The organism is Ruegeria sp. BHSB172 (assembly GCF_059613165.1).
Genome location: NZ_JBXWRZ010000005.1, coordinates 53,121 through 106,889, shown reverse-complemented (window position 1 = coordinate 106,889; position 53,769 = coordinate 53,121). Strand labels below are relative to the sequence as shown.

At 63.4% G+C, this 53,769-nt stretch carries 62 protein-coding genes (1 of these 62 cut by a window edge); 35 read left to right on the top strand and 27 right to left on the bottom strand.

All coding sequences use genetic code 11. The annotated features are described in order from the left end of the window. From AC2FM3_RS04650 to AC2FM3_RS04620, 7 genes are all read left to right on the top strand, one after another. Positions 1-1,408, top strand: partial view of an alanine/glycine:cation symporter family protein gene (locus AC2FM3_RS04650; protein ID WP_496679432.1) — the 3' portion only. 146 nt of this gene lie to the left of the window's left edge; the window shows 1,408 of its 1,554 coding nt (coding positions 147-1,554); the start codon falls outside the window, past its left edge; it ends in the stop codon at positions 1,406-1,408. 181 nt (positions 1,409-1,589) lie between these two features. Further along, positions 1,590-1,790 carry a 50S ribosomal protein L35 gene (gene rpmI / locus AC2FM3_RS04645; RefSeq protein ID WP_039523697.1) on the top strand — a complete coding sequence of 67 codons (201 nt, stop codon included), beginning with the start codon at positions 1,590-1,592 and terminating at the stop codon, positions 1,788-1,790. Positions 1,791-1,804: 14 nt separating this feature from the next. Continuing rightward, a complete protein-coding gene (rplT, locus tag AC2FM3_RS04640) occupies positions 1,805-2,170 on the top strand; it encodes a 50S ribosomal protein L20 (protein ID WP_093965154.1) in 366 nt (121 codons plus the stop codon). A 328-nt stretch (positions 2,171-2,498) separates the two neighbouring features. Continuing rightward, positions 2,499-3,449 (top strand): ABC transporter substrate-binding protein, encoded by a 951-nt coding sequence (locus AC2FM3_RS04635; RefSeq protein WP_496679430.1) that lies wholly within the window; start codon positions 2,499-2,501, stop codon positions 3,447-3,449. An 84-nt stretch (positions 3,450-3,533) separates the two neighbouring features. Then, positions 3,534-4,571: a quaternary amine ABC transporter ATP-binding protein gene (locus tag AC2FM3_RS04630; RefSeq protein ID WP_496679427.1), complete on the top strand. Its 1,038-nt coding sequence runs from the start codon at positions 3,534-3,536 to the stop codon at positions 4,569-4,571. Next, positions 4,564-6,153 carry an ABC transporter permease gene (locus tag AC2FM3_RS04625; protein ID WP_496679425.1) on the top strand — a complete coding sequence of 530 codons (1,590 nt, stop codon included), beginning with the start codon at positions 4,564-4,566 and terminating at the stop codon, positions 6,151-6,153. Before AC2FM3_RS04630 ends, AC2FM3_RS04625 begins: the two co-directional genes overlap by 8 nt. Before the next feature lie 62 nt (positions 6,154-6,215). Next, entirely contained in the window at positions 6,216-7,196 is a 981-nt protein-coding gene (locus AC2FM3_RS04620; protein WP_496679423.1) for an arginase family protein, read from the top strand. Here the strand turns inward: AC2FM3_RS04620 and AC2FM3_RS04615 are convergent. Next, positions 7,193-8,161, bottom strand: a complete 969-nt coding sequence (locus AC2FM3_RS04615) for an agmatinase (RefSeq protein ID WP_496679421.1) — start codon at positions 8,159-8,161, stop codon at positions 7,193-7,195. The two genes, AC2FM3_RS04620 and AC2FM3_RS04615, sit on opposite strands and share 4 nt — an antisense overlap. 83 nt (positions 8,162-8,244) lie before the next feature. Next, on the bottom strand, positions 8,245-9,762 hold the full coding sequence (locus AC2FM3_RS04610) for a trimethylamine methyltransferase family protein (RefSeq protein WP_496679419.1): 1,518 nt from the start codon (positions 9,760-9,762) through the stop codon (positions 8,245-8,247). Between the two features lie 185 nt (positions 9,763-9,947). On the opposite strand from AC2FM3_RS04610, the gene AC2FM3_RS04605 reads away from it, so the two are divergent. Both AC2FM3_RS04605 and AC2FM3_RS04600 read left to right on the top strand, forming a co-directional pair. Beyond that, the gene (locus AC2FM3_RS04605) at positions 9,948-12,383 is read left to right on the top strand and encodes a GcvT family protein (protein WP_496679417.1); all 2,436 of its coding nucleotides are present in this window, start codon (positions 9,948-9,950) and stop codon (positions 12,381-12,383) included. A gap of 90 nt (positions 12,384-12,473) precedes the next feature. Continuing rightward, entirely contained in the window at positions 12,474-13,445 is a 972-nt protein-coding gene (locus AC2FM3_RS04600; RefSeq protein ID WP_496679415.1) for a LysR family transcriptional regulator, read from the top strand. Between the two features lie 14 nt (positions 13,446-13,459). On the opposite strand, the gene AC2FM3_RS04595 is transcribed toward AC2FM3_RS04600, so the two are convergent. Next, complete coding sequence (locus AC2FM3_RS04595) at positions 13,460-14,485, bottom strand: LacI family DNA-binding transcriptional regulator (protein WP_496679413.1); 1,026 nt, start codon at positions 14,483-14,485, stop codon at positions 13,460-13,462. Positions 14,486-14,620: 135 nt separating this feature from the next. On the opposite strand from AC2FM3_RS04595, the gene AC2FM3_RS04590 reads away from it, so the two are divergent. The 11 genes from AC2FM3_RS04590 (at position 14,621) to AC2FM3_RS04540 (ending at position 23,625) form a co-directional block, all read left to right on the top strand. Continuing rightward, entirely contained in the window at positions 14,621-14,803 is a 183-nt protein-coding gene (locus tag AC2FM3_RS04590; protein WP_170365134.1) for a hypothetical protein, read from the top strand. Between the two features lie 24 nt (positions 14,804-14,827). Further along, positions 14,828-15,973 (top strand): TRAP transporter substrate-binding protein, encoded by a 1,146-nt coding sequence (locus AC2FM3_RS04585; protein ID WP_496679410.1) that lies wholly within the window; start codon positions 14,828-14,830, stop codon positions 15,971-15,973. 96 nt (positions 15,974-16,069) lie between these two features. Then, positions 16,070-16,582: a TRAP transporter small permease gene (locus tag AC2FM3_RS04580; protein ID WP_496679409.1), complete on the top strand. Its 513-nt coding sequence runs from the start codon at positions 16,070-16,072 to the stop codon at positions 16,580-16,582. An 11-nt stretch (positions 16,583-16,593) separates the two neighbouring features. Further along, a complete protein-coding gene (locus AC2FM3_RS04575) occupies positions 16,594-17,922 on the top strand; it encodes a TRAP transporter large permease (protein WP_496679407.1) in 1,329 nt (442 codons plus the stop codon). A 12-nt stretch (positions 17,923-17,934) separates the two neighbouring features. Next, positions 17,935-19,242: a histidinol dehydrogenase gene (hisD, locus tag AC2FM3_RS04570; RefSeq protein ID WP_496679404.1), complete on the top strand. Its 1,308-nt coding sequence runs from the start codon at positions 17,935-17,937 to the stop codon at positions 19,240-19,242. Continuing rightward, complete coding sequence (locus tag AC2FM3_RS04565) at positions 19,235-19,996, top strand: SDR family NAD(P)-dependent oxidoreductase (protein ID WP_496679401.1); 762 nt, start codon at positions 19,235-19,237, stop codon at positions 19,994-19,996. The genes hisD and AC2FM3_RS04565 overlap by 8 nt, the downstream gene beginning before the upstream one ends. Continuing rightward, positions 19,993-20,973 carry a zinc-dependent alcohol dehydrogenase gene (locus AC2FM3_RS04560; RefSeq protein ID WP_496679398.1) on the top strand — a complete coding sequence of 327 codons (981 nt, stop codon included), beginning with the start codon at positions 19,993-19,995 and terminating at the stop codon, positions 20,971-20,973. The genes AC2FM3_RS04565 and AC2FM3_RS04560 overlap by 4 nt, the downstream gene beginning before the upstream one ends. Positions 20,974-20,995: 22 nt before the next feature. Beyond that, on the top strand, positions 20,996-21,406 hold the full coding sequence (locus tag AC2FM3_RS04555; protein ID WP_149776325.1) for a universal stress protein: 411 nt from the start codon (positions 20,996-20,998) through the stop codon (positions 21,404-21,406). A gap of 49 nt (positions 21,407-21,455) precedes the next feature. Then, on the top strand, positions 21,456-21,962 hold the full coding sequence (gene comD, locus AC2FM3_RS04550; RefSeq protein ID WP_496679396.1) for a sulfopyruvate decarboxylase subunit alpha: 507 nt from the start codon (positions 21,456-21,458) through the stop codon (positions 21,960-21,962). Next, the gene (comE, locus tag AC2FM3_RS04545; protein WP_005981189.1) at positions 21,959-22,513 is read left to right on the top strand and encodes a sulfopyruvate decarboxylase subunit beta; all 555 of its coding nucleotides are present in this window, start codon (positions 21,959-21,961) and stop codon (positions 22,511-22,513) included. The genes comD and comE overlap by 4 nt, the downstream gene beginning before the upstream one ends. Further along, positions 22,513-23,625: an alpha-hydroxy acid oxidase gene (locus tag AC2FM3_RS04540; protein WP_496679395.1), complete on the top strand. Its 1,113-nt coding sequence runs from the start codon at positions 22,513-22,515 to the stop codon at positions 23,623-23,625. The genes comE and AC2FM3_RS04540 overlap by 1 nt, the downstream gene beginning before the upstream one ends. Before the next feature lie 42 nt (positions 23,626-23,667). Here the strand turns inward: AC2FM3_RS04540 and AC2FM3_RS04535 are convergent, their stop codons facing one another. Further along, positions 23,668-25,059, bottom strand: a complete 1,392-nt coding sequence (locus AC2FM3_RS04535) for an aminotransferase family protein (protein WP_496679394.1) — start codon at positions 25,057-25,059, stop codon at positions 23,668-23,670. 222 nt (positions 25,060-25,281) lie between these two features. On the opposite strand from AC2FM3_RS04535, the gene AC2FM3_RS04530 reads away from it, so the two are divergent. Then, on the top strand, positions 25,282-26,910 hold the full coding sequence (locus AC2FM3_RS04530) for an acyl-CoA synthetase (protein ID WP_496679393.1): 1,629 nt from the start codon (positions 25,282-25,284) through the stop codon (positions 26,908-26,910). Here the strand turns inward: AC2FM3_RS04530 and AC2FM3_RS04525 are convergent. The 7 genes from AC2FM3_RS04525 to hmgA all read right to left on the bottom strand — a co-directional run bounded on the left by AC2FM3_RS04525 (position 26,907) and on the right by hmgA (position 33,531). Further along, positions 26,907-27,248, bottom strand: a complete 342-nt coding sequence (locus AC2FM3_RS04525) for a DOPA 4,5-dioxygenase family protein (RefSeq protein ID WP_496679392.1) — start codon at positions 27,246-27,248, stop codon at positions 26,907-26,909. The genes AC2FM3_RS04530 and AC2FM3_RS04525 overlap by 4 nt on opposite strands. A gap of 90 nt (positions 27,249-27,338) precedes the next feature. After that, on the bottom strand, positions 27,339-27,977 hold the full coding sequence (gene maiA, locus AC2FM3_RS04520; RefSeq protein ID WP_496679391.1) for a maleylacetoacetate isomerase: 639 nt from the start codon (positions 27,975-27,977) through the stop codon (positions 27,339-27,341). Beyond that, positions 27,974-28,165, bottom strand: a complete 192-nt coding sequence (locus tag AC2FM3_RS04515) for a DUF2783 domain-containing protein (RefSeq protein WP_149776332.1) — start codon at positions 28,163-28,165, stop codon at positions 27,974-27,976. Before AC2FM3_RS04515 ends, maiA begins: the two co-directional genes overlap by 4 nt. 5 nt (positions 28,166-28,170) lie before the next feature. Beyond that, on the bottom strand, positions 28,171-29,781 hold the full coding sequence (locus AC2FM3_RS04510; RefSeq protein WP_496679389.1) for an FAD-dependent oxidoreductase: 1,611 nt from the start codon (positions 29,779-29,781) through the stop codon (positions 28,171-28,173). Positions 29,782-29,915: 134 nt separating this feature from the next. Continuing rightward, complete coding sequence (locus AC2FM3_RS04505; RefSeq protein WP_496679386.1) at positions 29,916-30,866, bottom strand: MBL fold metallo-hydrolase; 951 nt, start codon at positions 30,864-30,866, stop codon at positions 29,916-29,918. A 10-nt stretch (positions 30,867-30,876) separates the two neighbouring features. Beyond that, on the bottom strand, positions 30,877-32,133 hold the full coding sequence (gene fahA, locus AC2FM3_RS04500; protein ID WP_496679383.1) for a fumarylacetoacetase: 1,257 nt from the start codon (positions 32,131-32,133) through the stop codon (positions 30,877-30,879). A 42-nt stretch (positions 32,134-32,175) separates the two neighbouring features. Further along, a complete protein-coding gene (hmgA, locus tag AC2FM3_RS04495) occupies positions 32,176-33,531 on the bottom strand; it encodes a homogentisate 1,2-dioxygenase (protein WP_149776335.1) in 1,356 nt (451 codons plus the stop codon). A 56-nt stretch (positions 33,532-33,587) separates the two neighbouring features. Between hmgA and AC2FM3_RS04490 the strand changes: the two genes are divergently transcribed. Continuing rightward, on the top strand, positions 33,588-34,040 hold the full coding sequence (locus AC2FM3_RS04490; RefSeq protein ID WP_496679380.1) for a MarR family winged helix-turn-helix transcriptional regulator: 453 nt from the start codon (positions 33,588-33,590) through the stop codon (positions 34,038-34,040). A 60-nt stretch (positions 34,041-34,100) separates the two neighbouring features. Beyond that, positions 34,101-35,333 (top strand): adenylate/guanylate cyclase domain-containing protein, encoded by a 1,233-nt coding sequence (locus AC2FM3_RS04485; protein ID WP_496679378.1) that lies wholly within the window; start codon positions 34,101-34,103, stop codon positions 35,331-35,333. Here AC2FM3_RS04485 and AC2FM3_RS04480 read toward each other — a convergent pair. After that, a complete protein-coding gene (locus tag AC2FM3_RS04480) occupies positions 35,330-36,139 on the bottom strand; it encodes a division plane positioning ATPase MipZ (RefSeq protein ID WP_496679377.1) in 810 nt (269 codons plus the stop codon). The two genes, AC2FM3_RS04485 and AC2FM3_RS04480, sit on opposite strands and share 4 nt — an antisense overlap. A gap of 188 nt (positions 36,140-36,327) precedes the next feature. Between AC2FM3_RS04480 and AC2FM3_RS04475 the strand changes: the two genes are divergently transcribed. Beyond that, positions 36,328-36,645, top strand: coding sequence for a Dabb family protein (locus AC2FM3_RS04475; protein WP_496679374.1), 318 nt, complete (start codon positions 36,328-36,330; stop codon positions 36,643-36,645). A 59-nt stretch (positions 36,646-36,704) separates the two neighbouring features. Here the strand turns inward: AC2FM3_RS04475 and rpmE are convergent, their stop codons facing one another. After that, positions 36,705-36,926 (bottom strand): 50S ribosomal protein L31, encoded by a 222-nt coding sequence (rpmE, locus tag AC2FM3_RS04470; protein ID WP_496679373.1) that lies wholly within the window; start codon positions 36,924-36,926, stop codon positions 36,705-36,707. Positions 36,927-36,937: 11 nt separating this feature from the next. Then, entirely contained in the window at positions 36,938-37,327 is a 390-nt protein-coding gene (gene rplS, locus AC2FM3_RS04465; protein WP_496679371.1) for a 50S ribosomal protein L19, read from the bottom strand. Between the two features lie 380 nt (positions 37,328-37,707). Here rplS and AC2FM3_RS04460 point away from each other — a divergent pair, with 380 nt between their 5' ends. Continuing rightward, positions 37,708-38,511: a glycoside hydrolase family 25 protein gene (locus tag AC2FM3_RS04460; protein ID WP_496679369.1), complete on the top strand. Its 804-nt coding sequence runs from the start codon at positions 37,708-37,710 to the stop codon at positions 38,509-38,511. Here the strand turns inward: AC2FM3_RS04460 and trmD are convergent. From trmD to ffh, 10 genes are all read right to left on the bottom strand, one after another. Next, a complete protein-coding gene (trmD, locus tag AC2FM3_RS04455; RefSeq protein WP_496679368.1) occupies positions 38,508-39,311 on the bottom strand; it encodes a tRNA (guanosine(37)-N1)-methyltransferase TrmD in 804 nt (267 codons plus the stop codon). The genes AC2FM3_RS04460 and trmD overlap by 4 nt on opposite strands. After that, on the bottom strand, positions 39,308-40,123 hold the full coding sequence (locus AC2FM3_RS04450) for a hypothetical protein (RefSeq protein WP_496679365.1): 816 nt from the start codon (positions 40,121-40,123) through the stop codon (positions 39,308-39,310). The genes trmD and AC2FM3_RS04450 overlap by 4 nt, the downstream gene beginning before the upstream one ends. Beyond that, complete coding sequence (rimM, locus tag AC2FM3_RS04445; protein WP_496679364.1) at positions 40,123-40,626, bottom strand: ribosome maturation factor RimM; 504 nt, start codon at positions 40,624-40,626, stop codon at positions 40,123-40,125. The genes AC2FM3_RS04450 and rimM overlap by 1 nt, the downstream gene beginning before the upstream one ends. After that, positions 40,619-40,768, bottom strand: a complete 150-nt coding sequence (locus AC2FM3_RS04440; RefSeq protein WP_496679363.1) for a hypothetical protein — start codon at positions 40,766-40,768, stop codon at positions 40,619-40,621. The genes rimM and AC2FM3_RS04440 overlap by 8 nt, the downstream gene beginning before the upstream one ends. A 6-nt stretch (positions 40,769-40,774) precedes the next feature. Continuing rightward, positions 40,775-41,410, bottom strand: a complete 636-nt coding sequence (bluB, locus tag AC2FM3_RS04435; RefSeq protein ID WP_496679362.1) for a 5,6-dimethylbenzimidazole synthase — start codon at positions 41,408-41,410, stop codon at positions 40,775-40,777. Between the two features lie 12 nt (positions 41,411-41,422). Continuing rightward, positions 41,423-41,800: a 30S ribosomal protein S16 gene (gene rpsP / locus AC2FM3_RS04430; protein ID WP_496679359.1), complete on the bottom strand. Its 378-nt coding sequence runs from the start codon at positions 41,798-41,800 to the stop codon at positions 41,423-41,425. 99 nt (positions 41,801-41,899) lie between these two features. Then, positions 41,900-42,196 carry a chorismate mutase gene (locus AC2FM3_RS04425; RefSeq protein ID WP_005981236.1) on the bottom strand — a complete coding sequence of 99 codons (297 nt, stop codon included), beginning with the start codon at positions 42,194-42,196 and terminating at the stop codon, positions 41,900-41,902. After that, positions 42,193-42,744, bottom strand: coding sequence for a GNAT family N-acetyltransferase (locus AC2FM3_RS04420; protein ID WP_496679356.1), 552 nt, complete (start codon positions 42,742-42,744; stop codon positions 42,193-42,195). The genes AC2FM3_RS04425 and AC2FM3_RS04420 overlap by 4 nt, the downstream gene beginning before the upstream one ends. Beyond that, positions 42,741-43,349 carry a GNAT family N-acetyltransferase gene (locus tag AC2FM3_RS04415; RefSeq protein ID WP_496679354.1) on the bottom strand — a complete coding sequence of 203 codons (609 nt, stop codon included), beginning with the start codon at positions 43,347-43,349 and terminating at the stop codon, positions 42,741-42,743. The genes AC2FM3_RS04420 and AC2FM3_RS04415 overlap by 4 nt, the downstream gene beginning before the upstream one ends. Then, positions 43,350-44,858 carry a signal recognition particle protein gene (gene ffh / locus AC2FM3_RS04410; RefSeq protein WP_496679352.1) on the bottom strand — a complete coding sequence of 503 codons (1,509 nt, stop codon included), beginning with the start codon at positions 44,856-44,858 and terminating at the stop codon, positions 43,350-43,352. It lies immediately after the preceding gene. Positions 44,859-45,116: 258 nt separating this feature from the next. Between ffh and AC2FM3_RS04405 the strand changes: the two genes are divergently transcribed. Continuing rightward, positions 45,117-45,647 (top strand): prolyl-tRNA synthetase associated domain-containing protein, encoded by a 531-nt coding sequence (locus AC2FM3_RS04405; protein WP_496679350.1) that lies wholly within the window; start codon positions 45,117-45,119, stop codon positions 45,645-45,647. Positions 45,648-45,717: 70 nt separating this feature from the next. On the opposite strand, the gene AC2FM3_RS04400 is transcribed toward AC2FM3_RS04405, so the two are convergent. After that, positions 45,718-46,299, bottom strand: a complete 582-nt coding sequence (locus tag AC2FM3_RS04400; protein WP_496679349.1) for an FMN-dependent NADH-azoreductase — start codon at positions 46,297-46,299, stop codon at positions 45,718-45,720. 121 nt (positions 46,300-46,420) lie between these two features. Between AC2FM3_RS04400 and AC2FM3_RS04395 the strand changes: the two genes are divergently transcribed. From AC2FM3_RS04395 to AC2FM3_RS04385, 3 genes are all read left to right on the top strand, one after another. After that, positions 46,421-47,299 (top strand): LysR family transcriptional regulator, encoded by an 879-nt coding sequence (locus AC2FM3_RS04395; protein WP_170367906.1) that lies wholly within the window; start codon positions 46,421-46,423, stop codon positions 47,297-47,299. Beyond that, complete coding sequence (locus AC2FM3_RS04390) at positions 47,296-48,210, top strand: DMT family transporter (protein ID WP_496679347.1); 915 nt, start codon at positions 47,296-47,298, stop codon at positions 48,208-48,210. The genes AC2FM3_RS04395 and AC2FM3_RS04390 overlap by 4 nt, the downstream gene beginning before the upstream one ends. 76 nt (positions 48,211-48,286) lie before the next feature. Next, entirely contained in the window at positions 48,287-48,700 is a 414-nt protein-coding gene (locus AC2FM3_RS04385; protein ID WP_496679346.1) for a universal stress protein, read from the top strand. On the opposite strand, the gene AC2FM3_RS04380 is transcribed toward AC2FM3_RS04385, so the two are convergent. After that, positions 48,697-49,032 (bottom strand): ArsR/SmtB family transcription factor, encoded by a 336-nt coding sequence (locus AC2FM3_RS04380; RefSeq protein ID WP_496679344.1) that lies wholly within the window; start codon positions 49,030-49,032, stop codon positions 48,697-48,699. The two genes, AC2FM3_RS04385 and AC2FM3_RS04380, sit on opposite strands and share 4 nt — an antisense overlap. A 231-nt stretch (positions 49,033-49,263) precedes the next feature. On the opposite strand from AC2FM3_RS04380, the gene AC2FM3_RS04375 reads away from it, so the two are divergent. The 6 genes from AC2FM3_RS04375 to AC2FM3_RS04350 all read left to right on the top strand — a co-directional run bounded on the left by AC2FM3_RS04375 (position 49,264) and on the right by AC2FM3_RS04350 (position 52,909). Further along, positions 49,264-49,596 carry an AtpZ/AtpI family protein gene (locus AC2FM3_RS04375; protein ID WP_490359927.1) on the top strand — a complete coding sequence of 111 codons (333 nt, stop codon included), beginning with the start codon at positions 49,264-49,266 and terminating at the stop codon, positions 49,594-49,596. Between the two features lie 2 nt (positions 49,597-49,598). After that, the gene (locus AC2FM3_RS04370; protein WP_496679342.1) at positions 49,599-50,387 is read left to right on the top strand and encodes a F0F1 ATP synthase subunit A; all 789 of its coding nucleotides are present in this window, start codon (positions 49,599-49,601) and stop codon (positions 50,385-50,387) included. 69 nt (positions 50,388-50,456) lie between these two features. Beyond that, the gene (locus AC2FM3_RS04365; protein ID WP_005981269.1) at positions 50,457-50,681 is read left to right on the top strand and encodes a F0F1 ATP synthase subunit C; all 225 of its coding nucleotides are present in this window, start codon (positions 50,457-50,459) and stop codon (positions 50,679-50,681) included. Positions 50,682-50,767: 86 nt separating this feature from the next. Continuing rightward, the gene (locus AC2FM3_RS04360) at positions 50,768-51,313 is read left to right on the top strand and encodes a F0F1 ATP synthase subunit B' (protein WP_496679340.1); all 546 of its coding nucleotides are present in this window, start codon (positions 50,768-50,770) and stop codon (positions 51,311-51,313) included. A 5-nt stretch (positions 51,314-51,318) separates the two neighbouring features. After that, entirely contained in the window at positions 51,319-51,879 is a 561-nt protein-coding gene (locus AC2FM3_RS04355) for a F0F1 ATP synthase subunit B (protein WP_496679339.1), read from the top strand. Positions 51,880-52,048: 169 nt separating this feature from the next. Continuing rightward, entirely contained in the window at positions 52,049-52,909 is an 861-nt protein-coding gene (locus AC2FM3_RS04350) for a glycosyltransferase family 2 protein (RefSeq protein WP_496679338.1), read from the top strand. Between the two features lie 10 nt (positions 52,910-52,919). Here AC2FM3_RS04350 and AC2FM3_RS04345 read toward each other — a convergent pair whose 3' ends face one another. After that, positions 52,920-53,690: an FCD domain-containing protein gene (locus AC2FM3_RS04345; protein WP_496679335.1), complete on the bottom strand. Its 771-nt coding sequence runs from the start codon at positions 53,688-53,690 to the stop codon at positions 52,920-52,922. Between the last annotated feature and the right edge of the window lie 79 nt (positions 53,691-53,769).

The window sequence follows — 53,769 nt, the reverse complement described above, 5'->3', positions numbered from 1 at the left end:
CGCGCCGCTTCCGGGCACGAGCTTCCCGTGGATCGTGCTGTGGCTGGTCGTGGCCGCAACGGTGTTCACGCTGTACTTCGCCTTTGTGCAGATGCGGTTCTTCGGCCATGCGATCAGCCTTGTCAAAGGTGACTATTCCGACCCCAACGATGCGGGCGAGGTCAGTCACTTCCAGGCGCTGGCAACGGCGCTGTCGGGTACGGTCGGCCTGGGCAACATCGCGGGCGTCGCGGTGGCGATCGGCATCGGCGGACCCGGAGCGACCTTCTGGATGATCCTCGCCGGCCTTCTGGGCATGGCGTCGAAATTCACCGAATGCACGCTGGGCGTGAAGTACCGCAACGAGTACGAGGACGGCACCGTTTCGGGCGGCCCGATGTACTACATGTCCAAGGGCTTTGCTGAGCTGGGGCTTCCCGGGGGCAAGATCCTGGCGGTCCTGTTCTCGATCTTCTGTATCCTTGGCGCGCTGGGCGGGGGTAACATGTTCCAGGCCAACCAGGCGCACCAGCAGATCGCGGGTATCGTCGGCGACTATCCCGGCTGGATCACCGGCCTGGTCTTTGCGACCGTTGTCTTCATGGTCATCGTGGGCGGCCTGAAGTCGATCGCTCGCGTGACCGAGAAGGTCGTGCCGTTCATGGGCATCCTGTATGTTGTGACCGCGCTGGTCATCATCGGCATGAATGCCGACAAGATCGGCTGGGCCTTCGGTCAGATCTTCGCCGGTGCCTTCACCGGTCTGGGCGTGGCCGGCGGCATGGTCGGCGCCCTGATCCAAGGCTTCAAACGCGCTGCCTTCTCGAACGAGGCAGGAGTGGGTTCGGCGGCCATCGCGCACTCGGCCGTCCGCACCAAGGAGCCGATCACCGAAGGCTTCGTCTCGCTGCTCGAGCCGTTCATCGACACAGTGGTGATCTGTACCATGACCGCGCTGGTGATCATCATCACCCAGCAGCTGGTGATCGATCCGGCAACCGGCCTGTACATGCTGAACGAAGAGGGCACGGCGATCGCAACCGTGGATGGAAACGCGGGCGTCAGCCTGACCTCGGCCGCCTTCGGCAGCGCCTTCAGCTGGTTCCCCTACATCCTGGCCGTCGCGGTGATCCTGTTCGCCTTCTCGACCATGATCAGCTGGTCCTACTATGGCCTCAAGGCCTGGACCTATCTGTTCGGCGAAGGCCACACCAAGGAACTGGTGTTCAAGATCATCTTCTGCATCTTCGTAGTGATCGGGGCGGCGGCCAACCTGACGCCGGTCATCGACTTCTCGGATGCGGCGATCTTTGCAATGGCCGTGGTTAACGTCTTTGCACTCTACTTCCTGATGAAAGTGGTGCGCCAGGAACTGGCCTCGTACAGTGCGCGGCTGAAAAGCGGCGAAATCCGCAAGTTCGCCGACTGATGATACCAACCGGGGCGGCCCTGCCGCCCCGGTTCCCGACACCGGTGCGAAAAGGGAAAAACCGGGTCAAAAACCCCTTGCCAGCATGACCGAACTTGCGTAAACGGCGCATCTGATCGCGCGACCGGCCGATGTGGCATGCCGAGTCGCGTTTCGGACCGAACCCTGAAAGGAGACGGAAATGCCCAAGATGAAGACCAAATCGAGCGCCAAGAAGCGCTTCAAGGTGACCGCGACCGGTAAGGTCATGTCGGCTCAGGCCGGCAAGCGGCACGGCATGATCAAGCGGACCAAGAAGTTCATCCGCGACGCCCGTGGCACCACCACCCTGTCCGCCCCCGACGCCAAGATCGTCAAGGGCTACATGCCCTACGACCGCTAAGAGGAGATACCGATATGTCCCGCGTTAAAGGTGGAACCGTAACTCACGCCCGTCACAAGAAGGTCATCAAGGCCGCCAAAGGTTACTATGGCCGCCGCAAGAACACCTTCAAGGTTGCCCGTCAGGCCGTCGACAAGGCCAACCAGTACGCAACCCGCGACCGCAAGAACCGCAAGCGCAACTTCCGCGCTCTGTGGATCCAGCGCATCAACGCCGCTGTTCGTTCGCATGACGAAGCTCTGACCTATTCCCGCTTCATCAACGGCCTGAACCTGGCCGGCATCGAAGTGGACCGCAAAGTCCTGGCCGACCTGGCCGTGCACGAACCGGAAGCGTTCGGCGCGATCGTTGCCAAGGCACAGGCCGCTCTGGCTGCCTGATCTTCTTTCGAGAGACAGTGAAAGAAAGGCCGTCCCGCATGGGGCGGCCTTTTTCGTTGGCGCAACCGGCCAGACAGCCGGCGTCAAAAACGGCCGGGCATCATTTCGAAAAAGTCGGAACAGGCATTAGATAAAGTCGCACATGTGACCGCATCAGATCGTGGCGCTTGAAAGGGTTCGGGCCCGCGTGCTTCATTTTTCATGCAGCGGTCCTTTGAATGGCCGTGCGCGAAAACAACCGAGATGCTGGCATGCGCGCGGCGGTCCCAACCGGGCTGGGGGCGTGATGCAAGACCAGCACCGCAGATGACCAACACGGAGAAATGCCATGAAGAAATTGACCATGCTGCTTGGGGGCGCATCGATGGCGATTGCCATGCCTGCGGTTGCCGCGGATATCGTGATCGGCGTACCGAACTGGGCGTCGGTGAATGCCACCGCGCACATTCTTGAAGTTGTCATCGAAGACAACCTCGGCCTCGATGTCGAATTGCAGAACGGCACCAACCCCATCGTGTTCGAAGCCATGGATTCGGGTGCGATGCACGTCCACCCCGAAGTCTGGATGCCAAACCAGCAGAACCTGCACGACACCTATGTCAAAGAAAAAGGCACCGTCGTGATGAACGAGAACCCGGTCCAGGCCGAGCAGGGTATGTGCGTTCCGACCTACATTGCCGAGGAATATGACATCAAATCCATCGACGACCTGAGCGATCCGGACAAGATGGCGATCTTTGACACTGACGGAAACGGCACTCCCGAGGTTTGGATCGGCGCGCCCGGCTGGGCGTCGACCGTGGTCGAGAAGATCCGCGCCAAATCCTACGGCTATGACCAGATCTTTGAGCTGACCGAGTACGAGGAAACCATCGCCTATGCCAACCTGGCAAACGCGACCAAGGCCGGTGATCCGTGGATCGGGTTCTGCTACAGCCCGCACTACATCTTTGTGACGCAGGAACTGACCGTGCTAGAAGAGCCACCGCATGATCCGGCCACCTGGACGATCGTTCAGCCCACCGATGACCCGGATTGGCTGGACAAGTCCGAGGCCTCGACCGCGTGGAACGGGGCAACTCTGCACCTGCACTACGCCAAAGAGCTTGAGGAAAGCCACCCCGAGGTCGCGGCCCTGTTCCGCAACTACCAGATGCAGGGTGACGATCTGAGCGCGATGGGAAAGGCGCTGGCCGTGGACAACGTGGAAGCAGCCGATTTCGCCCGCCAGTGGGTGGCTGAAAACGAAGACACCGTTATCGGCTGGCTGACGAACTAAATCAGAAACGCAGGGGGCCGTCGCGACTGATCGCGGCGGCCCTTTGCCTGTTTGCCGGGATGCAACCCCGTAGATGAGGGGCAAATGGACGAACCTGTCGTAAAACTAGAAAATGTCTGGAAAATTTTCGGCGCACGGGCCGAAGAAGCCATGGCCGCAGTCCGAAATGAAGGTATTGGAAAACCTGAAGTTCTTGAAAGATTCAATTGCGTGGTCGGCGTTCAAGGCGCCACGTTCGAAGTGCCGCGTGGCGAGATTTTTTGCATCATGGGCCTGTCGGGTTCGGGCAAATCGACCCTTGTGCGCCATGTCAATCGCCTGATCGAGCCCACGGCCGGAAAGATCGAGATCATGGGGCAGGACGTGTCCAAGATCTCCGAGTCCGAACTGCGCCGCATCCGCGCCCAGCAGATCGGGATGGTGTTCCAGCACATGGCGCTGATGCCGCACCGCTCGGTGCGCGACAACGTGGCCTATCCGCTGGAGATCCGCAAAGTCTCGAAATCCAAGCGTTGGGCAGTGTCCGATCACGCGCTGGGCCTGGTGGATCTGACCGGCTATGAGGACCGGCTGCCCAAGGAACTGTCGGGCGGGATGCAGCAGCGCGTGGGCATCGCGCGCGCGCTGGCCTCGGACCCGGAAATCCTGCTGATGGACGAACCGTTCTCAGCACTGGACCCGCTGATCCGGCTGCAGTTGCAGGACCAGTTCAAGGCTCTGGTTGCGCAGCTGAAAAAGACCACGCTGTTCATCACCCATGACCTGGACGAGGCGATCCGTATCGGTCATCGCATCGCCATCATGAAGGACGGTGTGATCGTCCAGATCGGCACGCCCGAGGACATCGTGATGAACCCGGCCGATGACTATGTGCGCGAGTTCGTGCAGGGCATATCCAAGCTCAAACTGGTCAAGGCGCATTCGATCATGGAGTCGTTGGACAGTTACTCCGGCCCGCTGGATGGCGCGCCGCGCGCGGATGAGGGCGCAGACCTCGACCAACTGATCGATCTGGCCGTGAACACCGAGCTTCCGGTGGTGATCACCGACGGCGGTCAGGATGTGGGCGTCGTGACCAAACCACGCCTGCTGCGCGGAATTCAGGGGGGCAAAAATGACTGATGCAACCACGGAATTGAAAGTCACGGCCGCCTCCGACATCGAGGTGGACCGCGAGGCGCTGGATCGGTCGATCCACGAATTCGCAGGCCCTAATGGTGACTACTACGTCAAAGCCTTTCACAAGATTCATGATGCGACCAGTCCGATCCCGAACACGTTCAACTTGTGGGCGGCGGTGCTGGGGCCGTTCTGGTCCGCCTCGCGGGCGATCTGGGGAATGTTCTGGACCTTCCTGATCCTTGAGATCATCGCTTGGGTGCAGATCGGTCGCGGCGCTTGGGGCAACCCGGGGGCAGATCTGGCCGAACGCGCGGCCCGTCAGCAGGAACGCGCAAACGAGTTGCTGGCTCGCGCGGCGGATGCAACCGAGAAGGCAGACATCGACCGATTCAACAAACTGGCCGCAAATATCCAGAAAGCGGCGGACAGCAGCCTTGAGAAAGCGCAACTGGCGCAGTCCGAAGCCTTGGGGATCATGGTCACCGGTCTTCTGATGCTGCTGGTTTTCAAGCTGGTGCAGGGGTTCTACGCTGACCGGGTGTACGAAAAACAGTATTCGAACTGGCGGATCGACCCCGAAAGCACCGAAAGCGGCCGCTCGACCCGGAACACGGTTCTAGGCGCGGTTCTGGTGGCAGCGATCGGCCCGCTGATCGTGTACAAATTCACTGTGAACGCATCGCTGCCTCTGTTGGACGCTTTCCCTGAAAAGGCAGTGTCGGAAATGATCCTCGGGCCTGATCAGGGCACGCTGTTCTCGGCCCTAGCCAGTTGGATGGAGGCCCGGATCGACGCTGCAGCTGCCGCAGGCGGAGACATTTTCGACGGGATCGTTGCCGGTGTACGCTCGGTTCTGGACGGGTTGACGGTGGCCCTGATCGGGTCGCCCTGGCCGGTGGTCATGCTGGTGATCTGCGTGACCGCGTGGCGCGCGGCGGGACCGCGCGTGGCGATCTTCACTGCCGCGTCGTTGGCCTATATCGCGCTGCTGGGCTATTGGGACGTGGCGATGGAGACGGTGGCTTTGGTGGGCGCGGCCGTGCTGCTGTGCGTCACCTTCGGTATTCCGCTGGGCATCTGGTTCGGCAAATCAAAACGCGCCTATCGCGCGGCCGAGCCGGTGCTGGACCTGATGCAGACCCTGCCGGCCTTCGTCTACCTGATCCCGATCATCGCCTTCTTTGGCACCGGCAACCCGCCAGGCATCTTGGCTACGATCATCTTCGGTATGCCGCCGGTGATCCGCCTGACGGCGCTGGGCATGCGCGGGGTGCCTGAAAGCATCAAAGAGGCCGCCGTGGCCTTTGGCGCCTCGAAATGGCAGTTGCTGAAGGACGTGGAAATCCCGCTGGCGCTGCCTTCGATCATGACCGGCGTGAACCAGACCATCCTGATGTGCCTGTCGATGGTCGTGATCATCTCGCTGATCGGCGGCGGGGGTCTGGGCAAGGAAATCCTTGAGGCGCTGCAATACGCGGCCAAGGGGCCGGGCCTGCTGGGCGGTTTTGCGATCCTGTTCCTGGCCATGGTCATGGACCGCATCGTCCAGGGCGCCTTCCGACGCGAAGACGAAAAGATCTGACGCGACAGCCGCCCCCCCGGGTCACCAGTGGGGGCGGTTTCATTTCAGGGCGGGGAGACACGATGGCGGACCGCTACGAACAATCCATGATGGACAATCTGTACTGGTGGGGCGTGCCCACCCTGTTCCGGTGCCCCCATGTGGGGCCGCAGGATCAGGATATCGCTCTTGTGGGCGTGCCGCATTCCGCCGGCAACGGCACCACCGAGCGCGACCAGCATCTGGGCCCGCGCGCGCTGCGTCATGTCTCGGCCGTGCAGCGCCGGGTGCATTCGTTGTTCCAGATCGATCCGTGGTCCAGCGCGCGCATCGCCGATGTGGGCGACGTGCCGTTTCCGCGCGCCAACGACAACGAAGACTGCATCGAGCGTATCACCGCCTTCTACCGTGACATCGACGCCGCCGGAGCGCGGCCCGTTTCGGTGGGCGGCGATCATTCGATCACGGGCGGGATCGTGCAGGCGCTGGGCCGAGGCGAACTGGCGGGCGGGCAATCGGTCAGCTTTCTGCATCTGGATGCGCATACGGATGTCTTCACCAAGGTCGATCATTTCCTGGGTGCCAAGAAGTCCGCCGCGCATTGGGGGGCTTACCTGGCCGATCAGGGGCAGGTGGACCCGACCCGGTCGATGCAGATCGGGTTGCGGGGGCATCCGCGCAGCCTGGACTGGCTACAACCCTCGTATGACTATGGCTACAACATCGTCACCATGCGCGAGTTCCGCCAGCGTGGCTTGGCCGATGTGGTGGCCCAAACGCGCGAGGTTCTGGGCGACCGGCCGGTTTACATTACCTTCGATCTCGACTGCCTGGATCCGACCATCGCGCCGGGGGTGTCGAACCTGGAACCCGGCGAAAAGGGTTTTGACATCGACGAGGCCGTGGGCATCCTGCATGCCGCGCGGGGGCTCAACATCGTCGGCGGCGATGTGGTCTGCATGATGCCGACCAAGGATAGCCCCAACAACATCACCGCGCTGACGGCGGCTGCGGTGATGTTCGAGATGATCTCGATGATCGCCGAGAACGTCGCCCGGGCCTAGCGCCGCGCGTCGATCGCCTGGGCCAGCACGCACAGCAGTTCGAACATCAACGAAATGCCCAGCCATGCGGTGCCGCCCGATGGGTCGAAGGGCGGCGAGACCTCGACCAGATCCGCGCCCACAAGGTTCACCCCTTCCAGCTTGCGGATGACCTGCTGGGCTTGAAAGCTGTTGGGGCCGCCGATCTCGGGCGTGCCGGTGCCGGGGGCATGGGTGGGATCCACGAAATCGATGTCATATGTGCAATAGCAGGGCGCGTCACCGACGATGGAGCGGACCTCGGCCATGACATCGTCGATGCCGCGGTCGAACAGCTCTTCGATGCGGATGATGCGGATGCCCTGCGCTTCGCCCCATTCGATATCCTCGGTGTTGTAGGCGGTGCCGCGAATGCCCACCTGCACGAAGCGTTCGGGATCGACCAGCCCTTCCTCGACTGCGCGGCGGAACGGGGTGCCGTGGGTATATTTATGCCCGCCGAAATAGCTGTCGAAGAGGTCGGTATGGCTGTCGAACTGGATCAGTCCCAGCGGGCCCTCGCTGGCCAGCGCCCGCAGGACGGGCAGGGTGGTGAGGTGATCACCGCCCGCCGTCAGGGGTACTATGCCGCGCAGCATCAGGTCGGTGTAGAAGCGGGTGATGCGGTCCAACGTATCCTCGATATCCACTGGGTTGGGGGGCACGTCGCCCAGGTCGGCACAGTTGACCAGTTCGAACGGGGCAACCCCGGTCACCGGGTTCATGGCGCGGATCATGGTGGACTGGTCGCGTAACTGCCGTGGCCCGTGCCGCGCGCCGGGCCGGTTGGTGGTGCCCCCGTCCCAGGGGATGCCGACCAGCCCAAGCTCGACTAGATCCATCCGGTCGTCGTCCGGGGTCAGGGCCGGCAGGCGCATGAAAGTGGGGACACCGGCAAAGCGGGCCAGCTCCATCGCCGAGACGGGTTGAAAGAACGCATTTGCCATGGGGCCCCCTGTGTCGTCGTTTGCCCGAGCCTAGCGGCAAGCCCGCGCCAAAAACACCCGGTCCGCGACACAACGGCGTCGGATCAGGACAGAATCCGGAAATTGGTTCGGATCTCGGCCTCCTGTTCGGGGCTGAGGTATTGCGGGTGATGCGTGCGCAGGATTTCACGCGCGCGGTCGCGGGCGTTGGACCAGGCATCGCGTGCGCCGCTGTCCTGCCAGCTGCGCGGCTCGGCCCGATCGGCAAGGGCGGGGTAGAAATAGTCGCGCTCCATCGCTGCATGGGTGTGGGCACTGCCCAGGAAATGGCCCTCGCCTAGAACCGACTGGCAGATCGCGTCAAAGCCCAGGTTTTCTTCGGTCACCTCGATCCCGCGCAGGGCGCGATAGGTGTGCGAATGCATCTCGTCATCCAGCACGAACCCCTCGAAGCTGACCCCCAGCAGCGAGGCCGTCATGCCCGAGCTTTCGTAGATCAAATTGCCGCCGGCCAGTGCGGCGGCCAGCGAGGTGATGCCTTTTTCGGCGCCGTATTGCGCGTCGATGGCCTTGGCATCGGTCATCGAACAGGCCACGCCCGAGGGCAGCCCCAGCCAGTTGGTGATCTGGGCCGAGGCCGCGTTCAACACGGCGGTTTCGCCACTGCCGCCCGAAAAAGCGCCGGTGCGCAGATCGATGATGAACGGCCAGTTCGAAAACACCATGGGAAAGCCCGGCCGGATCGCGTTGACCATGACTAGGCTGGCCAGGGTTTCGGCCAGCGACTGGGCCAGAAACCCGGCCATGGTGGCGGGCGCGGTCGCCCCGGCCTGGGCTGCTGTGATGCAGGACATGGGGATGTTGTGCGCGATGCATTCATAGACCACGTCCACCGCATCTTCGCCGTACCGCAAGGGCGAGATCACCGGGCTGATATGCGCCTTCAAAAACGGGCGTTCCGCAAAGGCGTCTTGGCCTCCGGCGGCGATGTCCAGCATCCGCATGATTGGCGCGACATGTTCGGCCAGCGTGAACGAGGTCGCTACCGGTTTGGTGGTATTCCGGATCAGCGCATAGGCGGTATTCACGTCCAGATCGAAATTGTCCGGCACGTCGGTGGCGACACAGCATCGGGTGAACCAGCTGACATTGGCCAGCGTGTCCTGAAGGCGGGTGAAATCATGCAGGTCGGCCAGGGTCGACGGGCGATAAAGCCCGCTGTCCAGGTCCAGCGTCTGGACCGCCGCTCCGCCGGTGCCGAAATGCACGCGGTCGCCGCCCACCTTGATCGACCGGGCCGGGTCGCGCCCGTGCAGGGTAAAGCGTTTGGCGGCCTGTCGGACCGCGCCTTCGACCATCGTGCGAGGAAAGACCAGCCGTCCCGGCGGGCCTGGCCGCGCACCTGCGGCGATCAGGTCTTGTGCCAAGCGGTCGGGCACCTCGCCCATGCCCAGCGTTTCCAGCAGGCGCAGGGCGGTGTCGTGGATCGCCGCGATCTCGGGCAAGGTCAGGGGTTTGTACTGCCCGCCGATCTGGCCGGGCGCGCAGGGGTCAAAGGCCGGTTTGGCCGCCCGTTGCGCCAACCTGGCGCGCCGCCCGCCGCGTTTGCCCTGTTCTGGCATCTCCGAAGGCTCCTGATCCGATCCTGCCCTGCAGGTTACGCGGCAACGCGGGGTGCGGCCAAAGCGGAAATGCCGTTTTGAGAAATCTCAATCCCCGTTTCGATTTTTCGGGACCGGTGACTGCACCATTGCCCGCCCGCCGCGCCGTTCGGCAGGGTTTGGGGAACGTCAGAAGGAGCACACCCATGAAATCGCGCACCAAGGTCGTGGTGATCGGCGGCGGAATCGCCGGCTGTTCAACCCTGTATCACCTGACGCAAGAAGGCTGGAGCGACGTGGTTCTGGTAGAGCGCAACGAGCTGACATCCGGCACCACATGGCATTCGGCCGCACAGGTGACGAATTTCGGAATGAACCAGACGATGGTGGGGCTCAAGTCGCATTCGATCCGCCTGTACAAGGAACTGGCCGAGGACCCGGACTACCCGATCAACTACCACCATGGCGACGGCGGCATCCGGCTGGCCAACACCGAGGCGCAGATGCAGGGCTATCGCCATTTCGCTTCGATGGCGCGGGGGATGGACGTGCATTTCGAGGTGATCGACGCGCAGGAATGCGCCCGTCGCCACCCGCTTATTTCCACCGACAATCTGCTGGGCGGGTTGTGGGATCCGCTGGACGGGGACATCGACCCCGCCCAGCTGTGTCAGGCGCTGGCGCGGCGGGCGCGCAAGGCCGGGGCCGAAGTCTATCGCAACACGCCAGTCACGGCCCTGACCCAGCACAAAGACGACACCTGGACCGTTCATACCGAGCACGGCGACATCGACTGCGACATCGTGGTGAATGCCTGTGGCTACCGCGTGAACGAGGTTGGCGCGATGATGGGCGTGCACCATCCCGTGGCCTCGATGGAGCACCAGTATTTCCTGACCGAGGAAATCCCCGCGATCCGCGATGCCGGCCACCGTATGCCGCTCCTGCGCTGCCCGATCAGCGATTATTACTGCCGGCAGGAGAAGAACGGGCTGCTGCTCGGGTTCTACGAGCAAGACTGCAAGACCTGGGGCATGGACGGGATCGACCCGAACTTCGTCAACGCGCTGTGCCCGGACGATCTGGACCGGGTGACCGATGTGCTGGAAGGCGCGTTTGCCCGCATGCCCGCCCTGATGGAGGCGGGGATCCACACGGTCGTCAACGGCCCGATCACCTACACGATCGACGGCGCTCCCCTGGTGGGACCGATCCCCGGCAAGCGTAACGCATTCTGCATCATCGGCCTGCGGGCCGGGCTAGGCGAGGGGGGCGGCCACGGCTGGCTGCTGGCCCAGCAGATCGTGCATGGCGAGGCCTGTTATGACACTTGGTGCCTCGACCCGCGCCGGTTCGCCGGGCACGCCAATGTCGAGCTGACCGCGCTGAAGGCGATCGAGGACTACCAGAACGAATTCCGCTTTCACTTTCCGCACGAACACCGCCCCGCCGGGCGGCCCGCCAAGACCACGCCGCTGACCCCGGTTCTGGCCGCCGAAGGCGCGGAATTTACCGTGGTGAATGGGTGGGAGAGGGTCGAGTACATCAAACCCACGCCCGATTTCACGCCGACGCTCAGTTTCGATTTTGACGAAACATTCGACGTGATCGCCGCCGAGGTTGCCAATGTGCAGCAGAATGTCGGGCTGGCCGAGGTCAACGGGTTCAATCGGATCGAGATTACCGGTGCCGACCGGCATGCGTTCCTCGACCGGATGATCTGCGGCGCGCTGCCCCGTCGACCAGGGCGGGTGGGATTGGCCTATCTGCTGAACCACAAGGGCATGGTCAAGGCCGAGGCGACCATCGCCAATCTGCCCGCAAGCGATCGGGGGCCGGATCGGGTCTGGTACGGCTCGGCCGCCGCGGCCGAGCTGCATGACATGGATTGGCTGTCCCGACACATCGCCCCCGACGAGGACGTGCAGTTGCGTAGCCTGACCAACGACCAGACCATCCTGGTTCTGGCCGGGCCACGGGCGCGTGACGTGCTGTCGGCCTGTTCGCGCGGGGATTGGTCGCGGGACGCCTTCCCGTGGCTTAGCGTGCGCGAGTGCTTTGTCGGGATCGCGCCCGCCACCGTGATGGGGGTCAGTTTCTCGGGCGAACTGGCCTATGAGATCCATGTGCCCAATGCCTCGCTCTATGCGGCCTATCTTGCGCTGCGACAGGCCGGACAGGCCTTTGGCCTGCAATTGTTTGGTGCGCGGGCGGTCGAGTCGATGCGGATGGAGAAGACTTTCCTGCATTGGAAGGCGGATCTGATCACGGAGTTCGACCCGTTTGAAACCGGGCTGAACCGCTTTGTCCGGCTGGACAAGCCGGAGTTCATCGGGCGCGCGGCGCTGATCGAACGGCAGGCCAACGGGCCGTCGCGCAAGTTGGTTGCGCTGCAAGTGCAGGCCACGCACGCGCCCGCGCATCCCGGCGCGTCGCTGATGGCCGGGGATCGGGTGGTTGGAACGGTGACCTCGGGCGACTGGGGGCATCGCACCGGGCTGAACCTGGCACATGCCTTTGTCGAGCCGCACCTGTCCGCCGAAGGCAGCGAGATGATGCTGGACCTGTGTGGTGACAGGGTTCCGGCGCGGGTGATCCCTGCCTGCCCCTACGATCCCGACTTCACCCACATGCGCAGCTAAAGCGGGTGGCCAACATTCACCATTGCCCGAAAGCCAAAACTCTGTTTCGCTAGTTTCGATGAAATCGAAATTGCAGGAGGGTTTTGCCCCGTGTCCAAACCGCTGAGCCTGCGTTGGCTGGAGGTGTTTCGCCTGGTAGCCAAGTCTGGGTCGATTCAACAGGTGGCCTCGGAAACTGGCCTGTCGATCAGCACCGTGTCCAACCATCTGCGCAGTCTCGAAGACGCTTTGGGCGTCGGCCTCGTCGATCACGGTCGCCGTCCGATGAGCCTGACACCGGCTGGCGAGGTATTTTCGCGTTATGTACGGGATGGCCTGACCGTGTTGAAGCGGGGCGAGGCCGAGATCCGGTCTGGCAACTGGCGCCACGCCACCGATCTGCGGCTGGCCCTGGTGGATGATTTCGACAACCAGATCGCGCCCGAACTGATCCGGTTCCTGGCCCATGCGCTGCCGCGGTGCAATTTCCGGCATTTCACACGGCCCAGCCACGAGATCATCGAGAAATTGCAGGAACACAAGCTGGACGCAGGTGTGGCGACCCGACCGCCGGGCGGCACGCAGGGGCTGATCGAGTACCCACTTCTGCGTGATCCGTTCATCGTGATCGTGCCCGAGAAGTTCAAGGGAGACATTCAGGACCTGTTCTCGCCCCATTCCGACCTGCCGCTGCTGCGGTATTCGCGTGACTACACGATCGGCAAGCAGATCGAGATCCAGCTGACGCGCAACAAGTACAATCTGCCCAACCGGTTCGAGTTGGAATGCAACCAGTCGATCATGGGGCTGGTGGCAGAAGGCAGCGGATGGGCGATCACCACCGCTGGATGCTTCCACCGGGCGCATCGCTATCATGACTCGGTCCGGGCAACGCCTTTTCCGGGTCGAAACTTTGTCAGGATCGTTTCCCTGTTCACGACCGAGGTCTATCCGGACACCACCTCAAAACTGATCCACAAGGCCCTCAGCAGCTTGATCCGGCAGTATTTTACCGAGCCGATGTGCAAACGGCATTTGTGGCTGAAGGGTGATTTCCGGACGATGGAAGACCAAGCCGCCTGATCCAGTCACACGGATCACACCGAGTTGGCAGGACCCAGGGACTGCCGTTTGACGATATGCGTGTAGAGGTGTTCACCGGCAGCGGGGGCCCTTTTTTCAACCATTTCGATCAATGCCTTGGCGGCCTTTCCACCCATTTCCCGATGCGGCACATGCACGGTCGTCAGCGCCGGGCGCAGGATCCGGGCCAGTTCGATGTCATCGAACCCGGTGATCGAGACATCCTGCGGCACTTTCAGCCCCATATCCTGAGCCCTGAGCATGGCGCCAGCGGCCAGAACATCGTTGCCGCACATGACAGCAGTCGGTGGCATGTCTTGCGACATGAGATCCGCGAACGCTTCGGCGCCGTTTTCGATCTCGTACGGGGTCTCGATGACCTGAAGCACCTGCGGGTCAAGCCCGTGCTGCCGAACAGCGTCGCGCACCCCGTCCAGTCGAAGGCGCGCGCGGTCGTTGCCGTGAGTGATGCCGGATATCACCGCAAGCCGAATGTGCCCGAGGTCGAGGACCCTTTTCGCCAGCTCGTACATGGCCGCCCGGTTGTCGAAACCGATGGAGGGCAGACGCCCGTCCGGGGAAAACGACCACGCAACCAGCGCCGGAATATCGCGGCGTTGAAGGAATTCGTAAATGTGCGGCGCCCGGTCGTGGCCAATCAGCAGCAGGCCATCGGCGCCGCGGGCGACCAGAGTTCGGATCTGCTCTTCTTCGGTTGCCGGTTTGTAGGCCGAACTTGACACCAGAAGAGTATATCCATGTTGGTGCAGCTCTTCCTGAAAGGCCTGCAGACCGCGCGCAAAGATGGCGTTTTCCATCGTCGGGATGATCGCGCCGATGGTAAACGTGCGCTTGGCTGCCATGACCCGAGCCGCGAAATTCGGTGTATAGCCCAGGGCCTCGATCGCCGACTGCACGCGTTTGCGGGTCGCTTCGACCACCCTGTCCGGGGTGTTGATGCAACGCGAAACCGTAGCCGTGGAAACGCCCGCCTTTCTGGCAACGTCATCCAATGTCGGGGCGGCTTTCTGCTTTGGCATTTCCGAACCTGATCTTCGTTTTATTCAATTCTATCCGGTTCCATTTGGGGTTGAAAGTCGAAATGTAAACGCTTGCATTTTTCATGTAAGCGCTTACAAATGTAGCCAGAGCCGATTCCATTCTAGGTCCCGAACATGTTTCTTGCCGCATCCGCCATCGTCTTCGTCGTCTATTTCGCGAACGTGGCGCTGGGTGCGTTTGCAGGCCGCGCGTTTCTTGGGGATGTGGGTGAGATGTTGGTTCTGTTCGCGGCGTCGATCCTGTTCGTTGTCGCAATTCTGAAAAAAGAGGCCGAACGCGAGGAGAACGGCGGCTGAATTTTTCCAATGGGAGGGCAACCAATGAACAAAGATCAACTGGAACTGGCGTCAGCTGAACGCCGCAATTTCCTGAAACTCAGTGCCAGTGGCGCGTTCACGGCCGCACTGGTGGCCGGCGCAAGCGGCGTGTTGTGGTCATCCGAGGCTGCGGCGCAGACCGCGAAGGAGGAAAAGGAGCGCGAACAAGCTGCCGAGCATGTGATGACGGTGGCCACGGCCTATGTTCTGGGTGCCTCGCGCAGCTATCCAATCATGCAGCTGGATCTAAAGGAGAACATCCAGAACGCAACCAACGGCAAAGTCTATGTCAAGCTGGCCCCGGGCGGGCAGCTGGGCGCGGGCGGCGCGTTGGTGCAGAAGGTGCAGGGCGGAACCATCCAGGCCGCGCAGCATTCGCTGTCGAACTTCGCACCCTTCGCTTCGACCGTGGACCTGATCAACATGCCGTATCTGTGCGGCTCGAATCAGCGGTTCACCAATCTGGTGCATTCCGACACCTGGAAGAACGAAGTGCACCCCAAGGTCGAGGCCGCAGGCTTCAAGGCGCTGTTCTATGTCGTGATCGACCCGCGCGTTGTGGCTGTACGCCAGGGCGGAAATGCCATCATTACCCCCTCGGACATGAGCGGCGTGAAATTCCGCGTGCCCGGGTCCAAGATGCTGCAGCAGTATTATCGCATGGTCGGTGCCAACCCGACGCCCGTTGCCTGGGGTGAGACCCCCTCGGCCATCAAGCAGGGTGTGGCGGATGCGCTCGACCCGTCGGTCGGTGCGCTCTATGTGTTTGGCTTCAAGGACATTCTGTCTCACGTCACCTTCACCCAGGCGGTGCCGGACAGCCAGGTCTATTCCTGCAACCTGGAATGGTTCAACTCGATGCCGGCCGATGTGCAAGAGGGCATCATGTGGGGCTCGGAGATGACCAGCCATCAGAACCTTGCCAAGGTCCCCTCGGCCCGCGCCTATGCCATGGCCGAGCTGAACAAGGCCGGGGTCGAGTTCCATTCTTTGACCGACGATCAACTGGCCGAGTGGCAGGAGGCCGGCGGTTATCAGCGGTCGGAATGGGACCCCTTCAAGACCGAGTTGGCCGGATCGATGGACGCCTTCGAAAAGCTGGTCGAAGCGGCCGGCACCCAAGGCAAATACTACGTCCACGACGCCTGATACGGACCGGGTGGGCGCCGGACGTGCGCCCGCCTTTTCCAGACCTGCACGGCCTGATCCATCAGGCCCATCCCCCCAGCCTTGCCGAGGGAAGCGATGTCGTTACTCAAAACCATAGACCGCAACGCCGAACGCTGGCTGCTGCTGGTGTTCTACGTAATGCTCGTCATCACGATGGCGATCGAGGTGCTGCGGCGCGAGATCTTCGCCTATTCCTCGATCTGGGGCGAGGAGATCGTCCGCTATTCCTTCATCTATCTGGCCTGGGTCGGCGCTGCGGCGGCGGTCAAGGAACGCGCCCATATCCGGATCGACGTGATCATGCATTACCTCGGCCCGCGGCCCAAGGCGGTGCTGTATATCTTCGGTGATCTGGTGATGTTCGCGGTGGCGGTCATCGCGCTCTACTGGTCCTACGAGGCGGTGCATGTCTCGGCCAAGTTCGGCTCGGTCACTGACGGGCTGCGGGTGTCGAAGGTTTGGTTCCTAATGGCGGTGCCTATGGGCTTTGCCCTGATGATCTGGCGCCTGATCCAATCGTTGATGAACGACATCAAAAGCCTTCGTGACGGCACGCCCGTCTTTGAAGGCGATAAGCTGTTTGACTGAGGAGAAACCGGATGCTGTGGAGTTCTCTCAACCAAACAGTCGAACTGGGCTGGGATTTCTACCTGCCCGTGATCCTGTTCGTCGGCCTGATCGCGCTGGCGGTTCCGGTCTGGGCCGCGATCGGCTCGGCCGCGATCGTGATGCTGATCATGTCGGGCGACCTGCCGCTGAGCCTTGTGGGCGAAAGCCTGTTCACGGGCATCGACGCCTTTGCCCTGACTGCGGTGCCGCTGTTCATCCTGACCGGTGACGTGCTGGTGCGCACTGGGCTGTCTCGCAAGTTTCTGGACGTGGCCGAGGCGCTGACCTGTTTTGCCAAGGGCGGGTTCGGTTCGGCCACGGTTCTGGTCTGCGGCATGTTCGCAGCCATTTCGGGGTCTGACGCGGCGGGGGCGGCGGCAGTTGGTCGGATGACGATCAACCGACTGGTCGAAAGCGGCTATCCGCGCCCCTATGCCTGTGCGCTGGTGGCGGCGGGGGCCTGTACCGGGATCCTGATCCCGCCCTCGATCGCCTATATCATCATCGGGCTCGTGCTGGGCATCTCGGCCTCGACCCTGTTCCTGGCCGCTCTGATCCCGGGGCTGGCGATCCTGATCTCGATCCTCGTGACCAACATCATCATGAACCGTCTCTATGGCTATGAGGGCGGCGGCATGATGACCATGGGCGAATGGCTGGCCAATCTGGGCAAGGCGCTGAAATCGGGCTGGTATGCCTTCATCGTGCCGGGCATCATCTTCTATGGCATCTTCTCGGGTCGCCTGACCCCGACCGAGGCGGGCGCGACTGCCGTTGTCGTCACCATCATCATGGGGTTCATCCTGCGGACGCTGACGCTGGCGGACTTCCCGTCGATGCTGGTCAGCTCGGCCAAGGTGAACGGGGTGATCCTGCCGATCATCGCTTTCTCGGCCCCGCTCGCCGAGGCGTTGGCGATCATGGGCGTGCCGCAGGGCTTCGTGGCCTCGGTGACCTCGCTGACCGAGGATCCCTTCCTGCTGATCCTGCTGATGATCGGCATTCTGATCGCGGCCGGCTGCGTCATGGAGACGACACCGAACATCGTCATCCTTGCCCCGATCCTGAAACCGCTGGCGGACAATATCGGCATGAACGAGATCCAGTTCTGCATCATGATGATCACCGCACTGGGCGTTGGCTTCATCACGCCGCCGCTGGGGCTGAACCTGTTTGTGGTGTCGGGGATCACGGGTGAATCCATCCTCAAGATCGCAGCCCGCGCCGTGCCCTTTGTGCTGACCATGCTGATCGTCGTCATCCTGATCGCCTACGTTCCGGCGCTGTCGACCACTTTGCTTCCTGAAATCTACCAATAGGATCTTCTGAACATGTCGCGTGAATACCTCAAGAAGGCCACCCTGACCGCACAATCCCACGCGTCCGAGGTGCATGACACGGTCAAGACCATCCTGGCCGACATCGAGGCCGGCGGAGACGCCAAGGCGCTGGAATACGCGGCCAAATTCGACAAGTTCGAGGGCAACGTGCTGATGATGCCCGAGGAAATCGAAGCCGCCTGCGCCCGGGTGCCGGAAAAGCTCAAGGCCGATATCCGCTTTGCCCAGGACAACGTGCGCCGCTTTGCCGAGGCGCAGAAGGCCACCGTGTCGGATGTGCAGCTGGAAATCGTGCCGGGCTTTATCGCGGGTCAAAAGGCCATCCCGGTCGATGCGGCGGGCTGCTATGTGCCCGGCGGGCGGTATAGCCACATCGCCAGCGCCATCATGACCGTGACCACCGCCAAAGTGGCGGGGTGCCGTCACATCACCGCCTGTTCGCCGCCCCGCCCGGGTGAGGGCGTGGCCCCGGCGATCGTCTACGCTGCCCATATCAGCGGCGCTGACAGCATCCTGGCCATGGGGGGCGTGCAAGGTGTGGCCGCCATGACCTATGGCCTGTTCGGGCTGCCGCGCGCCAACATCCTTGTGGGGCCGGGCAACCAGTTCGTGGCCGAGGCCAAGCGCATTCTGTACGGCAAGGTCGGCATCGACATGATCGCCGGCCCGACCGACAGCCTGATCCTGGCGGATGCCACGGCCGATCCCTTCGTCGTGGCCACCGACCTGGTCAGCCAGGCCGAGCATGGCTACAACTCGCCCGTCTGGCTGGTGACCGATGACCGCGATCTGGCGACCCGGGTGATGGATCTGGTTCCGACCCTGATCGCCGATCTGCCCGAGCTGAACCGCGACAACGCTGCCGCCGCCTGGCGCGACTATGCCGAGGTGATCCTGTGCGCGGACCGCGAAGAGATGGCCGCGTGTTCAGACGACTACGCCCCCGAGCATCTGACCGTGCAGGCCGCGGATCTGGATTGGTGGCTGGATCGCCTGACCTGCTATGGCTCGTTGTTCCTGGGCGAAGAAACGACCGTGTCCTATGGCGACAAGGCCACCGGTACGAACCACGTCCTGCCCACCTCGGGCGCGGCCAGCTATACCGGCGGGCTGAGCGTGCACAAATACATGAAAATCGTCACCTGGCAGCGGGCCACGCGCGAGGGCTCGAAACCCATCGCCGAGGCGACCGCGCGGATCTCGCGGCTGGAAGGGATGGAGGGCCACGCCCGCGCCGCCGATGTGCGTCTGGCCAAGTATTTCCCGGACGAAAACTTTGACCTGACCGCAGATGAATGACCCCCGCGACCTGTTCAATCTGACCGGCCGGGTGGCCTGCGTCACGGGCGCCAGTTCGGGTCTGGGCCGGCGCGTTGCGCAGGTGCTGGCGGCTGCGGGCGCGCGGGTGGTGGGCGTTGCCCGCCGGGCCGAGGCACTGGCCGAGTTGCAGGCCGAGATCGGTTCAAGCGCTGCGGTGGTCGCAGGTGACGTAGCCGACCGAAGTGGCTTGCCATCGTTGGTCGAACAAATCTCGGCCCCGTTCGGCGCGCCGGATATCGTGGTTCATGCCGCCGGGGTGAACACGCGACAGGCCGCTGATGATGTCACGCCGGAAGGCTGGGACGCGACGCTGGGCCTGAACCTTGGTGCGCCGTTCTTCCTCAGCCAAGCCATGGTGCCCGCGATGAAGGCGCGCGGTTGGGGTCGGATCGTGAATTTCGCCTCGCTGCAGACGACGCGGGCCTTTCCCGGCGGGATCGCCTACGGGGCCAGCAAGGGCGGGATCGCCCAGCTGACCCGCGCCATGGCCGAAGCCTGGTCGCCGCACGGGATCACCGCCAACGCCATCGGCCCGGGCTTCTTTCCGACCGAGCTGACGAAGGCGGTGTTCGATGACACCGCCCGCGCGGCCCGCAACGCGGCGCAGACCTGCATCGGTCGCAATGGCCGCATGGACGACATCGACGGGCCGATCCTTTTTCTGTGCGCGCAGGCATCTGACTATGTCACCGGGCAGATCCTGATGGTTGACGGGGGGTTCACGGCGAAATGAAGGCTCTGGTCTATGAAGGCGTCGAACACCTGGCCTACCGTGACGTACCGGACGCTGCGCCGCAACCCGGCGAGCAACTGATCCGGGTCGAGGCCGTCGGGATCTGCGGGTCCGACATGCATGCATATCTGGGCCATGATGCGCGCCGCCCGGCGCCCTTGATTCTGGGGCACGAGGCGGCGGGAACAGTGATCGGCGGCCCCAAGGACGGAACGCGGGTCACGATCAATCCTCTGGTAACTTGCGGGCAGTGTCCGGCCTGCAAGGCAGAGCGCGAAAACCTGTGCCCCGACCGTCAGATCATCTCGATGCCCCCGCGCGAAGGTGCCTTTGCCCAATATGTTTCGATGCCTTGGGGCAACCTGGTTGAGGTGCCGGATCACGTTCCCTTTGCCAAGGCCGCCCTGGCCGAGCCGCTGGCCGTCAGCTGGCACGCCGCACGCCTCGCGCTCGAGGCGCTGCACCCGGCAATGCAGCGTCGTGCGCTGGTGATCGGGGGTGGGGCGATTGGCCTTGCGGCGGCGCTGGCTTTGCGAGCGATGAATGTCGTGGATGTGACCGTGGTCGAACCCAACGACCTGCGGCGGACGTTCTTGCAAGGGCTGGATTGCGCCAAGGTCGTGCCCGAAGCGCAAGGCGATTTCCCGATCGTGGTCGACGCCGTGGGCTTTGCCGCCACCCGTGCGGTGGCATCGGAACGAGCCCGACCAGGCGGGGTGATCGCGCATGTGGGCCTGGGCGAGGACACCGGTGGGCTGGACGTGCGGCGCATGACCCTGCAAGAGATCACCTTCATCGGAACCTATACCTATACCGCGCAGGATTTCCGTCAGACCGCCCAGGCCATTTTTGACGGCGCGCTGGGTCCTCTGGACTGGATCGAAGAACGCGATCTGGCCGATGGCGCCCGGGCCTTTGCCCAGCTACGCTCGGGCGAGGTCGCGGTTCCGAAAATCGTGCTGTCCCCGTGGGCCTGACCGCCCGGAATTGGAGGTAACCATGTATAAAAAAATTCTTGTCCCCATGGCGCTTGATCACGGCATTTCGCCGCAAACGCTCGAGATCGCCCGTGCCTTGGGCGGCGGATCCGCCGAGATCGTGGCTCTGCATGTCTATGAGATGCCTCAGGGCTCGGTCAGCGTCTATCTGGACAAGGATGCCGTGGCCGAAGGCTTTGCCCGGGCCCGCGAAGTCCTGATGGAAAAGCTGAAAGGCCTGCCGGATGTAAAACCCGAACTGGTCAAGGGCCACACCGCGCGCACGATCATCGACTATGCCAATGACCACGGGTTCGATTGCGTCGTCATCGGCTCGCACCGGCCCGGCCTGACCGACTATTTCCTTGGCTCCACCGCGTCGCGCGTGGTGCGGCATGCAAAATGTGCCGTCCACGTCCACCGCAGGGCCTGACCCGTCCATCGCGCCCTCGGCGCCCCAACCCAGGAACAGAAGATTGGACATGAACATAGACAAGAAGATCACCGAAGATCTGGTGGCCAACGACATCTCGTTCGTCACCACGGTGCCGTGCAAGCAACTGGCCGGCGTCATCGCCGAGATCGACGCCCATGACGCCATCTACCACATCCCCTCGAACAAAGAGGACGAGGGCATGGGCCTGTGCGCCGGGGCCTGGATGGGCGGCAAGCGACCCGCGATCATCATGCAGAACACCGCGATCGGGGTCACGATCAACACGTTGGCGACGCTGATCCAGTATTACCGGATGCCGCTGCCGATGCTGATCTCGTATCGGGGCGAACTGCGCGAACCCATCGCCTGCCAGGTCGAGATGGCCGTTCACACCAAGGCCCTGCTGGCGCAGATGCACATCCCGACCTACCATTTCCACCATCAGGAAGACGTGGCCGAGCTGGATGCGATCCTGAAATACACCTTCATGTGCAACAAGCCCGTCGCGATCCTGACCGACGCCAATTTCTGGGGAGGCTATGGCGACCAATGATCCGTTCTGAAATCCTGAAGGAAATCGCCCCGATCCTGCGTGACCAACTAGTCGTGTGCAACATCGGCATCCCCAGCCAGGAACTGCATGCCATCGACGATCAGCCCACCAATTTCTACATGCTGGGCACGATGGGGTTGGCCTCGAGCATCGGTCTGGGGCTGGCGCTGGCCCAGCCAAAACCGGTGATCGTCATCGACGGCGACGGCTCGATCCTGACCAATCTGGGGACGCTGCCGACCATCGCCAACAACGTGGCCGACAACTATATCCTGCTGATCATCGACAACGGTTCCTACGGCTCGACCGGTGATCAGCCGACCTATGCGGGGCAGAAGACCTCGCTGGCCAAGATGGCCGAAGCGGCGGGCTGCGAGCGCGTGATCGAATGCCAGGCCGAAGAGACCGGCCGCGTGCTGCAAGAGGCGCTGGACGCCCGCCAGATGACCATCATCGTCAGCAAATGTGAAAGCGGAAACGCCAAGATGCCGCCGATCACGATGGACCCGGTCGTCATCCGCGACCGCTTCATGAAGGCCGTTCAGGCCTGATGGGCGCAAGCGCCATCCACAGCGCCGAAGATGCCCGCCGGTTGGCCCGGCGGCGTCTGCCGTGGATGGTGTTCGACTATATCGACGGGGCCGCCGGGTCCGAGGCCGGCGCCCGGCGCACCCGAGCGGCGCTGGACGCGATGACCTTGCGGCCCCGGATCCTGCGCGATGTCAGTACCCGGTCTCTGGCGACCCGCGTGTTCGGGCAACCGGCCGAAAGGCCCTTCGGCATTGCGCCCATGGGCATGTGCAACCTGTCCGCACCGGGCGCCGACCTGATGCTGGCGCGGCTGGCGGCGCAATACCGGGTGCCGTTGGGCGTTTCCACGGTGGCCTCGACACCGATGGAGGTGCTGATCGAAGAGGCCCGGGGCCATGCCTGGTTTCAGCTGTATTTCAGCGGCGATGGCAGCGGCACGTTCAAGCTGGTCGATCGGGCAAAGGCCGCGGGCTACAAGACCCTGATCCTTACGGTTGACGTGCCCGAAGTCGGCCGCCGCCCGCGCGAACTGCGCCACGGCTTCCGCATGCCGTTCCGGATCGGGCCGCGGCAGTTTCTGGATTTCGCGCTGCATCCGCGCTGGTCGATCTCGAGCCTGCTGCAGGGCAAGCCGCAGATGGCGAATTTCCTGATGGAGGGGTTCGCGTTCGACCGCACCGAAAGCCGTGCAAAGGCCGATTGGGACACGCTGGCGCGGTTGCGGGATCGGTGGCCGGGCAAGCTGGTGGTCAAGGGCGTACTGGATGTTGAAGACGCGGTTGCGCTGAAGGCTGCCGGTGTCGACGCCATTCAGGTCTCGAGCCACGGCGCCCGTCAGTTGGAGAGCGCGCCCGCGCCGATCTCGGTCCTGCCGCAGATACGGGCGGCGGTCGGCGAAGACTATCCGCTGTTCTACGACAGCGGCCTGCGGTCGGGTGAAGATGCGCTCAAGGCGCTGATGGCTGGTGCCGATTTCCTGTTCTTTGGGCGTGTCCTGCAATTCGCCATCGCGGCGGGCGGCGAGGCCGCCCTGCACCGTTTGTGGGAGGTACTGTCCGAGGAGATGGACATCGCCATGGCCCAGATCGGCGTCACCTCGCTGCGCGGGGTTCGAGGTGGCCGGGGCGAGTGAAAGACCGGCGCGCCGAACGCGCCGGTCGGCCGTCAAACGCCGTCAGCCGAACACGCGACCCAACGCGCCATCCACGGCGTCGGTGATCTGGTCAATGTCGTCTGCCGTTGCGATCAGGGCCGGCGAGAAGCACAGCGTGTTGTTCTTGCCCGGAACCGAGCGGTTGGTGACGCCGATGATCACGCCCTGCGCCATGCAGTCGGCCACGACCGCCTGGGCCAGTTTCTCGTTCACCGGTTCCTTGGTCGCACGATCCGCCACCAGTTCGGCCCCCAGAAACAGGCCCTTGCCGCGCACGTCGCCGATGACCTTGTGCTTGTCCATCAGCGCCCGCAGGTTGCCCATCATGCGATCCCCCATCGCGGCGCAGTTGGCCAGCAGGTTCTCGTCTTCGATGATGCGCATGTTCTCGATCGCCGCCGCCGGCCCTGCGGTGCAGCCGCCAAAGGTCGAGATGTCGCGGAAGTAGTTCATCGGATCGTCGGCATTGTCCTTGAACATGTCAAAGACTTCTTCGGTGGTCACCATGCAGGCAATCGCCGCATAGCCCGAGGCCACGCCTTTGGCCATGGTCACGAAATCGGGTTTCACGCCATATTGCTGGTACCCGAACCAGGTGCCGGTGCGACCCACGCCGCAGACGACCTCGTCGATATGCAGCAGGATGTCGTATTTCTTGCAGATCTCCTGCACGCGCTGCCAATAGCCCTCGGGCGCTTCGATCACGCCGCCGCCGGCGGTTACCGGCTCAAGGCACAGCGCGCCCACGGTGTCGGGGCCTTCGCGCAGGATTACGGCTTCGATCTGATCGGCGGCCCATTCGCCAAAGTTCTCGTCAGGTGCGCCGTCCAGTTCGTGCTTGCGGTATTCCATGCAGTGCGGAACGCGTACGAAATCTGGCGCGAAGGGGCCGTATTGCGCATTTCGCTCGTCCTGGCCGCCCGCCGACATCGCGGCCAAGGTCGAGCCGTGATAGTCGCGGTCGCGATACAGGATCTTGGTCTTCTTGCCGTCGTATTTCTTGTGGGCGATCTGACGGACCATCTTGAACGCCTTCTCGTTCGCCTCGCTGCCCGAGTTCGTGTAGTAGACCCGGCTCATGCCCGGCATCTTCTCGATCAGCTTTTCGGCAAAGATCGCGCCAGGGATCGAGCCCGCCGACTGGGCGAAATAGCACAGCTTCATCAACTGGTCGTAGACGGCCTTGCAGATGGATTCGCGGCCATAGCCCACATTCACCGTCCAGACGCCGCCCGAGACGGCATCCAGGTGTTCCTTGCCCTTTTGATCCCAGACGCGCATGCCCTTGCCTTCGACGATAATGCGCGGATCGTTCGTCTCAAACGGCTTGTGCTGGATCAGGTGGTGCCAGATATGGGCGCGGTCGGCCTCGACCACGCGGGAAAGATCGTTTTCGTTGAACGTGCCGTCCATGACATGTCCTTTCACTAAGATGCGACGCGCAGGAATCACGAGACCCGGCGGGCGCGGATGAACCAGATACCGCAGATCAGCCCGAAAGCCCGGTACGCAGTAGGGCCAGATTACCCGATCGCGTAGCTCCAGTATATTCGCCGCACGTAGTTTTACGGGTTTGTTTTGCGGCAACCTTTGTGCTCAATACGAAAAATCCGACGATTTGGGGAGGAGAGGCGGATGGCGACCCACAACATCTATCAGCGCGATCTTGACAAGTGCCCGGCCAATTTCACGGCCCTGTCCCCGCTCAGCTATATCGAGCGGACGGCAGCCGTTTACCCTGACTATCCGGCCGTGGTTTATGGCGACCGACGCTACAGCTGGGCGCAGACCTATGCGCGTTGCCGCCGGTTGGCCAGCGCGCTGGCCGCGGGTGGGGTGGGCACGGGCGATACGGTATCGATCATCGCCGCCAACATCCCCGAAATGTACGAGGCCCATTTCGGCGTGCCAATGGCAGGCGCGGTGTTGAACGCGATCAACACAAGGCTGGACGCACCGATCATCGCCTTCATCCTGAACCACGCCGAATCCAAGGTGCTGCTGGTCGATCCCGAATTCTCGGGCGTGGTGAAGCAGGCGCTGGAGCAGGTTGATCACGACATTCTGGTCATCGATATCGAGGATCCGAGTTTCGATGGTGGTGAAAAACTGGGCGCGCTGACCTATGACGCCCTACTGGCCGAGGGCGACCCGGAATTCGACTGGTCGCTGCCGCAGGACGAGTGGGACGCTATCACGCTGAACTATACCTCGGGCACCACTGGCAACCCCAAGGGGGTGGTCTATCACCACCGTGGCGCGGCGCTGAACGCCACCTCGAACATCCTGACCTGGGGCATGCCGCAGCATTCGGTCTATCTGTGGACGCTGCCGATGTTCCACTGCAACGGCTGGTGTTTCCCCTGGACCATGGCCGCGAATGCGGGCACGTCCGTGTGCCTACGTGCCGTGCGGGATGAGCCGATCTACAAGGCCTTCCGGGACGAGAAGGTCACCCATTTCTGCGGCGCGCCGATCGTGCTGAACATGCTGGCCAACGCGCCCGATCACCTCAAGGACTTCGATCATGAGATCAAGGTGATGACCGCAGGCGCCCCGCCCCCCGCCGCGGTGATCGCCGCGATGGAGGGGATGGGCATCGAGGTCACCCATGTCTATGGCCTGACCGAAACCTACGGGCCGTCGGTCGTCTGCGCGTGGAAGGACGAATGGAATGACAAGCCCGCCGAAGAACGGGCCGCGCTCAAGGTGCGGCAGGGGGTGAAATACGTCGCCCTGTCCGGGCTGATGGTGGCCGATCCGGAAACGCTCGAACCGGTGCCGGCCGATGGCGAGACCATGGGCGAGATCTTCATGCAGGGCAACATCGTGATGAAAGGGTATCTCAAGAACCCCGAGGCCACGCAGAAAGCCTTTCGCGGCGGCTGGTTCGCCTCGGGCGATCTGGGGGTGATGCATCCCGACGGCTATATCGCGCTGAAGGACCGGTCAAAGGACATCATCATTTCGGGGGGCGAAAACATCTCGTCGGTCGAGGTCGAGGATATCCTCTACAAGCACCCCGCCGTGATGGAGGCCGCCGTGGTCGCCAAACCGGACGAGAAATGGGGCGAGACGCCTTGCGCCTTTGTCGAACTGAAGCCGGGCGCCGAGGCGACCGAGGCCGATCTGATCGCGTTCTGCCGCGACCACATGGCCCATTTCAAAGCGCCCAAGACGGTGATGTTCGGGCCGCTGCCCAAGACATCGACGGGCAAGATCCAGAAATTCAAGCTCAGGGAACAGGCGCGGGTGCTGGGCTAGGCGCCCAGCCGGTCAAAGATCGACAGGTCCAGGTCCAGCATCTCGCCCATCCAGATCGCCCGATCGCGGTGGTCGGGCAGGTGTTCGCCGGTTTCGGGGTGGGTGAACACGGTCAGCCCCTGCCGGTTCAGCATCAGCCACGGGATCACTTTGTCGAAGGCTTCGGCGGCAAAGCTCAACTGGCAGCTCCAGCGCGGGTGGGGGCCGACATTGCGGCTGTGCATGTGGCCCATCTGGGCGGGGAACAGGCGTGCAGCCTCCTCGCAGACACGGCGGGCGGTGTCCTGCGTTTCGGCGTCGAAATAGACATGGGCGTGATAGCCGGTGATCTGTGGCATCGGGGGTCTCGTGCGGTGATTTCCGGCACAAGGCTAGGCCCGATCGGCGCCGGTGCACAGACGCATCGGCACACAGACCCTGTGCGCGGCTCAGCCTGGCGCGTGGGCGTCCGGGTGGGCCGCTGCAAAGGCGGGGTGGTCGGCACAGGTCGCCTCGACCGCCAGAATGCGCGGCATGTCCGACAGATCGACCTGCCAGCGCCGGGCGTTGTACATCTGCGGGATCAGGCACAGATCGGCCAGCCCGGGCGCCGGTCCCGTGCAATAGGGGGCTTGTTCGAACTCGGCCAGCATCGCCTCAAAGGCCATCAGGCCGGGGCGGATGAAATGGCGCATCCAGTCGCCGGGCATGTCGCCCCGTCCGCCGCTCAACTGCGTGGCGTGGCGGGCGACCTTCAGGTTGCAGACCGGGTGCAGATCCACTGCAATGGATTGGGCCAGCGCCTGCGCCTTGGCCCGCGCAACCGGTTCGTCCGGCAGCAGGTTCAGGGCCCGCGTCCGGTCGAGATAGTCCAGAATGGCCAGCGACTGGGTCAGCTGCACGCCGTCGATTTCGAGCACCGGCACAAAGCCCTGCGGGTTTCGGGCCAGATGCGCGGGCGCGGTCTGCTCGCCCTTGACCAGATCGACGGTCTGCGCGCGATAGGCGATCCCGGCCAGGTTCAACGCGATGCGCACCCGGTAGCTGGCCGAGGACCGCCAGTAGTCATACAGGACGACGTCACTCATCGGGCTTTGGCCGCGTCGATTGCCTGTTTCAGGATGGTCCGGTCACCGATGTGATTGGCCAGCACCAGCACCAGCCGCGCATTCAGCGCATCGCTTTCGGCCTTGTCCAGACCGTCGTGCGCGGCCAGTAGATCGGCATAGAAATCATCCGCGCCGTCGATATTCGGGGTGAGGATCAGTTCATCCATTGTGCCTACTCCTTGCCGATGGCCCGGCGGATCGCCTGCCGGAACGCGTTGTCTTCATAGCTGTCGCGCCGCGCCGCCACATGCTGGTCGGGCCGGATCAGATAGACCGCGCCTGCCGCGTCGCCCAGATACCGCCGCTTCAGCGCCAGCGTCCGGTCATCCTTGACCGACAGCGCCAGCCGCTCGACCATCACGCCCTCTTCCTCGATCCTGTCTGGGGCGTCGGCGTCGATGGTCAACAGGGTGAACTTGCCCGCCAGCTTGGGCAACAGGAACGCATCCCCCAGCGGAGCATCGGGGCAGGGCGAGCCGGGGCGCGTTTCGGCCGGACCATTCAGCGCATCGGCCGAATTCAGCGGCGAGCCGTCATAAGTGCAGGGCACGCTCAGCCGGCCGGAATTCACCAGCGGGCGGGCGAACTCGTAATGTTCGCTCAGGTCCAGAACCGCGTCGCGCAGGATGCGCGACATTTCCGATTTCGGCGTGATGAAATCGGTCGAGCGGGTCGAGTTCAGGATGTTCTCGTCCGCGCCATGGATGCGCTCGACATCATAGCTGTCCAGCAGTCTGTCGGGCGCGGTGCCGTCAAGGACCATCTTCAGCTTCCAACACAGGTTGTCGGTGTCCTGCAGGCCCGAATTGGCCCCACGCGCGCCGAAGGGGCTGACCTGATGGGCGCTGTCGCCAGCAAACAGGACGCGGCCGTGGCGGAATTTTTCCATCCGGCGGCACTGGAAGGTATAGATGCTGACCCATTCCAGCTCGAACTGGACATCCTCGCCCAGCATCGCCTTGAGGCGCGGGATCACGTTTTCGGGGCGCTTTTCCCGTTCCTTGTCGATGTCCCAGCCCAGTTGCAGGTCGATGCGCCAGACGTTGTCGGGCTGTTTGTGCAGCAGCGCCGACTGGCCGCGGTTGAAGGGCGGGTCGAACCAGAACCAGCGCTCGGACGGGAAATCGGCCTCCATGACCACATCGGCGATCAGGAAGTTGTCCTCGAACACGCGGCCCACGAAATCCAGCCCCAGCATCCGGCGGGTGGGTGAGTTTGCCCCGTCACAGGCGATCAGCCAGTCCGCCTCGACGGTGTACGACCCCTCGGGCGTTTCGACCTCGAGCTTGACGTGGTCGTCATGGGTGCCGATCGCCTCGACCTTGTTGCGGCCACGGATCTCGATCGGTACGCCCTGGGCCTGTAACTCGCGGACCCGTTCGACCATGAACTGCTCAAAGTAGTATTGCTGAAGGTTGATGAAGGCCGGATGGGCATAGCCCTCATCGGGCTGCAGGTTGAATTCATAGACCTTGCGGTCGTCGAAAAACACCTTGCCCGTGTTCCACAGCACGCCCTTGTCCACCATCGGGCGGGCGCAACCCAGCCGGTCGGCGATTTCCAGCGTGCGCTGGGCGAAACAGATTGCGCGGCTGCCGAAACTGACCTTGTCGTTGTCGTCCAGCACCACCACCTCGACGCCCTGCTGGGCCAGGTCGATGGCGGCAGCCAGCCCGACCGGGCCCGCGCCGATCACGATCACCTGATGCCGCACCGGGGTGGGGGCATCCTGATCGGGGCTGCGGGCATAGGCATAGAGCGGCTGTTCAAAAATCTTGTTCATGGGCTCTCTCCCCAAGTTCTGTGCGCCGGGCGCACAACCTCCGCCCACCGGCGCGGGGCGCCGATGGCTCTCCTCCATGGTTGCATCGTTTTCAGGCCGGCGACACGATCTGGATCAAGTCGCCGGGCCATTTCTCAGCCCTGCAGGGCCTCCCACATCTCCAGATCGCGCTGGGCGGTCCAGATGCGCGGGGTGTCGATGCCGCGCGCCTCGTCATAGGCACGGGCCACGTTGAAGGGCAGGCAGTGCTCGTAGATGGCATAGTCCGAGAATTTCGGATCGCACTCCGCCCGCACTGCGTCCCAGGCCTCTTTCAGGCTGCCGCCGCGCGCGGCCACCTTTGCCGCCGGGCGATAGGTGCTTTCGACGAAGTCGCGGGTGTTCTCGATGGCGGCATTCACCATTTCCTTACCGACCAGCGCATCGCCGCGCCCCGGCGCGATGGCATCCACGTCGAACCACTGGATCTGATCCAGCGTGTCGCCCCAGTCGCCGAAATGCCCGTCGCCGCAATAGCAGGCCGAGTGATATTCGACGATGTCGCCGGTGAACATCACGTTCTGGTCGGGCACGTGGATCACGATGTCGCCGGCCGTATGCGCCCGCCCCAGATGCATCAGATCGACCCGGCGGTTGCCCAGATAGACCGTCATCGTATCGCTGAACGTGGTGGTGGGCCAGGTCAGGCCGGGGATGCTTTCATGCCCTTCGAACAGGCGCGGAAAGCGCTGGAACTCGCTGTCCCAGTCCTCTTGACCGCGCTCGACGACCATGGCGCGGGCCATGTCCGACATGATGATCTGTTGCGCGCCGAAGGCGCTGGCGCCCAGCACGCGGACCGCGTGGTAATGGGTCAGCGCCACATGGGTGATCGGCTTGTCGGTTACGGACCGGATGCAGTCGATCACCTTCTGCGCCAGGCGCGGCGTGGCCTGGGCCTCGACCACCATCACGCTGTCATCGCCGACGATCACGCCCGAGTTCGGGTCGCCCTCGGCGGTGAAGGCGTACAGACCTTCACCCACCTCGGTGAACGAGATTTTCTTTTCGGTCATGTCCCCCTGGGACGCGAATGCCTTGGCCATGTGGCGCTCCTTATCGTGCGTATGGGTCTTCAAGGGCGGGCAGCACCGTGCCGGTACAGTCGCCGAAGCCGATCGTGTAGCCATCGCCCCGGGCGGCGCCTTTGAGGGTCAGCGTGTCGCCGTCCTCGATGAAGCTGCGGATTTCTCCGGTCTCCAGCGTGATCGGCTCCTTGCCGCCCCAGCTGAGTTCCAGCAATGAGCCGCGGCTGTCCTTCGTCGGCCCCGAGATGGTGCCCGAGCCGAGCAGGTCGCCCACGTTCATCGGGCAGCCCGAAGTGGTGTGGTGCGCCAGTTGCTGCGCCGAGGAATAATACATTTCCTTGTAGTTGGTGCGGGCGATGGTGGTCGCCGGTTTGCCCTCGGGCGCCATCGTCACCTCCAGCTCGATGTCATAGAGCATCGGGCCACAATCCTTGAGGTGATCCAGCAGTTCGACCTCGCGCGCGGGCGTGTCGCAGCGGAAGGGGTCCAGCGCTGCCTTGGTCACGATCCAAGGCGAAATCGAGGTGGCGGTGGCCTTGGCCTGGAACGGGCCAAGCGGCTGGTATTCCCATGCCTGGATGTCGCGCGCCGACCAGTCGTTCAACAGGACATAGCCAAAGATGTGATCGTCGGCCTCCTGCACCGTGATAGGGCCGTCGGATGGGGTGCCGACGATGGCGCCCATCTCCAGCTCGATGTCGAAACGACGGCTGGGCAGGAAGGCGGGGCGATCGTGGTCGGGCGATTTCAACTGCCCCCAGGGGCGGCGGATATCGGTGCCCGAAACCACCACCGACGAGGCCCGGCCGTTGTAGCCGATGGGGATGTGCAGCCAGTTGGGCGGCAGAGCGTTTTCCGGGCCGCGGAACATGGTGCCGACGTTCATGGCGTGGTGCTTGCCCGCGTAGAAATCGGTGTATTCGCTGACGGCAAAGGGCATGTGCAGTTGGGCCTCGGCTTGCGGAACCAGCAGCGGTTCGACCTTGTCCTGTTCTTTCGACCCCTTCGCCAGCATGGCGGTCAGCCGCTCGCGCAGCGCGGCCCAGACGGCCGGCCCCTGTTCCATCAGCGGGTTCCAGAAGGGCAGATCGAACAGCGGCTCGTCGCCCAGCGTGATCAGCCCCTCGGCCTCGGCTGCGGACACGTCAAGTATCATGTCCCCGATGGCCACGCCGCAGCGCGGCTCAGTGCCCTCGGTCGAAAAGACGCCATAGGGCAGGTTGTTCAGCGGAAACGGGTGGTTCGCGTCATTGGCCGAGGCCACCCAGGATTTCATCAAAGGCATTGCGTTTCCTTGTGCGGTGCAGTGGCCGTGGGGCCACCGGTGTCATTTCTTGCCGGGCGTGCCGTCGAATTTCTTTTCCAGATCCGTCCAGCAATCGATGTAGTCATCCTGCAGCGGCGCCTCGTTCGCGGCAAAGGCGGTCAGATGCTGCGGAAAGCGAGTCTCGAACATGAAGGACATGGTGTTGTCCAGCTTGTCCGGCCCCAGATTGGCGTTGGACGCCTTTTCAAAGGCTTCCTTGTCGGGTCCATGCGGGATCATCATGTTGTGCAGGCTCATCCCGCCCGGCACGAAGCCCTGCGGCTTGGCGTCGTACTGGCCATAGATATTGCCCATCAGCTCGGACATGATGTTCTTGTGGTACCACGGCGGGCGGAACGTGTCCTCCATCACCATCCAGCGTTCGCGGAACAGGACGAAATCGATATTGGCCGTGCCCGGTACGCCCGAAGGCGCGGTCAGCACGGTAAAGATTGACGGATCGGGGTGGTCGAACAGGATGGCTCCGACCGGGCAATAGGTGCGCAGGTCGTATTTGTACGGCGCGTAGTTGCCGTGCCAAGCCACCACGTCCAGCGGGCTGTGGCCGATCTTGGTGGTGTGGAACTGGCCGCACCACTTGATCGTCACGGTCGAGGGCACTTCGCGGTCTTCGAACGCGGCCACGGGCGCCTTGAAGTCACGCGGATTGGCCATGCAGTTGGCGCCGATCGGGCCGCGGCCCGGCAGCTCGAATTTCTGGCCGTAGTTCTCGCAGACGAAGCCTCGGCAGGGGCCTTCCAGCACCTCGACCCGGTACACCAGTCCGCGCGGGATGATGGCGATCTCCTTGGGTTCGAGGTCGATGATGCCCAGCTCGGTCGCAAAGCGCAGCCGGCCTTCCTGCGGCACCACTAGCAGCTCGGAATCGGCCGAGAAGAAATAGTCGTCCACCATCGATTCGGTGACCAGATAGATATGGCTTGCCATGCCGACCTGGGTGTTCACGTCCCCGGCGGTGGTCATGGTGCGCATGCCAGTCAGCCAGGTCAGCGGTTGGTCGGAATGGGGCACCGCGTCCCAGCGGTACTGGCCCAGGCTGATCACGTCCGGATCGACATTCGGGGCGCTTTTCCAATACGGCAGGTCGATCTTTTCATAGCGGTGCGAATGCTTGACCGACGGCCGGATGCGATAGCACCAGGTGCGCTCGGGCGGGTTGGCGGTGAAGGCGGTGCCGCTGAGCTGTTCGCCGTAAAGGCCATAGTTGCATTTCTGCGGGCTGTTCATGCCCTGCGGTAGTGCGCCCGGCAGCGCCTCGGTTTCAAAGTCATTTCCAAAGCCGGGCATATAGCCTGCATGGGTGCCAACGGGCGTGCTGGCTTGGGTCAGAGCGTGCGGGTCAGTCGGACGATTCATCGGGGTTCCTCCGTTTGCTGCTTGTCGGATAATAGTTGATTTTGTAACTAACAAGCATGACACAGCCAGATTCCGCCGAAAAAGATGACTTCGACCTGCGAAATTTCCTGCCCTTCCTGCTCAACCAGGCGGCCGAGGAAAGCTCGTTGGATTTTCAGAAGGTCTACAAGAACCGCTATGGGATGCTGCGCACCGAATGGCGCGTGTTGTTCCACCTGGGCAATTACGGAGAGATGACCGCCAAGCAGATCGGGGAACGTGCCAAGATGCACAAGACCAAGATCAGCCGCGCGGTGCATAAGCTGGAACAGCGCCGATACCTGCGGCGCACCCGCGACGAAAACGACCGCCGGATGGAGCGGCTGACCCTGACCCCCGCCGGTCTGGCAGTGTACCGCGAATTGCGCGACATCGCCCGCGACTATGACGCCCGGCTGGCGGGCATGTTCACCACGGGCGAGGCGGCGCTGTTGCGGATGATGCTGCGGCGGCTGGCCGGGATGGACTGACCTCTGGTATTCTGGCCCCGCAACCCCCAAGTGGGGGGTCAGACCAGACGGAGCCCCAAGATGCCATCCACCGACCCCAAAGCCCGCGCCGATGACCTGATTGGATGGTTGCTGGACCGGGGGCTGGAAGGGGCCGAACAGTCGGAAATACTCGAAGGCTATTGCCTGCGGCTTGTGGATGCGGGCGTTCCCCTTATGCGGTTTCACGCCGCCCAGAGCGCCTATCACCCCATTTATGGCGGCACCGGCTTCAACTGGTACCGTGACGAAGGGGGCAGCGTCGAGAATTACGAGCACCGCGAGGAATTGCCCGATCAGTGGGTTTCAAGCCCGCTCTACGCGATGCTGCAGAGCGGGGCGAAGGAGCTGCGTGAAAGGTTGAAAGATCAGAACGAACCCAGCCGATTTCCGTTTCTGAACGAACTGCACCAGAAAGGCGCCACCGATTACTTTGCATCCGGTCTGGTTCTGCAGAAGGTCGAGCCCGAAAACCGGATTGCCCTGGACCAGATGCCCGAGGGCGTTCTGATGTCCTGGACGACGGACCATGCCGAGGGGTTCGAGGAAATTCACCTGGATCTGATCCGATATGCCCTGCCGCATCTGGGGCTGGCCTTAAAATCGGCCTCGAACCGAAAAATGGCGCAGGATCTGCTGCGCGTCTATTTGGGGGGGGATGCGGGTCGGCGCGTGTTGTCGGGGGAAATCCGGCGCGGATCGTTGCAGCAGATCGACGCCGTGATCTGGAATTTCGACCTCGAGGGCTTTACCGGCCTCGCCGAACGCCTTCCCGGGTCGGACATCATCGCAATGCTGAACGACTATCTGGCCGTGGCGGTCGAGGTCGTTCAGGGCTGTGGCGGCAATATCCTGAAATTCATGGGCGACGGTCTGATGGCCATGTTCGACGTGGGCGAGATTGACGAGGACGCCCGCGCCGCGCTGGCCGCTGTGACTGTTCTGCAAGAGCGCGTTGCGGTGCTCAACGCGGAACGGGCCGCCGCCGGCTTACCGATCGCCAATTTCACCCTTGCCCTGCATTCGGGCGAAATCCTGTATGGCAATATCGGCGCTGAAAGCCGGCTGGATTTCACCGTGATCGGACCGGCGGTGAACCAGGCTGCGCGCATCGCAGGCATGCACCGGTCGCTGGACCGGCGTATCTTGATATCGGATGACGTTGCCCGCGCCGCTCAGCCCTGCGAACAGGAACTGATTTCGGTCGGGCGCTACATGCTGCGCGGCGTTCCCGAGCCCAAAGAGCTGTTCACGATCTACGCGCCGACGGCTTAGAAATCGATCTCGACCCCTGGCAGGTTCAGTTCGCGCATCATGTCGCGCAGCTCCTGCCGGGCGGCGATATTCGAGATGTTGAGCTGTTTCACCCCGACATCCTTGAGGTCCAGCAGAGTCAGCCCACGCGGGAACAGTTCGCGAAAGATCACACGCTCGGAAAAGCCCGAGGCAACGCGGAAGCCGATCCGTTTCGACAGCATCTCGATGGCGCGCTGCATCTTTTCCTTGTTGACCATGCGCTGGGTGCCCACGCGGTTGCGCACCACGACCCAGTCTATGGGCTTCAGCCCTGCCTGCGCCCGAAGTTGCCGGGCGTTCCACACCATCTCGGAATAGACCGAGGGGCCGAGGATCTTTTCGCCCTTCGAGTCGATCCGCGCCAGAAGGTCGAAATCAATGAAACTGTCGTTCAGCGGCGTGATCAGCGTGTCGGCCAGCGAATGGGCCACCTGGCTAAGCCTTGTGTGTGACCCGGGGCAGTCGATCAGGATGAAATCGCTGTCGCTTTCCAGCTCGGCCACGGCGGCGGACAGGCGGTGGTCATAAATATTCTCGCCGGGTTTGAGCTTGCTTGCGTCGATCTCGGGCAGGTCGTGGTGGCGCGGGCTGGGCAGGTCCAGATGCTCGTTGGCCATGAAATTGCGCCGGTTCTCGAAATACCGGCCCAGGCTGCGCTGCCGCAGATCCAGATCCAGCGTGCTGACCTTGTGTCCCAGCCGCGCCAGCGCGGTGGCAACATGCATGGAGACGGTCGATTTGCCTGCGCCGCCCTTTTCGTTCCCCACCACGATGATATGTGCCATGCCAGTGTTCCCCGGTTCCGTCGTGTTTGACTACACGTTGTTTGCAGCCACTATATGTTGTGTGTGCGCCAAAGGAAAGCGGTCGAATCGGCTTCCTGCGTCAAGATCAGGCACTGTCATTTGGGGGCGGACGCCTTGGACCACCAAAGACGACCCGACCACCCGCGCGTCAGAGAAAGGGACGGCCGATGATCCTGCACTGCGTTTTCTTCACCTTTCGCACCGACGCGCCGCAGCAGGCGCGGCGGGATGTGGTGCAAGGGCTCTCGGATTTGTGCGCCGAGTTGGCCGGCGCGATTGGGTTCGACTATGGCCCCAACCGCGATTTCGAGGGCAAGTCGCAGGCCTGGCGCGACGGCTTCGTGATCCGGTTTGCCGATGCCGAGGCGCTGCGTGTCTATGCAGAACATCCGGTGCATCGGCAATTGGGCGGCCAACTGTGTGCATTGTGCGAGAATGGAGCCGAGGGGATCATCGTGTTCGATCTAGACGTGCCCGACAATTGAGCCATACAAATAAAAAAGGCCGTCCCGACGGGACGGCCTTGAAACGCGATAGCGTGGGATCAGAAGCCCAGACCTTCGTATTTCTTCTTGAATTTCGACACACGGCCGCCCGCGTCCATCAAGCGCGACGAACCGCCGGTCCAAGCCGGGTGCGAGGACGGGTCGATTTCCAGGGCCAGCTGGTCGCCCTCGGCGCCCCAGGTGGATTTCATCTGAACCACGGTGCCGTCGGTCATCTTGACGTCGATGATGTGGTAATCGGGGTGGATGTCTTTTTTCATGGGTCCGCTCCTTACGCTTCGGCCTCGGCGTCAGCCTTGGGCTTGTAGTTGGTGACCTCTGCGATCCGGGCCGATTTGCCGCGGCGCGAGCGCAGGTAGTACAGTTTGGCGCGGCGGACGCGGCCGCGGCGGACAACGGTGATGCTGTCGATGTTGGTCGAATACAGCGGGAACACGCGTTCCACGCCTTCGCCGAACGAAATCTTGCGGACGGTGAACGAACCGGCAATGCCATTGCCGTTCTTGCGCGCGATGCAGACGCCTTCGTAGTTTTGCACGCGGGTGCGCGAGCCTTCGGTCACCTTGTAGCCGACACGGATGGTGTCACCGGCTTTGAAATCGGGGATCTCTTTCCCCAGGGCGGCAATCTGTTCCGCCTCAAGCTGTGCGATCAGGTCCATCGCAGGTACTCCTATCTGCTCGTGGTTGGTCCACGAAGTTGGCACGGCCCGAGAGCTCTTGGTCTTCCCCGGGTCCCGCTTGCGCAGCCCGCCAGAGATCAGGTCGACTGTTCCTTTCGTGCGGTTTCGTGTGCAGCTTCCCCGATCCGAAGAAAGCCGGGTGCGATCCTGCGACACAAACCAAAACACCGGAGTCGCCGCAGGGCGCCACCGGATTGCGCCCGTTTAGGCAATTCGCGGAGGTAGATCAAGCCCGATTCACCGGGTTTAACTGGCGCAGCGGTGAAAATCCGCCGCCGTGGAACGCAAATGTTGCGATATTCGGGCACTCAGGCATGCTGGTGATAATCGGGCAACGTTATCTGAGGCAGGACGATAGGATGCGCAAAGTCATACTCGGTGTGGCCATCGGCCTGTTGCTGCTGTCTTGCGGACGCCGCACGCCCGCGCCGCAGGTGACCGACCTGCCGGCCGGGTACGACCGCTCGGCGCCGCAGGCCCTGTATCCAGCCTTTGCCGATGCCGATCCGCATGACTGGGACCGCCGCCGACCAGAGCATTATCCCGTTCACGGGCTGGACGTGTCGCGCTGGCAGGGCCAGATCGACTGGCGCCAAGCCAAGGCCGCGGGCATCAGCTTTGTCTTCATCAAGGCGACCGAGGGCGGCGACGTGGCCGACCCGATGTTCGAAAACCACAGCAGCGGCGCGGCGGCGGCGGGTGTGCCCTGGGGCGCCTATCACTACTACTATTTCTGTCGTCCGGCGGCCGAGCAGGCCCGATGGTTCATCCGCAACGTGCCGCGTGGGGCCGACCTGCCGCATGTGCTCGACATGGAGTGGACGCCGCATTCGAAAACCTGCACTTTGCGCCCCGACGGCAAGACCGTCCGGGCCGAGGCGCAGCGGTTCCTTGATATCCTCGAACGTCACTACGGCCGCCGGCCGATCGTCTACACCACGGTCGATTTCTACGCGGACACTAGCATTGGCCGACTGCCCAAGACCGAGTTCTGGCTGCGCTCGGTCGCGGGGCATCCGCGCAATGTCTATCCCCGGGCGGTCTGGCGGTTCTGGCAGTACACGGGCACCGGGCTTGTACCGGGCGTGCAGGGGCGGGTGGACATCAACGCCTTCAACGGCTCGCCCGATCTGTGGGCGCGGTGGAAGGCCGGCAGGCCCTAGTCCTCGCCCTGTTTTTTGCGATAGGAGGCCCAAAGATCGGGGCGGCGTTCGCGGGTGATCTGTTCCGACATCTGCTGCCGCCATTCGGCGATGCGGCCGTGATGGCCCGACATCAGGACGTCGGGGATCGGGCGGCCTTTCCATTCGGCCGGGCGGGTATACTGCGGGTGTTCCAGCAGCCCCGAGGCAAAGCTCTCCTCCTCGGCCGAGGCCTGGTTGCCCAGAACGCCGGGAAGCAGCCGGACGGTGGCGTCGATCAGCGCCTGCGCGGCGATCTCGCCGCCGGTCATCACGAAATCGCCCAGCGAGACCTCTTGGATGCCGTAGTGCTCCAGCACCCGTTCATCCACGCCTTCGAACCGGCCGCACAGCAGGGTCAGGCCGTCGCAGCGGGCGAAATTCTGCATCATGCGCTGGTCCATCCGGCGGCCGCGCGGGCTGAGATAGACCAACGGCCAGTTGCCCCGCACGCCGTCCATCGTGTGTTCGATCGCCGCGCCCAGCACGTCGGCCCGCAGCACCATGCCGGCGCCGCCGCCTGCGGGCGTGTCGTCGACATTGCAATGCTTGCCGATGCCGAACTGTCGCAAATCGACGGTTTCCAGTTGCCAAAGCCCGTCTTGCAGGGCCTTGCCGGTCAGGCTTTCGCCCAGAACACCGGGAAAGGCCGAAGGGAACAGCGTGATCACCTTGGCCTTCCACACGCCGTGCAGGTCCGGCGTGGGCGTCAACAGCTCGCGCGGCTTCAGGGTGGGGCGGATGGCCTTGCGGCCGTGGGATTTGGCGGGTTTGTCCGTCATGGCTGAGGGGTCAGGCTGTTCCGGGCGTCTTCGACGATGCGGGCCTTCTGCCGGACCAGCGCCGCCTCGTCCAGCCCCGATCGGTTCAGATCCAGCATCGCCTTCAACGTGGCCTCGGGCAGGGCGGGGTTGGACCGGGTCGGCGTGATCAGCTGCGCGGCATTTTCGCGCGGCAGGTTCAGGAATTCGGCGAAGGGCGTGCCGGGGCCGAACGGGCGCTCGCGCAGTTCTTCCAGCCATTCCGTCTGCACACGGACCGACGGCAGCCGGTCACGGATCGCCTCGGCGGTTTGCTGGGGCGAGGGCAGGTCGGCCAGCTTGTCGCGGAAGGCGTCGAAATCCAGAACCAGCCGGGTGCGCTGCAGGTCGTGCGCCCACAGGCTGCGCAGCCAACTGCCGCGCTGGCGCAGCGACAGATAGACGGTGATGTCCAGCGGATCCCCCGCCAGCCGGTTGCGCACCATGTCCACGATGCAGGCCGCCAGTTCGGGCGCCGCGTCATAGCCCACCGCCGGATTGCGACTAGGCCGAAGCCCGGCGAAATTCTCCTCGCTCAGCACCAGCCCGCGCTTTTCGCCGAAATCCAGCGAGTCGAGAAGGGCATGAAACTGCGAACCGAACTCGGCCAGCGTGCCCACCGTGCCATAGAGCGAATGGCGGGTGGCCGCCTCGGACAACCCGCGCTTGCGGGTGACATAGGGCAGCACCAACGCGTGGTGTGGCCAGATGAGTTCGCGGTTTTCGAACAGAAACGACTGGGCCGCCGTGGTGCCCGTCTTGTGCAGGCCCAGATGCAGCAGGATGCGCCGCATCACAGCAGCCCTTCGGGCGGGTCGGCGACGATGCGGCCGGCCTCAAGGTCAACCGTGGGTACTGCCGCCTTTGTGAAGGGCAGCAGAACGGTGGTTTTCAGCCCCGGCCCGTGCAGTTCCAGCAGGTCGTCGGCGCCGTGGTTCTGCACTGACTTGACCTTGCCCAGCAGGGTGCCGCCGGTGTCATAGACCTCAAGCCCGATCAGGTCGGCGTGATAGAATTCGTCATCCGGCAGCGACGGCAACTGATCGCGCCGGGCAAAAAGGCGCAGCCCCTTCAGGGCGTCGGCCTGCTCCTTGGTCTCGACCCCGCCCAAGCGCGCGGCAAACCCGTTCTTGATTGCGCGCGTGATGATCAGCGGATAGCGCTCGGTGCCGGTCTCGTCGGTCAGGGGGGAGTAATTCTCAATATCCTCGGGAACCGCGCAATAGCTTTTCAGGCGGACCTCGCCGCGTACGCCGAAGGACCCGGCGATGCTGCCGACACAGATCAGATCAGTCATTGGGCATTTCCGTCGTCACACAAGTTCCGTTCATCCACCGGCCGATTTCGGCGCAGACTTCGCGTTGATTGCTGCGTTCAAAGAACACGCCCACAATAAAGGCGATCAGCAACAGGATGGGAAGGCGTATCAATCCGAACATGGCATCCTAACGCGTTTCCACCGGCAGGCTGCCGCGGCGGGACTCCCAGCCCAGAGTTTCCAGCTCGGGCGTGTCCGAGCTTTCCTCGGGCCAGCCCACGCAGAAATAGCCGATCAGCCGCCAGTCGTCGGGCACCGACAGGTCGCGGGCCAGCCGGTCGGGATCGAGGATCGAAACCCAGCCCAACCCCATCCCATGCGCGCGCAGCGCCAGCCAAAACAAAGTGACGGCCGAGACCACCGAATAGCGGCGCATTTCGGGCATGGTGCCCGCGCCCAGCCCCTGGCCCTTGTCGGTGGCGTCATCGCAGAACACCGCCAGCTGCACCGGAGCCTCTTGCATACCCGATAGCTTCAACTGGCTGTACAGATGCGCCCGGTCGCCGAAATAGCCCGCAAGCGCGGCGTCATTGGCGGCCTTGAAATTCTCCAGCGCCGCGGTACGGGCCGCGTCGCTTTCGACGCGGATCACGCGCCAGGGTTCGCTCAGACCCACCGAAGGGGCCAGCTGAAACGCGTCGAGGCAGCGCGTCAGCACTGCCTCGTCCACCGCGTCGGTGCGGAACCGGCGCACGTCGCGCCGGAGCCGCATCAACAGATCGAACTGCGTGCGGAATTCGTCGGTAAAGGCCTGATCCTGCACGCGCCCGCCTGTTTATTCTTCTGCAGCGGCTTCTTCTGCCGGAGCAGCGGCTTCGGCTGCCTTTGCGGCCTTCTCTTCGGCGCGCTCCTGGGCTTTCTTGCCCGGGGTGCCCTTCTTGGGGTTGTTGCGCTCGGTCTTCTCCTTGGCGCCGGCGGCTTCCAGCATGCGGGCGATCCGGTCGGTCGGCTGCGCGCCCTGGTCCAGCCAGTACTGGATGCGCTCCATGTTCATCTTCACGCGCTCTTCGCTGTCTTTCGGCAGCAGCGGGTTGTAGGTGCCCAGCTTCTCGATGAAGCGGCCGTCACGCGGCATGCGGCTGTCCGCTGCAACGATGCGGTAGAAGGGGCGCTTTTTCGAGCCGCCACGGGCCAGACGAATTTTCATTGCCATTGTGGTATCTCCTTTGGATGGCGTTGGCCGGATTGCTCCGGCTATTTCTGGTGTTTGCTGAACCTCGGGTTCACTTCTGGTGTTTGTTGAACCTCTGGTTCACTTCTGGTGTTTCTTGTGGTGTCGAATGACTTCCTGAATGATGAAATTCAGGAAAGCCTTGGCAAAATCGGGGTCCAGATCCGCCTCTTTCGCCAGGTCTTCAAGCCGTGCGATCTGCGCGGCCTCGCGCGAGGGATCGGACGGGGGAAGGTCGTGTTCGGCCTTGAGCTTGCCAACGGCCTGGGTGTGCTTGAACCGCTCGGCCAGCGTATAGACCAGGATCGCGTCCAGCCGGTCGATGCTTTCGCGGTGGTCTTTCAGCAAGGCCGCGGCCCGCGTCACGGGATTGTTCATTGGCCGGTCCTTTCGGTGTTCAGATCGGTCGTTGACGTGTCGAGTTTCGGGTGCCGCCAGATCTGTGCGGACTTGCCCAGCACTTCGCCCTCGCGCTCGTAGGTCGCGCCGAGGCGCTGTGCCAGAGCGCGCGAACGGTCATTGGCGTGGGCGATATAGCTGATGACGCCGTTCAGTCCCTGATGGCGCGCCGCGTGGTCGCGGGCGGCCTGCGCGGCCTCGAAGCCCAGCCCCTTGCCCTCGGCCTGTTCCATGAGGGTCCAGCCCAGCTCGGGTTCGTCCCAGCCCGGTACATCGATCATGCCGGTCCAGCCCACGAAAGCGCCGCTGGCCTTTTCGGTCAGGTGCCACAGGCCATAGCCACGAAGTGCCCAGTGGCCCAGACGGTTCGCCAGCACGCTCCAGCAGTCTGCCGCATCCCTTGGCCCGCCCACCATGTGGCTGCGCTCGGTCGCGTAGAAGGCGGTCATGGCCGGAAGGTCGTCCAGATGCGGCGCCCGCAGGATGAGGCGCTTGGTCTCAAGGGTTGGGATGGCGACGGTCGTCATGCGTAGGCCTCCATCCCGCCATCGCCGTCGCCGGGCAGGTGGCGATAGACCAGAACCGGCTCGCCGACCCCGGCCTCGGCCCGCAGATCGCGCTGGGCGCCCAGGCGCTCGGCCACGCGGGCCGAGGCCGCGTTGTCGTGGTCTACATAGCTGACCAGTGACGGCAGGGCCTGCGGACCCAGTGCAAAGTCGCGGGCGGCTTCGGCCGCTTCGGTTGCGATGCCACGCCCTTCGGCGGCTTCGGTCAGCAAATAGCCCAACTCGTGCTCGCGGTCGCCGAATTCCATGCCGATCGACACGAAGCCCAGCACCTGACCGCCTGCACGGTCCTCGATGGCCCACATTCCCGCGCCACGCAGCAGCCAGCCCGCGACGTATTGCGAGAAATCCAGCCAGGCCGCCTGCCGGTCAAACGGGCCGTCCATGTGTTCGGCGCGGTCCGACATCAGGATTTCGGCATAGGTGTCGAAATCCCCGATCCGCGGCGCGCGCAGCACCAGCCGCGCGGTCTCCAGCCGCGGCAAGTCCGCCGCCACCCGCGCCGACAGGGCGGCAGCGGGGCCGGAGGCCGGAGCCTCCCAGGGATATGCGACGGGCGCGGTCACTTACTTCTTCTTTCCGAATCCGCTCAGGCCGGGGGGCAGGGCCATGCCGCCGCCCATGCCGGGCATGCCGCCGGGCACCTTGCCGCCCATCGCCTTGGCCGCGGCTTCCAGCGCCTTGGGGTCCATGCCGGCGGCCATTTCCTCGGGGCTGGGCCCGCCTTTGCCGAACATGCCCTTCATGGCCTGTTTCAGCATCTTGCCTTTGCCCATCTTGCCCATCTTCTTCATCATGTCCGACATCTGTCGGTGCATCTTGAGCAGCTTGTTGACGTCGCTGACCTCCATGCCCGAACCGGCCGCGATGCGTTTCTTGCGGCTGGCCTGCAGCAGCGCGGGGTTGGCGCGTTCCTTCTTGGTCATCGACTGGATCATGGCGATCTGCTGGCGCAGGATCCGGTCGTCCAACCCGGCCTGATCCATCTGCTTGGCCATCTTGCCCATGCCCGGCATCATGCCCATCAGGCCTTGCATGCCGCCCATCTGGATCATCTGTTCCAGCTGCATCTTCAGGTCGTTCATGTTGAACTGACCCTTCATCATGCGCTTCATCATGCGCTCGGTCTGCTCGAGCTCCATGGTCTCCTGGGCTTTTTCGACCAGGGCCACGATGTCGCCCATGCCCAGAATACGGCCCGCGATGCGGTCGGGCTCGAAGGTTTCCAGCGCATCCATCTTCTCGCCCAGACCGACGAAGCGGATGGGCTTGCCGGTCACTGCGCGCATCGACAGCGCCGCGCCGCCGCGGCCGTCACCGTCCATCCGGGTCAGGACCACGCCCGTGATGCCGACCTTGGCGTCGAACTCCTCGGCGACCTCTACGGCGACCTGACCGGTCAGGCCGTCAACCACCAGCAGGGTCTCGCGCGGGTCGACCACGTTGCGGACCTGCTCGACCTCGTCCATCAGGACTTCGTCGATATGCAGACGGCCCGCGGTATCCAGCATGTAGACGTCATAGCCGCCCAGCGTGGCCTGCTGTTTGGCGCGCTTGGCGATGTCAACCGGCTTCTGCCCCGGCACGATCGGCAGGGTGTCCACCCCGATCTGGGTGCCCAGAACCGCCAGCTGGTCCATCGCCGCCGGGCGGTAGACGTCCAGCGAGGCCATCAGGACCTTCTTGCCCTCTTTCTCTTTCAGGCGCTTCGCCAGCTTACCGGTGGTGGTGGTTTTACCCGAGCCCTGCAGGCCGACCATCAGGATCGGGGCGGGCGGGTTGTCGATTTTCAGCTTGCCGGGGTCTTCCTCTCCGCGCAGGGTATCGACCAGCGCATCATGCACGATCTTGACGACCTGCTGGCCCGGCGTAATCGACTTGGTCACCGCCTGGCCGGTCGCCTGTTCCTGCACCTTCTTGACGAACGCACGCGCCACCGGCAGCGAAACGTCAGCCTCAAGCAGCGCCACGCGAACCTCGCGCAGGGCGGTCTTGACGTCTTCCTCGGACAGGGCGCCCTGTTTGGTCAGCCGGTCAAAGACGCCAGAGAGGCGTTCGGATAGATTTTCAAACATGCCTTCGGCCTCCTTCGCCGGTTGTCGGTTGGCGCCCCATAGATAGGGGCGGACGGGTCAATGCACAAACGCCCCCACGGGCGAAACTCGCTGGTGGGGGGCGATCCCTGAACGACTCAAGGGACCGGAAGAACACACGCTTCCGGATGTTGCGTTGGCGTTTAGGCCCATTGGCTGCCCGAGTCAACCATCCGCGCCTGCCGGGTTGCATCGTCTGGCCCCGTCGGCCATCACTGGCGCGATATTCGGGAGAAGACCATGGACGCCTCATCCGCCTTTCAGGACACATTGCCACTCAGTTCCGATGCACTGCTGGCGCAGTTGGACGATTGGGGGCTGCCCTATCGCCTGCACAGCCACGTCCCGCTACGGACGGTCGAAGAGGCGAAGGCGGTCGAGGATCAGTTCATGGTTCCGGGCGAAAACGCATTGCGACTCAAGAACCTGTATCTGCGCGACAAGAAAAAGCGGAACTACCTGGTGACGCTGGAACAGAGCCGCGAGATCGACCTCAAGGCGCTGGGCGCCGAACTGGGGGTGGGCAACCTGACCTTCGGGTCGGCGGATCGGCTGATGCAGAACCTTGGCATCCGTCCCGGCGCGGTCAGCCCGCTGGCGATGATCAACGGTGTCGGCAACGGTGTACGATTCTTCATGGACGACGCGGCGCAGCGCGTGGACGTGATCTATATGCATCCGCTGGTCAACGACCGGACGGTGGCCATGGCGCGCGACGACTTGATGGCCTTCTTCGACCGGATCGGGTGCGAGGTCACCTGGCTGCCCTGAAAGGCGCGCCCGTCCGAGCGCGCCTGACGGGGAGTGGAAAGCCGGGCGCCACCAGTGGCGCCCGGTCGCATCATGCGGCCAGTTCGGCGACGGCTTTCTGCGCGTTGCTCAGCGCGGCTTCCGGGTCCAGGGCCATGCGGTCGGCGGCCACCACATCCACGTCGTGGATGCCGATGAAGCCCAGAACATGGCGGGCGTATCCGGTTGCAAAGTCGATCTCGGACCCCACGGCGGTTCCGCCCGAAGCGATGGCGAGGATGGCGCGCTTGCCCTCCAGCAGGCCCTTGGGGCCGTTCTCGGTATATGAAAACGTCAGCCCCGCGCGGGCGACCAGGTCGATCCAGGCCTTGAAGGCGGCCGGGACTGAGAAATTGTAGATCGGCAGCCCGATCACCACCGTGTCGGCCTGCTGCAGTTCGTTGACCAACTCGTCCGACAGGGCCAGCAGGTCGCGCTGGGTGGCGTCGCGTTGATCGGCGGGGGTGAAGTTTGCGGTGATCCAGTCCTCGGTCAGCAAGGGCAGGGGGGTGGCCAGGTCGCGGCGGATGATGCGGTTGGCGCCCAGGTGCTGGACGATGCGGGCCGACAGGTCGCGGGTGGCCGAGCCGGTGCGGCGGGCCGAGGCGTCGATGTGCAGGATGGTCTTTGTCATGGTGTGTGTCCTTCTCAGGCTTCGGATTTTGCGTCTGAACCCAATATGAGTATTGCGTGAGCGAACGAAACTGGGATAATTCAACAGGCATTGTTGGAAATTGCACAGAATTGGTTTTGTCATGGACAATTGGGACGAGGTCCGCACCGCCTATCAGGTTGCGCGTATGGGCACGGTCAGCGGCGCGGCCGAGGTTCTGGGGGTGCACCACGCCACGGTGATCCGCCATATCGACGCGATCGAGGCCCGGCTGAAGGTCAAGCTGTTCCAACGCCACGCGCGCGGCTACACCCCGACCGAGGCGGGCGAGGATCTGCTGCGTGTGGCCCAGGCCACCGAGGATCAGTTCAACCAGCTGGTCGGGCGGCTGAAGGGGCGCGGAGACGATGTCTCGGGCGAGCTGGTGGTGACTTCGCTCGCCTCGCTGGCGCCGCTGGTGGTGCCCACGCTGACCGCGTTCCAGCAGGACCATCCCGACCTGATCGTGCGCTATCTGACCGGCGACCGCCTGTTCCGCCTGGAATATGGCGAGGCGCATGTGGCCATCCGCGCCGGTGCGGCCCCCGACCAGCCGGACAATGTTGTGCAGCCCTTCATGACGCAAGAGGTGGGGCTGTATGCCAGTCAGGACTACATCGCGCGGCGCGGCCTGCCTGCGGGCGTCGAGGATTTCCCCAACCACGCCTTCGTCGGGGCGGATGACGAGAACAGCCGCGCACCCTTTTCGCGCTGGCTGCGCGCCAATGTCCCGGCCGAGGCGATCACCTTCCGCTGCTCCAACAACTTCACCGTGGCCGAGGCGGTACTGGCCGGGGCGGGGATCGGCTTCATGGCCCGCTGGGAGGCCGCCCGCCATCCGCAGTTGCAGGAGGTGATGGAGCCGCTGCCGGAATGGGCCGGAAATCTGTGGCTGGTGACCCATGTGGATCTGCACCGCACCAACAAGGTGCAGACCTTCCTGAAATTCCTCAAGGAGCAGGCTAAGGACTGGCTGCCATGAGCCCGCAGGCGCGTGGCCATCTGGCCATGCTGGTGTTCTCGGCGCTGGTGGCGGGCAGTTTCTCGCTAGGCTCGATGATTGCCAACGAGATCGCGCCGGCGGCGCTGAACGCCGCGCGGTTCGCGGTTGCCGGCGTGGTGATCGGCATCGCGGCGCTGATGACGACCGGCCTGCCGCGCAGCGCGGCGCGCGCGCCTTGGCGGTATCTGGTGCTGGGCGGGCTGTTCTCGGCCTATTTCGTGCTGATGTTCTACGGGCTGAAAACCGCGCCGCCGGTCAGCGCGGCGGCGGTGTTCACCCTGACGCCGATCCTGTCGGCGGTGGCGGGTTGGGTGTTGCTGCGTCAGATCACCACCCCGCACATGGCCCTGGCATTGAGCGTGGGCGCGGTTGGCGCGCTGTGGGTGGTGTTCCGCGCCGATTGGCTGGCCTTTCGCGCCTTCGAGATCGGGCAGGGCGAGATCATCTATTTCTGGGGCTGCGTGGCCCATGCGATCTATACGCCCATGGTGCGCAAGCTGAACCGGGGCGAGCCGCCGGTCGTGTTCACTTTCGGCACGTTGTTGGCCGGGTGCGCGGTGCTGACGGTGTTCGGCTGGTCCGACATCCGCGCGACCGACTGGGCCAACCTGCCGGCGATCGTCTGGATCGGCCTGCTCTATGTCGCCATCTGCGCCAGCGCGGCCACCTTCGTTCTGTTGCAATATGCAACGCTGCTGCTGCCATCGGCCAAGGTCATGGCCTATACCTACCTGACGCCAAGCTGGGTGATCATCTGGCAGATCGCACTGGGCCAGCCGGCGCCGGACCTTTTGGTGCTGGTGGGAATCGGGCTGACGATCCTGGCCCTTGTGCTGCTGCTGAAGGGCGACGATCTGCGACGCGCCGACCGGCAGCCCGTGGCGCGCTGACGCCTACCTGTTGAGGCAGATCAAGGGGCAGACCGCGCGGCTCGGCTAGGCTGCTGCAAGGTCAAGGAGGTGTCCCATGTTCAAGCACATCATGTTTCCCGTCGATCTGCACTTGCCGCCCGAAGTGCGCAAAGCCGCCGAGGTTGCGGCCCAAGTCGCCCGATGGCAGGGGGCCCGGATCACCATCGTCAGTGTCACCAGCAACCAGCCCGGTGACCCAACCCAGACCGAAAGCGCGATCCATGATCATCTGTCCGATCTGGCGGACGAGCTGTCCCAGGCCAGCGGCGGCGAGGTCGATTTCCGCAATATCCATTCGGTGGACGTGGCGGCCGAGGTCGATGGCGATCTGGCCCGCACCGCCGAAGAGATCGGCGCCGACCTGATCGTCGTCGGCACCCATGCGCCGCGGATCACCGATTTCATCCTGTCCAGCCATGCCGGATACCTAGCCAAACATGCCAGCATGTCGGTCTTCGTGGTGCGCTAGGCCTCGTCACCCGCGGACAACTGGTTTTCCAGGAACCGCTCGAACGCGTCCAGATTGACCGGTTCGAACTGCCCGAACCCTTGCATCCAGACCGAGGCCGCGCGCAGGGAGTCGGGTTCCAGCTTGCACCATTTCACCCGGCCGCGCTTCTCCTGGCTGATCAGCCCGGCCCGGGTCAGAATCGTCAGGTGTTTCGAGATCGCCGCCAGCGACATCTCGAACGGCTCGGCCACGTCGGTGACGGCCATGTCATCCTCGAGCAGCATCGCCAGAATTGCGCGCCGCGTGGGGTCGGCCAGGGCCGCAAAGACGGTATCGAGGTCATCGGACATGACCCCGCTGAACCACAGCGGGAAAGTTTGGTCAACCATTTGGTTGAATATGCGGATTCAGGGCTTTTGGGGCTGACGCGGACCCGATGCTTAGACGGAAAGACGGGCAGATACGCGAAAAGTGATGAAAAAACAAAGTCTTGAACTGCGGCAATTGGGGCCATCAAGGCCGTTGACTCTGCGCCGCGTGCCGCTTAGCAACTGCGCCAAGACTGTGCGAGGAAACCGCCCGTGACCGATGACGACCCAAAGCAGCGCCTGACGCAGCTTGAGGCGCGGATCGAAGCGGCGAAAAAGGCCAAGCAACCGCAGGCCCGCGCAGACGCCGACATATCCGGGGGCGAACTGGCCTGGCGGATGGTCATCGAGATGGTATCCGGTCTGGGGATCGGATTTGGCATCGGGTACGGGCTGGACAGCCTGTTCGGGACGATCCCGATCTTCCTGGTGCTGTTTACATTGCTGGGTCTCGTCGCCGGGGTGAAGGTCATGCTCCGCAGCGCACAGGAGGCCCAAGAGAAACAAGCGGCCGCGACAAGGGCCGAGAAGGACGAGAGGGACTGAACGTGGCAAGCGAGACCACCGCAGCACACGGCGCCGCAGGCGCAGAACACGCAGCAGAAGGCAGCAGCCTGGTGTTCCATCCCATGGACCAGTTCATCGTCAAGCCGCTGTTCGGCGGCGACACGATCGCCTGGTACACGCCCACCAACGTGACCCTGTGGCTGTTCTTCGCGGTTCTGGCCATCATCGGTCTGCTGGTGCTGAGCACTTCGAAGCGCGCCATCGTCCCGACCCGCATGCAGTCGATCGCCGAACTGGCCTATGGCTTCATCTACAAGATGCTGGAAGACATCTGCGGTAAGGAAGGCGTCAAGTTCTTCCCCTATGTCATGACCCTGTTCATGTTCATCGTCACCGCGAACTTCCTGGGCCTGCTGCCCATGTCGTTCACCACCACCTCGCATTTCGCTGTGACCGTGGTGCTCGCGCTGGCGGTGTTCCTGACCGTGACCGTGCTGGGCTTTGTCAAGAACGGCGCCGGGTTCCTCAGCCTGTTCTGGGTGTCGAGCGCACCGCTGGCCCTCCGCCCAATCCTGGCGATCATCGAACTGATCTCGTATTTCGTGCGTCCGGTCAGCCACTCGATCCGTCTTGCGGGCAACGTCATGGCGGGCCACGCCGTGATCAAGGTTTTCGCCGGTTTCGCCGCGATTGCCGCGATCTCGCCTGTGTCGGTTCTGGCGATCACCGCGATGTATGGCCTCGAGGTCCTGGTGGCCTTCATCCAGGCCTACGTATTCACCATTCTGACCTGTGTTTACCTGAAGGACGCTCTGCATCCGCATCACTGATCGGGGTGTGACCCCGGCACAGGAACGATAACCCAAAATCGAAACTTCCAATTCGTAAGGAGATACATCATGGAAGGCGATCTCGCACACATCGGCGCAGGCCTGGCAGCAATCGGTTCCGGCGCGGCCGCAATCGGGGTGGGCAACGTGGCTGGCAACTTCCTGGCCGGCGCTCTGCGCAACCCCTCGGCGGCTGCTTCGCAGACCGCAACCCTGTTCATCGGTATCGCATTCGCAGAAGCCCTGGGGATCTTCGCATTCCTGGTCTCGCTGCTGCTGATGTTCGCCGTATAATCTGCGGAACCTGATCCTTACGCGCAGGTGGGCCCAAGCCATAGCGGCCCACCTGTTGTAAAGACAACGTTCCGACGGAGGACATCATGGCGACTGAAACAACCGGAGCAGTAGGAACCTGCGTCGACTCTCATGGCTCTGCCATCGGGATGCCGCAGCTTTGCTTCGACTGGTTCCCGAACCAGATCTTCTGGCTCGTCGTTACGCTGGTCGTCATCTTTCTGGTTCTGTCCCGCGTGGCCCTGCCGCGCATCGCGGCGATCCTGGCCGAGCGTCAGGGGACCATTACCAACGACCTGGCCGCGGCCGAAGACCTGAAGGCCAAAGCGGTCGAGGCCGAAGAAGCCTACAACAAGGCGCTGGCCGATGCCCGTGCCGAGGCGCAGCGGATTGCGGCCGAAGCCCGCGCCGAAATCCAGGCGGATCTGGATGACGCGATCGCCAAGGCTGACGCGGAAATCGCGGCCAAGGCGGCCGAGTCCGAAAAGGCGATTGCCGAGATCCAGGCCGGAGCGCTGGAAAGCATTCAAGTGGTTGCCAAGGACGTGGCGGCCGAGCTGGTCACCGCACTGGGCGGCAAGGCGGATGCCGATGCCATCGCAGGTGCCGTAGAAGCACAGCTGAAAGGATAAGTGACATGCGGAACATCCTTGCCCTTGTCCTGACTGCGGGCGCCGCCAGCCCGGCCTTTGCCGCAAGCGGCCCGTTCTTCTCGCTGGGCAACACCGACTTCGTGGTGTTGCTGGGCTTCATCGTCTTCATCGCGGTGCTGTTCTATTTCAAGGTGCCCGGCATGATCGGCGGGGCGCTGGACAATCGCGCCCAGGGCATCCAGGCCGAACTGGACGAAGCCCGCGCCTTGCACGAAGAAGCGCGCGGCCTGCTGGCCTCGTACGAGCGCAAGCAGCGCGAGGTGCAGGCCCAGGCTGATGCCATCGTGGCCGCGGCCAAGGAAGACGCGGTTCTGGCGGCCGAGCAGGCCAAGGCCGACCTTGAGAAGTCGATTGCCCGTCGCCTTGCGGCTGCTCAGGATCAGATCGCCTCGGCTGAGGCCGCAGCGGTCAAAGAGGTTCGCGATCAGGCCGTCGCAGCGGCTGTCGTCGCCGCACAGTCGGTACTGGCCAAGCAGATGACCGCGGCCCAGGCCAACAAACTGATCGATGAGGCCATCTCGACCGTGGCGCAGAAACTGCATTGATCCGGCGCAGAGGCGGTCTCGGCTCCTGGTGGCGAACGCGTCTCAGACTTCCTCGACGGTTGTAGGAGTTTCGGCGGGGGCAGAATTTGCCCTCGCCGTTTTATCGGATACTGTAGGTTCATCATATTAACACGTTTCAAGGCTTGCCCGATTGAGCCACGAGTAACACATGACACGACTGCCCCGGATCAGCGTTGTGATCCCGAACCTCAATTGCGCCGAGTTTCTCGAACGCACGATTCGGTCTGTCATCGATCAGAATTATCCAGACCTCGAACTGATCCTTTCGGATGGCGGCAGTACGGATGGGTCCCTCGAAATCGTCGAGAGGTACCGCAATTTCTTCTCTACGGTTCTGTCCGAACCGGATGACGGACAAGCCCACGCAATAAATCGGGGCTTTGCGGTGTCGACCGGAGATGTGATGGGATGGATCAACTCGGACGATGTCCTGTTGCCCGGAAGTCTGTCACTTGTGGGCTCGATATTTGCGTTCAATTCCTCGGTAGAATGGTTGACCGGTCGGGTGACCTGTATCGACGAGGCCGATCAGGTTTTGAGCATCCACCGCCCGCGACTTGTGACCCATACGCGGTTTCTTGCGGCCGACTATCAATGGATTCAGCAGGAATCGACTTTCTGGCGCCGCAGCCTGTGGGAAGTCGCAGGCGGTAGGTTGAACGAGTCGCTCCGCCTTGCCGTGGACGGAGAACTGTGGCTGAGGTTTTCGAAGCATACAACGATGTTGTCCGTTCATGAGCAAATTGGCGCGTTCAGGTTCCGCAACGGACAACGGTCGGAAGATATCGAAGCCTACCATGCCGAAATGCTCGAGGTGATCGGTGCCGAGCGCGCTTCGGTCGTGCCGCAGGATGATCTGGTCCGCCGTATCCTCGACGAACCACTCAAGTTGCGGACCCGCAAAGAGGCCGAAGCGACCTTTCCCGATCTGCGTAAATGCGACCCCAAGCCTTTTGCGCGACCCCAGCTGTGGAAGCACAGACTGATGCGAAAGTTGCATCGGATCTGACAACTGGCGCTTAACGCCCGGCGGTTTCGTGTTCCAGGCGCTGGCGCGCGATACGTTCGTTGCGCTGCGCTTTCTGCTGGTCCTGCATGCAGCGTTGGACGAAGCTCAGGTGCTGTTCCACCGCCTGCCGGGCGGCCTCGGGGTCGCGGGCCTGAAGGGCTGTGTTGATTGCCCTGTGCTGGTTCAGGATTGCGTCGCGCGTGGTGCGCTGGTGGAACATGATCTGGCGGTTGTAGAACACGCCCTGCCGCAACAGATCGAACATCGACCGCATCATGTGCAGCATCACCACGTTGTGGCTGGCTTCGATGATCGCCATGTGGAACTGCGCGTCCAGATGGGCCTCGTCATCGGCCGCGTTGCGGGCATGGGCGGCCTCCATCTTGTCGAAAATCGCTTGGATCACCTTCAGGTCGCTGTCCGAGCCCAGACGCGCGGCGCGTTCGGCCGCCAAACCTTCCATGTCGCGCCGGAAGGAAAGGTAATCGAACACGGCCTCGTCATGGCTGCTGAACAGACGGATCAGCGCCGGAGAAAAGGCCGAGCCCAGAACCTCGGCCACATAGATGCCCGACCCGGCCTTGGCAGACAGCAGGCCCTGATCCTGCAGTTGCGAGATCGCCTCGCGCAGCGACGGGCGCGATACGCCCAGTCGGTCGGCCAGTTCGCGCTCGGGCGGCAGGCGTTCACCGGGGCGCAGGATCCCGCGCAGGATCAGCAGCTCGATCTGTTTGACGACGGCCAGGGACAGTTTCTCGGTCTGGACTTTCTGAAAGGGCATCGGAACATCGCTGGAAATTGGTCAAATCATATGACCACACAAGCCCGGCCCGCGCAAGAACGGGCCGCGATCACATTGC

Bases quoted from the DNA above. Each gene is read 5' to 3' on its own strand.
- rpmI (WP_039523697.1), top strand. From the start codon at position 1,590: ATGCCCAAGATGAAGACCAAATCGAGCGCCAAGAAGCGCTTCAAGGTG.
- rplT (WP_093965154.1), top strand. From the start codon at position 1,805: ATGTCCCGCGTTAAAGGTGGAACCGTAACTCACGCCCGTCACAAGAAG.
- AC2FM3_RS04635 (WP_496679430.1), top strand. From the start codon at position 2,499: ATGAAGAAATTGACCATGCTGCTTGGGGGCGCATCGATGGCGATTGCC.
- AC2FM3_RS04630 (WP_496679427.1), top strand. From the start codon at position 3,534: ATGGACGAACCTGTCGTAAAACTAGAAAATGTCTGGAAAATTTTCGGC.
- AC2FM3_RS04625 (WP_496679425.1), top strand. From the start codon at position 4,564: ATGACTGATGCAACCACGGAATTGAAAGTCACGGCCGCCTCCGACATC.
- AC2FM3_RS04620 (WP_496679423.1), top strand. From the start codon at position 6,216: ATGGCGGACCGCTACGAACAATCCATGATGGACAATCTGTACTGGTGG.
- AC2FM3_RS04615 (WP_496679421.1), bottom strand. From the start codon at position 8,161: ATGGCAAATGCGTTCTTTCAACCCGTCTCGGCGATGGAGCTGGCCCGC.
- AC2FM3_RS04610 (WP_496679419.1), bottom strand. From the start codon at position 9,762: ATGCCAGAACAGGGCAAACGCGGCGGGCGGCGCGCCAGGTTGGCGCAA.
- AC2FM3_RS04605 (WP_496679417.1), top strand. From the start codon at position 9,948: ATGAAATCGCGCACCAAGGTCGTGGTGATCGGCGGCGGAATCGCCGGC.
- AC2FM3_RS04595 (WP_496679413.1), bottom strand. From the start codon at position 14,485: ATGCCAAAGCAGAAAGCCGCCCCGACATTGGATGACGTTGCCAGAAAG.
- AC2FM3_RS04590 (WP_170365134.1), top strand. From the start codon at position 14,621: ATGTTTCTTGCCGCATCCGCCATCGTCTTCGTCGTCTATTTCGCGAAC.
- AC2FM3_RS04585 (WP_496679410.1), top strand. From the start codon at position 14,828: ATGAACAAAGATCAACTGGAACTGGCGTCAGCTGAACGCCGCAATTTC.
- AC2FM3_RS04580 (WP_496679409.1), top strand. From the start codon at position 16,070: ATGTCGTTACTCAAAACCATAGACCGCAACGCCGAACGCTGGCTGCTG.
- AC2FM3_RS04575 (WP_496679407.1), top strand. From the start codon at position 16,594: ATGCTGTGGAGTTCTCTCAACCAAACAGTCGAACTGGGCTGGGATTTC.
- hisD (WP_496679404.1), top strand. From the start codon at position 17,935: ATGTCGCGTGAATACCTCAAGAAGGCCACCCTGACCGCACAATCCCAC.
- AC2FM3_RS04565 (WP_496679401.1), top strand. From the start codon at position 19,235: ATGAATGACCCCCGCGACCTGTTCAATCTGACCGGCCGGGTGGCCTGC.
- AC2FM3_RS04560 (WP_496679398.1), top strand. From the start codon at position 19,993: ATGAAGGCTCTGGTCTATGAAGGCGTCGAACACCTGGCCTACCGTGAC.
- AC2FM3_RS04555 (WP_149776325.1), top strand. From the start codon at position 20,996: ATGTATAAAAAAATTCTTGTCCCCATGGCGCTTGATCACGGCATTTCG.
- comD (WP_496679396.1), top strand. From the start codon at position 21,456: ATGAACATAGACAAGAAGATCACCGAAGATCTGGTGGCCAACGACATC.
- comE (WP_005981189.1), top strand. From the start codon at position 21,959: ATGATCCGTTCTGAAATCCTGAAGGAAATCGCCCCGATCCTGCGTGAC.
- AC2FM3_RS04540 (WP_496679395.1), top strand. From the start codon at position 22,513: ATGGGCGCAAGCGCCATCCACAGCGCCGAAGATGCCCGCCGGTTGGCC.
- AC2FM3_RS04535 (WP_496679394.1), bottom strand. From the start codon at position 25,059: ATGGACGGCACGTTCAACGAAAACGATCTTTCCCGCGTGGTCGAGGCC.
- AC2FM3_RS04530 (WP_496679393.1), top strand. From the start codon at position 25,282: ATGGCGACCCACAACATCTATCAGCGCGATCTTGACAAGTGCCCGGCC.
- AC2FM3_RS04525 (WP_496679392.1), bottom strand. From the start codon at position 27,248: ATGCCACAGATCACCGGCTATCACGCCCATGTCTATTTCGACGCCGAA.
- maiA (WP_496679391.1), bottom strand. From the start codon at position 27,977: ATGAGTGACGTCGTCCTGTATGACTACTGGCGGTCCTCGGCCAGCTAC.
- AC2FM3_RS04515 (WP_149776332.1), bottom strand. From the start codon at position 28,165: ATGGATGAACTGATCCTCACCCCGAATATCGACGGCGCGGATGATTTC.
- AC2FM3_RS04510 (WP_496679389.1), bottom strand. From the start codon at position 29,781: ATGAACAAGATTTTTGAACAGCCGCTCTATGCCTATGCCCGCAGCCCC.
- AC2FM3_RS04505 (WP_496679386.1), bottom strand. From the start codon at position 30,866: ATGGCCAAGGCATTCGCGTCCCAGGGGGACATGACCGAAAAGAAAATC.
- fahA (WP_496679383.1), bottom strand. From the start codon at position 32,133: ATGCCTTTGATGAAATCCTGGGTGGCCTCGGCCAATGACGCGAACCAC.
- hmgA (WP_149776335.1), bottom strand. From the start codon at position 33,531: ATGAATCGTCCGACTGACCCGCACGCTCTGACCCAAGCCAGCACGCCC.
- AC2FM3_RS04490 (WP_496679380.1), top strand. From the start codon at position 33,588: ATGACACAGCCAGATTCCGCCGAAAAAGATGACTTCGACCTGCGAAAT.
- AC2FM3_RS04485 (WP_496679378.1), top strand. From the start codon at position 34,101: ATGCCATCCACCGACCCCAAAGCCCGCGCCGATGACCTGATTGGATGG.
- AC2FM3_RS04480 (WP_496679377.1), bottom strand. From the start codon at position 36,139: ATGGCACATATCATCGTGGTGGGGAACGAAAAGGGCGGCGCAGGCAAA.
- AC2FM3_RS04475 (WP_496679374.1), top strand. From the start codon at position 36,328: ATGATCCTGCACTGCGTTTTCTTCACCTTTCGCACCGACGCGCCGCAG.
- rpmE (WP_496679373.1), bottom strand. From the start codon at position 36,926: ATGAAAAAAGACATCCACCCCGATTACCACATCATCGACGTCAAGATG.
- rplS (WP_496679371.1), bottom strand. From the start codon at position 37,327: ATGGACCTGATCGCACAGCTTGAGGCGGAACAGATTGCCGCCCTGGGG.
- AC2FM3_RS04460 (WP_496679369.1), top strand. From the start codon at position 37,708: ATGCGCAAAGTCATACTCGGTGTGGCCATCGGCCTGTTGCTGCTGTCT.
- trmD (WP_496679368.1), bottom strand. From the start codon at position 39,311: ATGACGGACAAACCCGCCAAATCCCACGGCCGCAAGGCCATCCGCCCC.
- AC2FM3_RS04450 (WP_496679365.1), bottom strand. From the start codon at position 40,123: ATGCGGCGCATCCTGCTGCATCTGGGCCTGCACAAGACGGGCACCACG.
- rimM (WP_496679364.1), bottom strand. From the start codon at position 40,626: ATGACTGATCTGATCTGTGTCGGCAGCATCGCCGGGTCCTTCGGCGTA.
- AC2FM3_RS04440 (WP_496679363.1), bottom strand. From the start codon at position 40,768: ATGTTCGGATTGATACGCCTTCCCATCCTGTTGCTGATCGCCTTTATT.
- rpsP (WP_496679359.1), bottom strand. From the start codon at position 41,800: ATGGCAATGAAAATTCGTCTGGCCCGTGGCGGCTCGAAAAAGCGCCCC.
- AC2FM3_RS04425 (WP_005981236.1), bottom strand. From the start codon at position 42,196: ATGAACAATCCCGTGACGCGGGCCGCGGCCTTGCTGAAAGACCACCGC.
- AC2FM3_RS04420 (WP_496679356.1), bottom strand. From the start codon at position 42,744: ATGACGACCGTCGCCATCCCAACCCTTGAGACCAAGCGCCTCATCCTG.
- ffh (WP_496679352.1), bottom strand. From the start codon at position 44,858: ATGTTTGAAAATCTATCCGAACGCCTCTCTGGCGTCTTTGACCGGCTG.
- AC2FM3_RS04405 (WP_496679350.1), top strand. From the start codon at position 45,117: ATGGACGCCTCATCCGCCTTTCAGGACACATTGCCACTCAGTTCCGAT.
- AC2FM3_RS04400 (WP_496679349.1), bottom strand. From the start codon at position 46,299: ATGACAAAGACCATCCTGCACATCGACGCCTCGGCCCGCCGCACCGGC.
- AC2FM3_RS04395 (WP_170367906.1), top strand. From the start codon at position 46,421: ATGGACAATTGGGACGAGGTCCGCACCGCCTATCAGGTTGCGCGTATG.
- AC2FM3_RS04390 (WP_496679347.1), top strand. From the start codon at position 47,296: ATGAGCCCGCAGGCGCGTGGCCATCTGGCCATGCTGGTGTTCTCGGCG.
- AC2FM3_RS04385 (WP_496679346.1), top strand. From the start codon at position 48,287: ATGTTCAAGCACATCATGTTTCCCGTCGATCTGCACTTGCCGCCCGAA.
- AC2FM3_RS04380 (WP_496679344.1), bottom strand. From the start codon at position 49,032: ATGTCCGATGACCTCGATACCGTCTTTGCGGCCCTGGCCGACCCCACG.
- AC2FM3_RS04365 (WP_005981269.1), top strand. From the start codon at position 50,457: ATGGAAGGCGATCTCGCACACATCGGCGCAGGCCTGGCAGCAATCGGT.
- AC2FM3_RS04360 (WP_496679340.1), top strand. From the start codon at position 50,768: ATGGCGACTGAAACAACCGGAGCAGTAGGAACCTGCGTCGACTCTCAT.
- AC2FM3_RS04355 (WP_496679339.1), top strand. From the start codon at position 51,319: ATGCGGAACATCCTTGCCCTTGTCCTGACTGCGGGCGCCGCCAGCCCG.
- AC2FM3_RS04350 (WP_496679338.1), top strand. From the start codon at position 52,049: ATGACACGACTGCCCCGGATCAGCGTTGTGATCCCGAACCTCAATTGC.
- AC2FM3_RS04345 (WP_496679335.1), bottom strand. From the start codon at position 53,690: ATGCCCTTTCAGAAAGTCCAGACCGAGAAACTGTCCCTGGCCGTCGTC.